Raw genomic sequence first — 54,019 nt, 5'->3', positions numbered from 1 at the left:
TACAGTGTGCTGGTCGAGGTCAGCGAAATGCCGTTCATCGCCGCGGTGATGCCGTCCGAGCTCGACGTCGAGAACGAGAACATCGCCTCGACCGACGCCGGATAATTGTTGAGCGCGTTGGTCACCGCCGCGTCGTCGACCGACAAGGTGCCGTCGCGGTTGGTCTTGATGCCGATCTCGCCCAGGGTTGTCGGCGTTCCGGCGGCCGCACCGGTAAGCAGCGAACGCGTCGTCAGCGAGCGCAGCGAATTGATCAGCCCGCGTGCCGCGGTATCGCTCTTGAGCGGCCCGTTCTGCGGGTCGATCTGGGTGTTGATCGTGTTCAGCACCTCATTGTAGCTGTCGACGAAGTCGGTGATCGCCTGTTTGAGGCCACTGGTCGGCGAGCTCGCGGTCAGCGACACCGCGACCGGGCTGGTGCCGGTCAGCTGCAGCTTCACCCCGTTGATCAGGTCGGTGACGGTGTTCGACGCGCGCTCGACCGACACGCCGTCGACGGTCAACTTGGCGTTTTGCGCGACCGACGACATCTTGGTGCCCGTCGCGCCGACGCCGACATTGAACTGGGCGAGGTTGCCGGTCGGATCGGTGGTCGCGGCGAGCGTGAAGGCCTGCGCCGTGCCGGTCGCGCCCTTGAGCGAGAGATAGGCCTTGCCGTCGACATCGGTGACGACCGAGGCGGTCACACCGGCCTTCTTGGCATTGATCGCGGCAGCGATTCCGTCGAGGCTCGAATCGGTCAGGTCGATCGTGACCGGCGTGCCGGCGCCGGCGGTGAAGCCGGTCATCTGGCTGCCGTCAGCCGAATAGGTCGCGCTGCCCAAGGTCAGCGTCAGCTGGCCCGATCCGATCACCGCGGTGCGGTCGGCGACCGCGACCTGGGTCGTCGCGACTTGCGCGCTGGCGAGCTGGCTGACGGTGATCGAGGAAGTCAGGCCGTTCAGCGCCGCGCCGGTCTGGGCGCTGGCGGTCAGCACATTGTTGTTCGAGCTTTGCGGCTGCGACTGCAAGGTACCGTTGGTGGTCAGCGTCTTGAGCGCGGTGGCGAATTGCTGGATCGTGCTCTTGAGCGTCGACACACCCGAAATCTGCGCGGTCAGCGCGTCGGCCTGGGCAGTCAGCGCATCGGTCTTGGTGGCGAATTGCGCCTGGACCAAAGAGGTGACGAGCGAGGCGGTATCGACGCCCGAACCGGTCGACAGCGAGTTGAACAGCGCCTGCGCGGCCGAACCCATCACGCTCGACGCCGATGGGCTCGGCGTAGGGCTTGGGGTCGGGGTGCTCGTCGTCGAGCTGGTCGTCACCATGATCGTTACTCCGCGCGCGTCAGATCATATAACGACCGGGGCGGAACGAAATTTAGGACTTTCCTCATTGTTTGACGCCGTTTTCGTCGAACCGCGCACTGGTCGGCACGTCGATCGCCGGCGGCACCGTGCCGGCGCGCTGATTGAGGCCGAACACGAAGGCGAGCACGGTAGCGACGGCGGGGTAGAGATCGTCGCGGATTTCCTGCCCTTCGCGGCTGGTATAATAGACCGCGCGCGCGAGCATCGGATATTCGAGGATCGGGATTTTCTCGTCGCCAGCGACATCGCGGATCGCCAGCGCGGTGGTGCCGCGCCCCTTGGCCACCACCACCGGCGCATTGTCGTTGACGCGATCGTAGCGCAGCGCGACCGAGAAGTGCGTCGGGTTGGTCAGGATGACGTCGGCGGTGGCGACCGCTTTGCGCACCGACCGCCGGCTCATCTCGCGCTGACGCTGGCGGAGATGCTGCTTGGCCTCGGGCGAGCCTTCGGTTTCCTTGTTCTCGTCGCGCACTTCCTGCTTGCTCATCCGGAGCTTGCCGAGCAGCCGGATGATCTGGATCGGCAGGTCGACGCCGGCGATCAGCACCAGCCCACCCGCCATCGTGAACAGGATCCACACGAACGTCCCGCCGAGATTGCCGACTACCCCGGCGACGTCGGACGAGGTCGACAGGCCCAAGGTCGGCTGCGCGGTCTTCCACATCAGCCAGGCGCCGATCGATCCGAGCAAGGCGACCTTGAGCAGCGACTTGCCGAGTTCGATCCAGCCGGTCGGACCGAAGATGCGTTTCAATCCCGACGCCGGGTTGACCCGCGAGAATTTGGGTTGGAGCAGGGTGCCATTGAAGCGGAACGACCCCAACGCCGCCTGGCTGAGCACCGCCGCGATCATCGCGATCAGGAACAGCCCGCCGACCGTCGGCGCGAAGCCGAGGCCGGCCTGGATCAGCGGCCGCATCGGCGACCAATCCTCGATATCGGCACGGCCGAAGCGGAAGCTCGCGGTCATCAGCCCTTCGCAGGCTTTGACCATTTGCGGCCCGAGCATCGCGATCCAGCCGCAACCGGCGAGCACGATCAACGCGGTGGCGAATTCGCGCGACTTGAGGACATCGCCACGCTCGATCGCGTCCTTGCGACGCTTGGCTGTTGGCGCTTCTGTCTTGTCGCCTTCGTACTCGGCCATCAGCCGAACACCAGGCTTTGCGTGGCATCGAGTCCTTCCTGGACGATGACCAGCATGTAATCACCCATCGCGGGCATCGCGAGCGCCAGCGCGACGACGCCGACCGCCAGGCTGGCGGGCAGGCCGATCGCGAACAGATTGAGGCTGGGCGCGGCGCGGCTGACCATGCCGACGATCATGTTGAGGCAGAGCAGCAGGAACCCGACGGGAAGCGCGAGCAGCAAGCCGGCGGCGAACGTGTAGCCGCCGAAGAACGCGATGTCCTTGAGCCGGTCGGGCGACAGCCAGGCGCCACCCGGGGGCAGCACGGTATAACTGCGCACCAGCATGTCGACGAGGACGAGGTGCCCGTTCACCGACAGGAACAACAAGGTCATCAGCACCGACAGGAAATTGCCCAAAGCCGGGGTCGAGCGGCCGTTCTGCGGATCGATCGCCGAGGCGAACCCGATCCCCATCGACGTGCCGATCACTTCGCTGGCAACCGCGGGGGCGGCGAACGCGATCTGCAGGATGAAGCCGATCGCGAGGCCGATCAGCGCTTCGGCCACCGCGCTCAGAATGGTGGCGATCGAAAAGATATCGGCGGGCGGGACGATCGGATGGACCGCCAGCACCAGCACGCCAATCGCGCCCGACAGCGCGACGCGCACCGGCAACGGCACCGCCACCGCGCCGAACACCGGCGCCGCGACGAACGCCGCGCCGATCCGGATCATCACGAAGAGCAGCGCCCATAGCTGCGCCTCGATATTCAGGCCGAGGCCGAGCATCCTTTTACCGCACCAGGTCGGGAATGCGCTGGAAGATATCGATCGTGAAGTCGGTCAACAGGCCCATGATCAGGCTGCCGAAGATCAGCAGCGACAGACCGACCACCGCCAGCTTGGGGACGAAGGTCAGCGTCTGTTCGTTGATCGACGTCGCCGCCTGGACCATGCCCAGGATCAGGCCCGCGAGCAACGCCGGGATCAGCACCGGGGCGGCGGCGAGCGCCAGCACCCACATCGTCTGATCGGCCACCCCGATGAAATAGTCGGCGTCCATCGTCAGTTGATCCAGTTCGAAACATCGTCACCCCAGCGAACGCTGGGGTCTTGTGCAGTCTTCTCCCCAACGAGATGCCAGCTTTCGCTGGCATGACGACGAGGGGAGAGCCACAACATCGGCCGGCGGCTCGGCATGGCGGGCAGCGGCGCGCGGAACGGGTTGGGCGCGGGCGGTGGACAGGCGGGCATCATGTCGCGAAACTCGATGCGAGGCTGCCCATCATCATCGCCCAGCCGTCAACCAGCACGAACAGCAATAATTTGAATGGCATCGAGATGATCGTCGGCGACATCATCATCATGCCCAAGGACATGAGCACGGTCGCGACCACCAGGTCGATAACGATGAACGGCAGGAAGATCAGGAAGCCGATCTGGAACGCGGTCTTCAATTCGCTGGTGACGAAGGCCGGCAGCAACACGGTGTAGGGCACGTCGACCGAGCTCTTGTACGGGCCCGAATGCGCCATGTCGGCGAACATCTTGAGGTCCTTCATCCGCGTCTGCTTGATCATGAAGGCATGGAGCGGCTGGCCGGCGCGCTGGATCATCTCGGTCCCGCCGATCTGGCCGGCGGAATAAGGCTGGATCGCCTGGGTGTTCATCTGGTTGATCGTCGGCGCCATCACGAACAGCGACAGGAACAGCGACAGGCCGATCAGCACCTGGTTGGGCGGCGTCTGTTGCAATCCCAGCGCCTGGCGCAGGATCGACAGCACGATGATGATCCGCGTGAAGCTGGTCATCATCAGCAGGATCCCGGGCAGGATCGTGAGCAGGCCCATGATGATGAGGACTTGCAGGCTGAGCGACAGCGGCGCCTTGCCAGCGCCATTGGTCGCGGCAGCCGCCCCCGGTCCGCCGAGCTGGCCGAGCGCGCGGTCGACGGCGTCGCCGATGCCGGGCTTGGCCGCGGCGGCCGGTGCCGAGGAAGCGGTGGTCGTCGCCGGCGCGGCGGGCGCGCTCTGAGCGAAGGACGGCATCGCAACGCTCAGCAAGGCGAGGAACGCGAGCAGGATCAGCGCCAGCTTCATCAGCTGGACATTCTTCGGGCGCGGCGCGGCGGGGACCGGCGCACGGAACAGCGAAGGGCCGTCTTGCTTCAGGCGGCGGATCGTCGTCACTTGGGCAGCCCCCCGGCCTTGTCGATCAGCTGGACGCCGCCGCGACCGACCGACACGAGCAATTTCTGCCCTTCGAACTCGATCACCGCGAGGCGCAGGCCCGGCGACAGCATCATCGTTTCCTGAACCTTGATCGTGCGGTTGGCCGGCTGGCCTGGCATCCGGCTCTCGAGCCGTCGCCACAGCCACAGACAGCCGACCATCAGACCGCAGACCAGCGGCAGCAGCACGAACAGCTTGAGGATATACGTCCAGAGCATCAGCCGCGCTTCTCTGGGCTGACCAGCTCGGTCAGACGGACGCCGAAGCGCTCGCCGACGGTGACGACTTCGCCACGGCCGATCAGCGTGCCGTTGACGAACACGTCGAGCAGCTCGTTGGCCTGGCGGTCGAGCTCGATCACCGAGCTTTCGCCCAGAGCGAGCAGTTCGCGGAGCGTCAGCCGGGTCTGGCCGATCTCCACCGTGAGCTTGACGTCGACATCCTGCAGCAGCCGGTAATTGGCGGCCATATTGGCGTCGACCGGGAAGGTCCCGGACAAATCGGTCATGCGAGTTCCTCGACATTGAGAGAGAGCGAATTGAGCTTGATCGCGGCGCGTCCATTGGACGTGCCGACGGTACCGGTGCCAAGGCGGCCATTGGCCACCATCACCGGCACGTCGGCGGCGACGCTGATCGGGATCACGTCGCCTTCCTTGAGTTCCATCAGCTTGGCGAGGCTGATCACCGGTTCGGCAAGCACCGAGCGGACCGGGAAAGTCACCGTCATCACGGCCTTGGCGAGACCATTCTGCCACGCCGGATCGGGCGCGGCGCCGAGCACCTTGCCATTCAGCGAGGGCGTGTACGGCTTGAGCGACTGCACCGGATAGACGATGTCGATGAAGATCGGCTTGCCGTGATGCTTGCCGATGCCGAACCGGGTGACGACCATCGGATCGTCGCCGTCGAGCCCGGCGACCATCGACGGATTGGCCTCGACCCGACCGGGCGAGAAGCTCACCTTGGCGAGCGGCTCCCACGATGTCGTCATCGGCTCGGCGACGATCGCGGCAAGGTGCCCGATCATCGCTTCCGCAGCGGGCGAGAATTCGCTCGGCATGTCGTGCGGCGCGGCGCCGGTGCCGCCGAAGAACATGTCGAGCAGTTCGAGCACGAACTTGCCGTCGACCACCAACAGCGCCTGGCCAGTGCCCGGCGTCATCGACAGCGGCACCCAGGCGGTCAGGCCGTCGGGGCGCTCGGCGCGGTAATCGGTGAAGCGCTGCACCACCAGCGGCTCCGCCCACAAGCGGACTTCCTGGCGCAACAACGGCTCGAACACGCCACGCAGGCTCCGCGCGAGACGAGCGGAGAGATGCTGCAGCGTGTGCAGATCGCCGAACGGATTCAGATTGGCGCCGCCCAGCGCGGGGGCGTGTGTCGCCGCCGCGCGAGGGCGTTCGCGCCGGTCCGTGTCGGATATGGATGACGAGCCGTTAACCATGCCCGGTCACTGAACAACAAAATTGGTAAAGTAGACGTTACTAATCCCGCCAAATCCCTCTTTTTGTTTGAGCGTGGCGTTGATTGCCTGGACCAATCGCTGCGCCAGGCGCTTCTTGCCGTCGCCGGTCGTGACCTCGTCCTCGGTCGAATCGCCGAGCGCCATCAGCACCGCCGAGCGCACCGCGATCTCGTTGGTCTTGAGGTTCTCGATCACCGAATCGTCGTACGGCGTCGACACCGCGATCCCGATCTGGACGTAATGCGGGCTGTCGCGCAGGTTCGACGTGAAGTCCTTGTCGATCGCGTAATAATTGGACGCATATTTGTCGCCGCCGCTGCCCGACGGCGGCTTGGTGCCGACCGATGTGGCGCCCTCGCCTTCCTTGCCGTCGCCGCTGGTGCGCTTCTGCTCGCTCTTGGGCACCAATTTGGGGCCTTCGGGCCCAGCCGCCTTGGCGCCGCCCAACATGCCGGCCGCCCACAGGCCGCCCGCCGTGCCGCCACCCACCAGGAGCACGGCCAGGAGCATCAGGATGATCAATTTGCCTTTGCCCTTTTTCTTGGGCGTGTCGGCCTTGGTTTCGTCACTCATCGTTCATTTCCCCGTTCAAGCCACACGGCCGTCATCGACGGCCCGAATGTCGTCATCCCCGCCAGTCGCGAGGCGATTCTTGCTGTCCTGCCTGACCTCGACCTGCGGCCGCGGGCGATCGCCTCCGGTCATGCCCGAGCCGCTCAGGTCGACGCTGGTCCCGGTCAGCCGGATGCCGCGTGCCTCGGCCGCGGCATTGAGCTGCGGCGCGGCATCGGCGAGCAGCGCGCGCGTGGTCGGCTGCTCGGCGGCGAAGCGGACGGTGACCGCGCCATCGGCATGCGTGCGCAGCGACACGTCGATTCGCCCCAACGCGTCGGGCTTGAGCCGGATCGAGGTATCATTGGCATTGGCGTCGTCGCGCAGCGCCTCGATCCGGTCGATCATCTTTTGCGGCCAATCCTGGCGACCCATGTCGAGCGCCTGGCGCTCAGCCTGACCCGGCTTGGCGACCAGCTGGACGGCATCGGCCGGCGTCAACAGCGTCGCGGCGGCGGTCAGGTCCCCGGGTTGGCTGCCCTCGCCAGCGGGCTTGCGCTCGGGCGCCATCGCCAGCGCGAACAGTGCCGGCATCGGCGCGTTGGCCGAGGCCAGCGAGGCCAGGGTCACGGGTGCCGCTTGCGGCATGGTGATGCGGATCGGCTGTGCGCCGACCGGCGATCCAGGGGAGCGGTCGGCGGCAAGGGCCTGCTGTTTGGCAGCTAATGTCTTGCTCTGCGCGTCGGCGGCGGCGGCAAGGGCCGGGTCGACCGTGATCGGCGCGGCGGTATTCGATTGGAGCGCCACCGGAATCGGCGTGGTCGCCGGCTGCGATTGCGTCTCGGACAGGATCTGCTGGGGCACAGACTCCGCGCCAGGCTTGGCCTGCCCTGCGTCGCTCGCGACCGCCAGCAAGGGCAAGGCAGGCTGCGGGATCGGGGTAAGCGGCGCGGTGACCGCGCCAGTCGCAATGGGTTTCGCAGGCGCGGCGGGCAAAGCGATCGGCGCTACCGAGAGCAACCAGGCAAGCGCGGGATCGCTCTTGTCGTCGTCCTTTTGCGGCAAGGAATTGCCGGTCGCGGCATCATCCTGCCGCTCGCCGCCGGGCTGTCCGTCCTTGGGCGCGATGGTCGTCTTGCCGATCATCAGGTCGACGAAAGCGGCCAGGCTCGGCACGCCCGTGGCGCCATCGGCGACCGTGCCGGGGGCGAGCAGGGAGGACGCGGCACCCTTTGCGGGCAGCGCGACGGTCGTGGAAACGGATAGAGTCAAACCGGTCATGAGCCCCTCGTGCGGGAGGCGTGCACTGCCCCCGCGGGGGTATTTAGCAAGGATCGTGCCGAATCTTTCGGACGGCCGGTGCCGCCTCGAGCGCGCGGATTGCCTTGAGCGCCGCTTCGCGGTCGGCGCGGACCATCAATTTCTCGACGGCCGACTGGTCACGCTTCGCCTCGCGCGTCGCCTCGGCGGCACGTTCGGCGGCCGCTTCGGCGGCGCGCAGGCGATGCTCGGCCATCTCGGCCGATTGGTGGAGGCGCGAGCGGAAATGTGCGGCCGCGACCAGCGAGAAGCCGCTTCCCGCTTCGGTCGGCGTCGGCGCGACGCTGTCGGCGAGCGACGCGATGCGCTTGGCGAGATCGGCCTCGCTGGCGATCTTGGCGTGCGCGCGGACTTCCTCGGCGCGCGTCATGCCCAGTTGAAGGGTGCGGACCCGCAAGATGCGATCGAGTTGGCGTTTTTTATGCATGGAAGTGCATCGGTGCCGGCCCGCACCCCCTCATATCAAACATTTCCAAAGACGCCGATCAATTCGGCGACCGCGTCGGGCAACGAGACCTTGGTGTCGGCGTCCTGGCGGATATATTCCATCACGGCAGGATGATAGGCGATCGCCGCGTCGATCTCCGGATCGACCCCGCCGCGATAGGCGCCCATCAGCACCAGGTCGCGATTTTCCTCATAGGTGGCGAGGTGGCGACGCAGGATGCGCGCGGCGGCGATATGCTCGGCCGGCACGATGTCGGTCATCACCCGGCTGACCGACGGGCCGAGATCGATCGCCGGATACACGCCGCGTTCGGCAAGCGCGCGGCTCAGCACGATATGGCCGTCGAGGATCGAGCGCGCGCTGTCGACCACGGGATCGTTGCCGTCGTCGCCATCGGCGAGCACGGTATAGATAGCGGTGATCGATCCGCCGGTATTGACGTCAGTGCCGGCGCGCTCGATCAGATTGGGCAGCATCGCGATCGCCGATGGCGGATAGCCGCGCGCGGAGGCGGGCTCGCCCAAGGCGAGGCCGATCTCACGCCCGGCATGCGCCACGCGAGTCAGCGAATCCATGATCAGCAGGACTTTCTTGCCCTCGGCGCGAAAGCCTTCGGCAATCGCGGTAGCGCGCAGCGCGCCGCGGATGCGCAACACCGGCGAATGGTTGGCGGGCACCGCGACGACGACCGAGCGCGCGCGCGCCTCTCCGGCGACCTTGGTCTCGAGGAAATCGGCAACTTCGCGGCTGCGTTCGCCGATCAGGCCGATCACCACGACATCGGCTTGCGCGGCGCGGACCATCATCCCGAGCAGCACCGATTTACCGACGCCCGATCCGGCCATGATGCCAACGCGCTGGCCCTGGCCGATCGTCAGCAGTCCGTTGATCGCACGCACGCCGACGTCCATCGGCTGGAGCACGCGGCCGCGATCGAGCGGACCTTGCAGTTTGCCGGCTAGCGGCCAATGCTGGGCGCCGCGGATTGGCCCCAGCCCATCGATCGGCTTGCCCGCGCCATCGACCACGCGGCCGAGCAATGCGGCACCGACTTCGGCGGCGCCTGGCGCGCCGACCGGGCGGACCGGCGATTGCGGGAGCAAAGCGGCGGGACCGCCGAGATTCATCAGCAAGGTGCGGCCATTGCGGAAGCCGATCACTTCGGCCTCGACCTTGGCGCCGCCGGAGGCACCGACCTGGCATACCGTGCCGACCGGCAGATTGAGCCCGACCGCTTCCATCAACAGCCCGTCGAACGACGCCAGGCGGCCCGATATCTTGGGCTGCGGCACGAAGTCGGCGGTGCCAAGGCTTTCGAGATAGTCTTCGGCGAAGCGGTTCAGCATCTTAAAATCCTCCCCGTTTACGGGGAGGGCGCTGGGACTTTGGTTCGCCCCCGGCGAACCAAGATCGTGTCCGGGGGACACGATCTCGCCCCAACGCAAGCCGCGCAGCGGCTTGGTGGAGGGGGCGAGCCCCAAGCGATGTAGGCGAGGAGAACCCCCTCGACCACGCGCTAGCGCGCGCGGTCCCCCTCCCCGTGCCGGGGAGGATTTGCGAAACGATCATCATTCCGGCAACGCCGCGCGGTCGATCGCCTGGGCGAGTTGCTCGATCCACAGATCCGGCCCGTCCTCGACGATCGTCGCGGCGGATTCGAGTACGAAATGGCCGCGCTCGACCTTGATATCGCCGGCGGCGAAGATGTTGGCCGGCAGATGGCCATCGACCAGCGGCATGTCCTCGGGGTTGAGCCGCAGCACCGCCGATTCGGCATCGTCGGCAAGCATGCCGGCAGCGACCGCGACGCGGCGATTGAGCAGAGCGGCGTCGACGCCCGCCTCGCCGACCATGTGGCGGACCAATTGCATCACGGTCTGGCGGAGATGTCCGGCCAGCCGGTCGCGGTCGATGCGGCGATCGTCGTTGATCGCGGCGATCAGGCCGTCGATCAACGCGCGGTCGCGCGCCGCATTGGCGGCGACCTGGGCCATCGCCGCGGCGACGCCTTCGTCATAGCCGGCAGCCCTGGCGGTCGCGATCGGATCGACGAAGCCTGACGGCTGTTGCGTGGTGTCGAACGGATCCCAACCCTCGGTCGGATCCTCCTGGCGATCCGCCGGCTCGAAATGCCGCGGCCGCGCATCGGGCGCGGGCGGCGGTTCGGGAGTCATGTCGCGCGGCGAGAAAGCCACCCCCTTGGCCGCGAAGGCACGGCGCAGCGCGGCGCCCGCCTGATCGTGGCGGCTGGCGAACCCGGCGACGAAGTCGTTGAGCGGGCGGTCAGACATAGTCGTCGTCGCCGCCCATCATGATGGTGCCGTCCTTGGCGAGCGCGCGGGCAAGCTGGATGATCGCCTTTTGCGCGTCGAGCACTTCGCTGAGCTTCATCGGGCCGCGCGCTTCCATCTCGTCGCGGATGCCGTCGGCGGCGCGCGACGACATGCAACCGAGGAAGCGGTTGCGCGTCGCCTCGTCCACGCCCTTGAGCGCGCGCGTGAGCAAGTCGCTGTCGATATTGCGGATGAGCGTACCGAGATTCTTGTCGTCCATGTCGAGCAGATTCTCGAACACGAACAAAGCCTCCTCGATCGCCTTGGCGACTTCGCGGTCGATCTTGAACAATTTGGGCATGACGCGCTGTTCGGTGGTCTTGCGCGCGCCCGACAGGATGCGGGCGGCTTCCTTGGTGCCGCCGAGCATCACCCCGGCCGACTGGCCGCCAGCGCCGCTACGATTGGCGAGCATGGTGCGGAGCGTATCGACCGCCTCGGGCGTGATCGGCCCCAGCCGAGCGACGCGGTGGAGGATTTCGGGCTGCGACGCATCGGGCAGCAATTCGAGTACCTGGCCGGCGACGTCCTGGTCGAGATTAGCGATGACCACCGCGGCGATCTGGGGATGTTCCTTCTCGATCATCGCCGCGATCTCGGCCGCATCCATCCAGTCGAGCAGGTCGATCTGGCATTGCGCGTCGGGCGGGGTGATCCGCGCCAGCACGCTGTCGGCCTTTTCGGGGCCGAGCGCGCGAGTCATCATCGTCTCGATGAGCGGCTTCGGGTCGAACCCGATCGCGGTGCGATCGCGTGCTTTGCCGACAAAATCGTCGAGCACCATCTGCACCTCGGGCTCGCCGACATCGGCGACGGCGAACATCGCCTTGCCGAGCTGGCGGACTTCCTCGGGGTCGAGCTTCTGGAGGATGGCCGCGGCCTCCTCCTCGCCGACCAGCATCATCAGCACGGCGGCGCGTTCGACGCCCGAATAGGCGCGGAAAGAGGCGGGAGCGTTCATCAGCGGGCGTCCGATTTGATCATGTCACGCACCGCCAGCGCGGCGCGCGTCGGGTTGTCGCGGGTGAAGCCGCGGACCATCCCGATCCGGTCGTCGAAATTCTGCGCGCTTTCGAGCGCGTCGATGCTGACCGGCTGGCCGTTGGGGCCACTGCCGGTGCCGGCCGCCATCGGCGAACCGATCCCGAAGGTCGCATTGAGGTCACGTCCACCACGCCCGGCATCGTCGCGCTTCTTCATCAGCGCTTTGGATAGCGGGCGAACGCCGAGCATCAGCACCAGCAAGGCGATGACGATCGCGGTAACGTTGCGCAGGACCATCGCCAGCCAGCCGCTTTCGTACCAGGGCTGGCCACCGCCGAGATCGGGCGCCGCGGCGAAGCGGCGGCTGATCACGGTGACCTGGTCGCCGCGCGCGGTGTTGGCGCCGACCGCCGAATTCACCAATTGCGTGATCTGCTGCATCTCGACCGGCGAGCGCGGCTTCGATCCTTCGACGTCGCGCAGCACGACCGCCACCGACAAGCGCTTGAGCGCGCCCGGTGCGTTGCGGGTGACCGAGACTTCGCGGCCGAGATCATAGGCACGGGCATAGCTGTCGCTCGCCTTGGCCGTGTCGGGCATCACCGGCGAGTTGGCGGCACCGGCCGCGGCGGCAGGCGCGCCCGCCGTTCCGGCCGCCGGCGTCGCGCCGGGAGCGGGGGTCGGCGTGGGCGTCGGCGTCGCGACCGTGGTCGGCGGCGGCGGGGTGTTCGACAATGCCCCCGGAATTCCGCCCGGCGGCTGCGCGCTGGGGGCGTCCTTGTTGGTCCAATTGCCCTGTTCCGCGCGCAGCGCACCGGCCTTGTCATAGCTTTCGCGCGTCGAGCTGGTGTCGTCGAGATTGACGTCGGCGGTCACTTCGGCGGTGAAATTGCCGGCGCCGACCAGCGGCGTCAGCAATTGGGTCAGTTGCTCGCGATATTTCTGTTCGACCTGGCGCTGGTAGCGCACCGCGGCGTCGTTGCTGTCGCTGCCGGCGCCGGGCTTGGACAGGAGCGCGCCCATCTGGTCGACGATGGTGACGTCGTCGGGCTTCATCCCCGGCACCGACGATGCGACGAGGTTGATGATCGACGAGACCTGCGCGTCGCTGAGCGCGCGGCCGGCCTGGAGCTTGACCATGACGCTGGCCGACGGCGCGGCATTGTCGCGCACGAACACGGTGTTTTCAGGGACCGCCAGATGCACCCGCGCCTCGGCGACCGCGTCGATATCCTGGATCGAGCGGGCGAGCTCGGTCTCGCGCGCCTGGCGCAACCGTTCGCCTTCCACCGCGCGGCTGACACCCATCGGCAGATTGTCGAGGATCGCGTAGCCGCCCGGCGCCGCCTTGGGCAGGCCTTGCCCTGCGAGCAGCATCCGCGCCTTGGAATATTCGTCCTCATTGACGGTCAGCGCGTCGGTCGATTCGTCGATCCGGCCGGTGATGCCGCCGGTCTTGAGCGCGGCCATGACTTGCGACTTGTCGCTGTCGGGCAAGCCCGTGAACAGAGTCTTCTGCGTCGGCGTCGACAGCATGAACCAGGCGAGCGCGGCGGACGCGATCAGCCCGACCATCAGGATCATCGGCAAACTGCGGCGGATCGCGGGTTGACCGAGCAGGCCCTGGACCTGCTTCAGCGGATTGGCGAAACGCTCGGCGGCGAGCGGGGCGGATTGGGTGAGTTCGTTGCTCATGGCCTATCTCAAACCGGCATGCTCATAATGTCCTTATAGGCGGACAAGAGCTTGTTCCTGACTTGCAAGGTCGCTTCGAAGCTGACCGACGCCTCCTGGCGGGCCAGCATCACCTTGGCGATGTCGATCGTCTCGCCGCGTTCGTACGAAGCGGAGATGTCCGACGCGCGGTTCTGGCTGTCGTTGACGCTGTTGAGCGCGCTGGTCAGCGAGTCTGCGAAACTGGCGGGTCCGGCCGGCTGGACCGTGGCGGGCGCGGCCGTCGGCCCCGCCGCCCCGGCACGCGCCAGCGCCGTATTGCGCTCCAGGATCTGCGCGCGCAGCGCCATCACCCGGTCGACGCTCATCGCGCCGCCAATGCCATTGATGCCGCTCATGCCCACATCCTCGTAATATCTTCACCCTGCTCGCGCGCTCTGGCGAGACGGTAGCGAAGCGTGCGTTCGGAAATGCCCAGCCGGCGCGCGGTCTCGATCCGGCTGCCGCCGCATGCGGCAAGCGTTTCGCGGATCGCCTGGAACTCGCTGAACTGGACGACATTGGCGAGCGTGTCGGCGCTGCGCCCCGGGACCGGATCGGCCTTGGGCTCGGGACGGCGGTCGAACACGATATGGTTGGCGCCGATCGTGTCGCCGGCGGCAAACAGCAAAGCGCGCTGGATCACATTTTCGAGTTCGCGGACATTGCCCGGCCAGTCGTGCGCCATCAGCGTGCCGATCGCGCCCTGGTCAGGCCAGGGGATCGACTGGCGCGTACCCGAATGGCGCAGAATCATCGCGGCGGCGAGCGCGGGAATGTCCTGCGGGCGATCGGCCAGCGAGCGCGTGGTCAGCGGGAATACCGACAGACGGTAATAAAGGTCGGAGCGGAAGCGGCCGGCGGCGACTTCCTCGTGCAGGTCGCGGTTGGCGCAGGCGATGATGCGGACGTCGATCGGGATCGGCGTCGATGCGCCGATCGGGATGACTTCGCGCTCCTGCAGCACGCGGAGCAATTTGGACTGGAGCTGAAGCGGCATCTCGGCGATCTCGTCGAGCAGCAGGGTGCCGCCCTCGGCCGCGCGGAAAAAGCCTTCGCCCGCCGCACTGGCGCCGGTGAAGGCGCCCTTCTGATGGCCGAACAGCAAGGCTTCGAGCATGGTTTCCGGGAGCGCCGCGCAATTGATCGCGACGAACGGCTTGTCGCGACGGCGCGATTTCAGATGGATGGTGCGCGCCAGCACTTCCTTGCCGGTGCCGGTCGGGCCGTTGATCAATACCGTGATGTCGGCATCGGCGACGCGCTCGGCCAGCGCGAACAGCGCCAGGCTCTCGGGGTCGGCGGCGGTCGGCGCCTCGGGGCCGGCGGCATAAGCATAAGCGAAAGCCGATCCGATCGCATTGTCGGCCGGACCGAAAGAGAGGCGCGTGGGCGTACCGCCCGTTCCGCGCCGGAACCCGCGCCCTTCGCTGCCGATGACCAGAGTGCGGTCGGCGATCGGCGGCGTCTCGCCTTCCATCACCAGGAAGACGTCGCTCGCCTGCGGCCGGGCATCGCCCTCGGCAACCGCCAGGCCCTGCGCACGCAGCGAAGAGACCAAGGCATATTTTTGCCGCATCACCAGGTCGGATGGAAAGATCGAACGCATGTATTCCCCCTTCGTCGAAGAGGGACATGCCCGGAACTTGGTAAACGAGACGTAAACCATCCGGCAAAGGCGGCAAAAAATTACCGCGCGGCGACCCGAAATGGGGGTGACCGGCAAAGGACCGGCAATTTTTTGCCTAAAGCCCGGCAAATACCTGCCGTTCTCCGGTTCAGACGGCTCGGCCCCTCGCACTATTCGGGGGAGAGGCGGGGATCGTCGTAGCAAGTGGAGACACGGACATGACTGTTATCGGAAGCAACGTTTCGGCGCTTCGTGCGACGAATGCCTCTAACCAGGCGAACCTGGCCCTCTCGACGGCGATGAACCGCCTGTCGACCGGTCAGCGCATCAACTCGGCCAAGGACGACGCCGCCGGCCTCGCCATCTCGGCCTCGATGACTGCCCAGATCAAGGGCATGAACCAGGGCGTGCGCAACGCCAATGACGGCATCTCGATGGCGCAGACCGGTGAAGGCGCGCTGGACGAGGTCAACAACATGCTGCAGCGTATGCGTGAGCTCGCGGTGCAGTCGGCCAACGGCACCTATTCGACCACCGACGCCGCCAACATCACGGCGGAGCAGGACGCTCTGTCCGCTCAGATCGGCTCGATCATCACCAACACCGCGTTCAACGGCAAGAACCTGTTCGCCACTGCGTCGAACACCGTTTCGGTCCAGGCCGGCGCCAACACGGCCGACGCGATCTCGGTCGACTTCACCCAGCTCAACGCCGGCACGACCAAGCTGTCGGCCGTGGTCGACTTCGCGGCCAGCAAGATGAAGACCGGCCTGGCGCTGAGCGCGTTCGACGACGCGATCAACGAAGTGTCGACGACCCGCGCGGGTCTCGGTGCCAGCCAGAACCGTCTGCAGTCGGCGGTCAACAACCTGACCAGCAACGCGACCAACCTGACCGACGCGCGCAGCCGCATCCAGGACGCCGACTTCTCGTCGGAATCGACCAACCTGGCGAAGGCGCAGATCCTCGCCCAGGCGTCGACCTCGATGCTGGCCCAGGCCAACCAGTCGCAGCAGGGCGTGCTCAAGCTGCTCGGCTAATGAAGGATCCTGCCCAGTCCCATCCCCCCGAGGGCTGGGCAGGACAGGCTTCGAGTGAAGCGTACCAGAAGATCCCGGCGGCCCAACCGCCGCCGGGATTTTCATGGTGACGAAAAAATTTACTTAAACGGTCGCGAAAGCGGTCGTTCGTTGCTGTCGACGGCTCGACCTTCTGCCTTGGGGGTGGCGGGGAGCGTCAGCAACGGAGACCATTATGACCGTTATCGGTAGCAATATTTCCGCGCTTCGAGCGCAGAATGCTTCGACCAAAGCCAACGACGCATTGTCGACGGCCATGAACCGCCTGTCCACGGGCATGCGCATCAACTCGGCCAAGGACGACGCCGCCGGCCTCGCCATCTCGGCCTCGATGACCTCGCAGATCCGCGGCATGAACCAGGGCGTGCGCAACGCCAATGACGGCATCTCGATGGCGCAGACCGCTGAAGGCGCGCTCGACGAAGTCACCAACATGCTCCAGCGTATGCGCGAGCTTGCGGTGCAGGGCGCCAACGGCACCTATTCGACCACCGACGCCGCCAACATCACGGCGGAGCAGGACGCGCTGGGCGCGCAGATCAGCTCGATCGTCGCCAACACCAGCTATAACGGCAAGAATCTGTTCGCGACCGCGACGAACAACGTGACGATCCAGGCGGGCGCCAATTCGAGCGACACCGTCCAGATGTCGTTCAGCCAGCTCAACGCCGCGTCGACCAAGCTGTCGGCCGTCGTCGACTTCACCGCCAACAAGATGAAGACTGGCCTGACGCTGAGCGCGTTCGACGATGCGATCGCCGAAGTGTCGACGACCCGCGCCGGCCTCGGCGCCGCGCAGAACCGTCTGCAGTCGGCGGTCAACAATCTGACCAACAATTCGACCAACCTGACCGATGCGCGCAGCCGCATCCAGGATGCCGACTTCTCGGCCGAATCGACCAACCTCGCCAAGGCCCAGATCCTGAGCCAGGCGTCGACGGCGATGCTGGCCCAGGCGAACCAGAGCTCGCAAGGCGTGCTCAAACTGCTGGGCGGCTGAGGCGCGTAAGCGCCACAGGCGTACGGCCTCGGCACCAACCCCCCTTCACAGGGTGTCGGGGCCGACCACGAACCCCGGCGGTCTTCGCGACCGCCGGGGTTTCTTGTTTTTTGCGTGTTTATCGGAGGCGTTCACGATCAGCTTCGTCCGTCATGCCGGCCTTGTGCCGGCATCCACTGTGCAGCACCTCTATCGGCTCGTTGGTTTGCGGCCCGGTGGACGCCGGCACAGGGCCGGCGTGACGATTCAGCTTGGCCGGATTCAGCTCTTGGGTGCGGATACGCTACGGCTCGATCACGATCTTGCCGACCATCCGGCTGTCGCGCATCGCCTCGAATGCCGCGCGCCAGTCGGCCAGCGCGTATCGGCTATCGACCCGCGGGCGGATGCGGCCTTCCGCCGCCAGCGCCCAGATCGCGTCCTGATTCTCGCGGCCCTTCGCGGGGAAGCGGCGGCCATATTCGCCGGCGCGCACGCCGATCACCGAAAAGCCCTTGATCAGCGGGATGTTGGTGGCGACGCTCGCGATCCGCCCCGAGGTGAAGCCGATCACCAGCAACCGGCCGCCGAACGCGATGCAGCGCGTACTTTCGTCGAACACGTCGCCGCCGACGGGATCGAAGATCACATCGGCGCCACCGCCGGTGATCTGCTTGACCGCCTCGCGAAAACCCGGCGCCGGCAAGATCGCGTCGACCATATAATCCGCCGCCAATGTCGCGAGCTTGTCCGGCGAGCGCGACGTCGCGATGACCCGCGCGCCGAGCGCCCTGGCCAGATCGACCGCGGCCAAGCCGACCCCACCGGTCGCGCCGTGAACCAGTACCCACTCGCCGGGCTGGACATTGGCGCAGCGCACCAGCGAGACATAAGCGGTGTTATAGGCAGCACCGACGCTCGCCCCGGCGGCGAAATCGAGATTGGCGGGAAGCCGCCGCACGCTGCGTGCATCGACAGCAACCAATTCGGCGAACCCGCCGAGCCGCGTCCCCGCGACCACCGCGTCGCCCGGCGCGAAGCCGCTATCGCTATCGGCTTCGATGACATCGCCCGCGACTTCCATGCCGGGAACGAACGGCAGATCGGGCTTCAGCTGATATCTGCCCTCGGTCATCAGCAGATCGGGAAAGTTGAGCGACGCCGCGCGGACCCGGATCAGCACGTGCCCCGGCGCCCGCACCGGATCTGGCATCTCGGCCAGCGCGCAGCCGGCGAAATCGGGGCCGAGTTCGGAGACGAGCAGCGCTTTCATCGCCCTGCTCTCCCCCTTGGGCAGGCGCCGGTCAATCGCTGACACGTTGCGGATCGAAACCAATCTGCTAGCCAGACGTGCAACAGGAGAGACATATGGCAGGCGTGGTTCTGGTCACCGGGGGCAGCGGCTATATCGCCGGCTTCACCATTCGCCAGCTGATCGAGCAAGGCTGGACGGTCCGCGCCACCATCCGCAGCCTTGGCCGCGAAGCCGAGGTCCGCGACTGGCTGAAGGTCGACAATGACCGCCTGTCTTTCTTCGCCGCCGATCTGACCGGCGACGCCGGCTGGGCCGAGGCGATGGCCGGGTGCAGCCATGTCGTCCACATGGCCTCCCCCATCCCATTGCACAACGTGAAGGACGAGAACGAGTTGATCGTCCCGGCGCGCGACGGCGCGTTGCGCGCGCTCCGTTTCGCTCGCGATGCCGGGGTCACGCGGCTGGTGATGACCTCTTCGGTGGCGGCGATCTTCTATGGCCGCGCGGAGGGCAAAGACAGTTTCACCGAGGCCGACTGGACCGACGTGTCCGCCAAGGACGTCTCCGCTTATGCCAAGTCGAAAACGATCGCCGAGCGCGCCGCGCGCGACTGGATCGCGGCCGAGGGCGGCAGCCTGGAATTCGTCACGGTCAATCCCGGGCTGGTCGTCGGGCCGCTGCTCGGCACCGATTTCTCGCCGTCACTCGAAGTGGTGAAGCGCGTGCTCGAGGGCGCCTATCCAGCCCTGCCCGATATCGGCCTGAACCTGGTCGACGTGCGCGATGTCGCCGACTTGCATGTCCGCGCGCTGTCCGCGCCCGACATCAGCGGCGAGCGTTTCATGGCGGTGGCCCCGCACGGTTTCCTCCGCCTGATGGAGATCGCCGCGATCCTGCGCGAGCGGCTGCCCGATCATGCCGGCAAGGTGCCGAAGCGGCGCATGCCCAATTGGGTGATGCGGATCGTGTCGCTGTTCGACCCCGCAGTGCGCCAATTGATCGGCGAACTCGGCAAGGTCCGCCACGCCGAACCGACTCACGCGATGGAAAAGCTCGGCTGGCGCCCGCGCCCCGCCGCCGACAGCGTGTTCGACACCGCCAACAGCCTGATCGCAATGGGCGTTTCGAAGGTTTAGAGCGTGATGACATGAGTTTGACCCGTCGTGACGGAGCGGATTTTGGCGCAGGGCGAGGAACGAGGAGCGGAGCGATGCAAAATGCATCGTGACCGACGAGAGACGCTGCCATGCGTCAAAAGGCGCCCGCCGCTTTGCGGTTGTCCGGGCGCGCCCGCTGGTCTGCGTCGCGGTCCTTGCGCGTAGCGCCGCTACGCGCTGCACACCGCTCCTTGCCAGCGAACACGCCCGGGCAATCACGCCGGGGCAAACTCACGTCATCACGCTCTAAGTTGCCGAAGGCCGACGTCAGGTCTGGATTCGCCGTCACGCGCCCCCATCTCCGTAATACAAAAGGGGTATGGTGATGGTCAGCACATCGAACGACGGGATCATGACGGAATATTTCGTCAAATACGGGGTCATCAAAGCCGACAAACGCCATCGGCCCACCGAATTGCTCGAACTGCTCTACATCACCGATCGCTATCGCGCCGGCCAGGACCTCAAGAAAGCCAGGGCCGGCTACGATATTTCGGTGTGGCGCGGCGTGGACGCCGGTGAGATCGAGACGCGGCTGATCGATCTCGACCAATTCATGAAATCGCTCGCGCGTGACCGCGCCACCCTGTGGGGCGTGCCGAACTAAACTCGCCCTGCACCGCCTGCTAGGCGTGGGCGGCCGCCGGCTCCGCCACTTGCGTACTTAGCCCTCTCCCGCGTGCGGGAGAGGGAGGGGTCCGCGGCCGTTAGGCGGTGGGAAGGTGAGGGTATTCTTTCTTCTTTTTAGGCGTCAACCGCTTGGAAGAAGGAAGAAGACCCTCACCCAACCTGCACCGGGTGAACAGCGCCCCGCGCTGTTCAGGTCATGCCGGGGGCATGACCGACCCGGCGCGCCCGCTTGCGGGAGAGGGCGAACGAGGCAGCCGCTGAAACTAAGCTGCTTCCGGCATTGGGAACCGATCGAGCAGCACGGCCCAATCGGTCGCGGCCATGCTCGGCCGCGCTTTCACCCGTTCGATCCAGGCGGCGAGATTGGCATACGGCGCGATCATCGCCGCGCCTTCGGTGAAATCGGGCATGAAGGCGAGATGCGGGATCAGCATCAGATCGGCCAGGCTCAGCGCCGGCCCCGCGATATAGGCCTGGTCGCCGAGCAGGCGCGCTAGCTCATCCACGACTTCCTGCGCGACCGGGATCGCGGCCACCACCGCGGCGTCGTCGACCGCCATGCCGAACCGCGCCGCGACGAGGCGGGGGAAGGTCACCGCCCCGCTGAGCCGCGGCGCGACATAGGAATCGACGATCCCGATCACCTGGTTCATCCGCGCGCGCAGCCTGCAATCGACCGGCGTCAGCGCCGGCTCCGGCGCGACCTGATCGATATAATCGAGGATCGCGCGCGTTTCGTAGAGACGGAAATCGCCATGATCGAGCACCGGGATCTTGGCGAAGGGATGCAGCCGCGCCTTGTAGTCGGGCGTCCGATTGCCGCCCATCGGCAAGGGATCGAGCCGCCAGGGCAAGCCCTTTTCCTCCAGCGCGAGCAAGGGCGCGCGGACATAGGGGCTGCCGGGAATGCCGTGGATCACGAAGTCGGTCATCATGCGTCCTTTTCGGTAAAGTCAGCGAACAATTGCAGCAGGCCCGGCCAGCCGCCGCCGAGCTGCGCGGCGATGCGCTCGGCCGAATCGCCGAAGCGTTCGAGCCGGCTGTGGGTCAGCGTCACGCGGGTGCCGGTTCCTTCGGGTACGAACGTCACGTCGACTTCGGTGGTGAGATCGGGATCGTGTTTGAACGCGGCATCGATCTGCCAGCCGAGCAGCACGCGGTCGGGCGGTTCCCAGGCCAGTACCTTGCCCCATTCGGTCTCGAGGCCATCCTCGTCGCGCTCGAACCAGCGCCCGCCGGCGCGCGGCTCGATCACCACGTCCTCGTGCGGCTTGGCGCCGATCGTCATGCCGCGCTTCCACCAGCGGCCGATCGACCCGGTGAACAGGGCAAAGGCGCGATCGGGCGGCACCGCGACAGCTACCGATTGGACGATCGGGGCAATGCTCATTTCGGGCGCTCCTGCTGGTCCGCAAAATCCTTGAACGCGTTGAGCTGGTCGCCCCAGAAAAGGTCGAGCCAGTCGCGCAGCGCGCCCAACCCGCGCGGATCGAGGCGATAGACGCGACGCGTGCCGTCTGGCGTGTCGGTCACCAACCCAGCCTCCTTCAGCACCTTGAGATGCTGCGACACCGCCGGCCGCGACACCGGCAGCCCGGCGGCGATCTCTCCCACCGCGCCGGGGCCGGCGCCGACGCGCTCGAAGATCGTCCGGCGGGTCGGGTCGGCGAGCGCGTTGAGGGCGACGGCGATTCGGTTAGCCATGGCTTACGGTAAGTCATAGCTTACATTTGAGTCAAGTGCCTCCGAAGACAGTGGTTGCTCAGCCCTCGAGCGAACGGATGACCTTGGCGGGCACGCCGGCGACCAGACTGTTCGGCGGAACATCCTTGGTCACAACCGCTCCCGCCGCGACCACCGAATTCTCGCCGACGGTGACGCCGCCGATGATCGTCGCGCCGGCGGCGATCCACACATTGCGTTCGATCACGATCGGCGCCGCGGTCACGCCGTCGCGGCGCCGCGAGGGCTCGAGCGGATGGCCCGAGGTGATGATGCTGACGTTCGGGCCGATCAGCACGTCGTCGCCAATATCGACCCCGCCCAGATCGTAGATCGTGCAATTCTGGTTGATGAACACGTTGCGCCCGACCCGGATCTCGCTGCCATGCGCGGTGTAGAAAGGCGGGATCAGCATGAAGCTGTCATCGACCGGTCGGCCGATCAGGTCGCTGAACAAGGCTCGGATCTCATCGCGATCGGCATAGGTCAGACGGTTGAGGAGGGGCGTGATCGCCATCGCGCGCTGGGTGTTCGCCACCATCGCCGCCGATTCGGGCGTGCGGCGGTGGATCATGATCGTGCGATCCTTGTTCGACATTCGGGATACCTCGTCGCGACTGGCGGCCTGTCCAATAAAGAAGGGGCGCCCGCGATCGGATCGCGGACGCCCCCTTTAAGCTCGATATCTCGAATGCTTACCAGATATGGACGCGCTTTTCAGGCGGCAGATACAGCGCGTCGCCGGGCTTGATGTCGAACGCTTTGTACCAGGCGTCGACGTTGCGGACGATCCCGTTGACGCGGTACTTGGCCGGCGAATGCGGGTCGGTCAGCAGCAATTGGCGCTGCAGACCTTCGCGCAGCTTCGCCTGCCAGGCCTGGGCATAAGCGAGGAAGAAGCGCTGGTCGCCGGTCAGGCCGCCGATCACCGGCGCCTTGCCGTGCTTCGCCTGATAGAGCTGATAAGCGGCGTAAGCGGTTTCGACGCCGCTCAGATCGCCGATATTCTCACCGAGCGTGAGCTTGCCGTTGATCTTGGTTCCCGGGATCGCTTCATAACCGTCATATTGCGCGGCGAGCGCGGCGGTGTGTTCGGTGTAGGATTTCTTCGCGCCGTCGGTCCACCAATTCTCGAACTTGCCGGTCGGGCCGAACTGGCTGCCCTGATCGTCGAAACCATGGCCCATTTCGTGGCCGATGATCGCGCCGATCGCCCCGTAATTGACCGCCGGATCGGCGTTGGGATCGAAATATGGCGGCTGCAGGATCGCTGCCGGGAAGGTGATCTGGTTGGCGAGCGGGTTGTAATAGGCGTTCACCGTCTGCGGCGTCATGCCCCACAAACTGCGGTCGACCGGCTTGGGGAAACGCTGCAGGTCGAGCTGATGATCGAATTCGGCCGAGCGCATCGCATTACCGAGCAGGTCACCGCGATCGACGCGGAGCGACGAATAATCGATATATTTGTCCGGATTGCCGATGCGCGGTTCGAACGCGGTCAGCTTGACCAGCGCCGCCTTGCGGGTGGCGTCATCCATCCAGGCCGACTTGGCGATCTTTTCGCCATAAGCCGCGCGCAGATTCTCGATCAGCTCGGCCATCTTGGCCTTGCTCGACGCCGGGAAATATTGCTCGACATAGAGCTTGCCCACCGCCTCGCCGAGCGCGCCATTGGTCATCTGCACGCCGCGCTTCCAGCGGTCGCGCTTGACCTGCACGCCCGACAGCGTCTTCGAATAGAAATCGAACCGCGCGTCGTCGAACGCCTTGGGCAGGAAGGTCGCGTGGTCGCTGACGAAGTGGAAGGCGAGATAATCCTTCCACGTCTGCAGCGACGTCGCGGTCATGATCTTGCCCATCGCGGTCAGCGCGGTGTTGTTGGTCATCAGCACCTTGGGCGACGATTCGAGGCCGGCGGTCTTGAGCATCAGCGCCCAGTCGAACTCGGGTGCCTTGGCCTTGAGCCCGGCGAGATCCTCGGGGTCGTTGAGCTTGGCGATGTCGCGGCTCTGCTCGGGCGACCATTGCTCCTTGGCCATCGCGGTTTCGAGCGCGAAGATCGCATCGGCCTTGGCCCCCGCGTTGGGAATGCCGGCCAGTTCCTGCATCTGCTGGATATAGGCGCGATACGCCTTGCGGAACGCGTCGTACTTCTCGCCCGGCAGCAGGTAGAAATCGCGCGGCATGCCCAGGCCACCCTGGCCCGCGACCGCGGTATAATGCTCGGGATCCGACAGGCTCGGGATCGTGCCGAGTTCGACCGGCGAGGCATAACCGGTCGACGCGAACAGGGTCTGCAGGCCGGTCAGGTCGCTGACCGCCGCGATCTTGCCGAGATAGGGCTTGAGCGGCTCGGTGCCCTTGGCCTCGATGCCGGCTTCGTCCATCCAGCTCGCGTAGAAATCGCCGACCTGCTTGCCGGTCGCGCCGTATTTGGCGGGATTGGCGGCCATGTCGTCGAGAATCTTGCGGACGTTGACCTCGGCCTCGTCGCTCAGGATGTTGCCGTAACCGACCGAGCCCTTGTCGGCCGGGATTTCGGTCCGCTTGGCCCAGGCGCCATTGGCGTAGGTCCAGAAATCGTCGCCGGCCTTGACCGCTTTATCCTGCGTGGTGAGGTCGATGCCGAACGCGCCGTAGCGCGGCGTCGCCGTCATCTTGGCCACTGCCGGAATCGCAATCGCCAGCGCCGCGGCGCTGATCGCCAGCCGGCCCAAAACCTTCTTGTTCATTTTATGAAAACTCCCGCCCTACGTGTATTATCCAAATATAGCGGCGGGCCAAAGCGCGCGCAATCGACTTCGCCAACAAACCCTGTCAGTCATCGGCATCATGGCGCGCGATATTCTGCACAAAATGAAGACGCTGGCGGGGGTGGGGTGGCGGCGCCAATTGTTGGTCGCGGAGGCCTGCGCCAGCATGTTCGCGGCGCGGATGCTCTTGCTCGTCCTGCCGTTTTCGCGAGTCGCGCGGCGGCTGGGCGACTTCGTCACCCCCGCCGACCCGCGCGTCGCCCAGCGCGCGGCGGCGACCACCCCGGACCAGGCGGCGACCGCGCGCACGATCGGCTGGGCAGTCCGCTCGGCCGCTCCGTTCATGCCGTTCCGCTCGGTCTGCCTGCAACAGGCGATGGCCGCGCACACGATGCTGCGGCGGCGCGGAATCGCCAGCGTGATGCATTTCGGCGCACGCCCGAACGACAAACGCGCGATCGATGCCCATGCCTGGCTCGACGCGGCGGGAGTCAAGGTGACCGGCTATCCGATCCCGCGCGACATGGGCGAGATTGCCTGTTTCGTGTGAAGCGATCGGCTTCCCCAATAATCGCGCTCGCCTTCGTCATTCGAGGCCGTACATTCACCCAAAATAACGTTTCCGCACCGTTTTGTACCGGGGAGCCTCCATGCTGTTCGATCGACGCCATCTGCTCCAGGCCGCGCTCGCTGCCGGCATTGCCGTCCCGCTGCGCGCTCAGAATTACGGCGCCGCAGCCAAGCCGGCCGATTTCCCCCCGGTCGACGCGCGCAGCGTTTGGCTGGTGGGCGACGATGCGTCGCGCAGCCCGTCGGACACCGTCGCCCAGTTGGCAACACTGGCAGGCAAACCAGGCAAGATTCGCGATTCCTACCTGACAGGCGGCGCCGTCGAGGATCTCGAGCAGGCATTTGCCGCCTTGCTCGGGAAGGAGGCCTGCGCCTTCCTGCCCACCGGGACGCTCGCCAACAACGTCGCATTGCGCGTGCTGTGCGGCGAGCATCCACATGCCTTCTGCCAGGCCGACAGCCATCTCTATCGCGACGAAAGCGATACCGCGCAGCGGCTGTCCGGGATCAATCTGGTGCCGCTCGGGCCCGGCCACGCCGCGCCGACGATCGCCGAGCTGGCCGCCGCGTTCGACGCGGCCGAGAAAGGGCCCTTTCCGCTCAAGGTCGGCGCGATCTCGCTCGAAAGCCCGGTGCGCCGGCTCGACGGCCAGATGATCGCACCGGCTAACCTGGCGGCGATCGCGGCGCTGGCAAAGGCGCACAATACGCGCCTGCATCTGGATGGCGCGCGATTGCTGCTGGCGCCACCGTCGATCGACGTGAAAGCTTATGCCGCGCCGTTCGATACCGTCTACGTCTCGCTCTACAAATATCTCGGCGCACCGTTCGGCGCGGTGCTCGCCGGGACCGCCGCCGATATCGCCCGCGCCCGCGAGTGGCGGCATCTTTATGGCGGGATGATTTATCAGGGCTGGGCGTCGGCGTTGCTGGCGCTCGACGGTCTCAAGACGTTCCCGGCGGCGATCGCGCGCGCGCACGCCCGGGTCGACGAATTGATGACGGCGCTCGAGCACGAGAAGCTGGCGAAGCGCCGGGCCTCGCCGGCACCGTCCAACATCCATTTCCTGGAGATGCCGGAAGCGCGTGCCACCGTCGCGTTCGAGCGCGGGCGCGTCGCCGGTATTCGGTTGGGTCGTTGGAAGGAAGGCGCAATCCCGCTCTACGCCAACGCCACGATCCTGCGGCGCGAGACAGCCGAGTATGTCGCTTTGTTCAAGACCTGACCGCGCCGTGAGTTTGAGGTGGCGGTGGAAACCCACCCACCAAGCGTCATGCCGGGCTTGTCCCGGCATCCACCGCGCAGCATCGCCTCAGCTCGATGGTGGAGGAGTGGACCCCGGGACAAGCCCGGGGTGACGACTTTCAGGATGGCACCGTCAGTCCGCCCAACTACTCGTCCAGGCCCGCTCGGTAGAGATCGAACGTCTCTTCATCGAACGCCACCAGCAGGATGCGGTCAAAGCGGTCCACCGCAGCCATCGTCTCGCGCACCGCGATCGCCGCTGCTTCTTCGCGCGGATAGCCGTAGATGCCTGTGCTGATGGCCGGAAAGGCGATCGTGCGAAGGCCGAGCTCCTCCGCGACCCTGAGGCTTTCTCGATAGCAGCTCGCGAGCGTCTCCGCCTTGGCCGCACCGCCGCCGTTCCACACCGGCCCAACCGTGTGGATCACATGGCGCGCGGGCAGGCGATAGCCTTTGGTCGCCTTGGCCTGGCCAGGCTTGCAGCCGTGGAGCATGCGGCATTCGGCGACCAGTTCCGGCCCGGCCGCGCGATGGATCGCGCCGTCGACTCCGCCGCCACCGAGCAGCGAGGAATTGGCGGCGTTGACGATCGCGTCGACCTCGAGCCGCGTGATGTCGCCGCGAACCGCCTCGACTGGCATCAGCCGACCCGGTTCGTCACCAGATCGTCGACCACCGCCGGATCGGCCAGGGTCGAGATGTCACCCAGGTTCGACACATCGCCCTCGGCGATCTTGCGCAGGATGCGGCGCATGATCTTGCCCGAGCGCGTCTTGGGCAGGCCAGGCGCGAACTGCACCGCGTCAGGCGAGGCGATCGGGCCGATCTCAATCCGCACCCATTGCACCAACTCCTTGCGCAATTCCTCCGACGGCGCCTCGTCGGCGTTCAAGGTGACATAAGCGTAGATGCCCTGCCCCTTGATGTCGTGGGGGAAGCCGACGACTGCCGCCTCGGCCACCTTGGCGTGGAGCACCAGCGCGCTTTCGACCTCGGCGGTGCCCATGCGGTGGCCGCTGACGTTGATCACATCGTCGACGCGGCCAGTGATCCAATAATAGCCGTCCTCGTCGCGGCGGCAGCCGTCGCCGGTGAAATATTTGCCCGGATAGGTAGTGAAATAGGTCTGGAAGAAGCGGTCGTGATCGCCCCAGACGCTGCGCATCTGCCCCGGCCAGCTCTTGGCGATGACCAGATTCCCCTCGGCCGCGCCGTTGAGCACGACACCGTCGGTATCGACGATCTGCGGATCGACCCCGGGGAACGGCAAGGTCGCGCTGCCGGGCTTGAGGTCGACGGCGCCGGGTAGGGGCGTGATCATGTGCCCGCCGGTCTCGGTCTGCCACCAGGTGTCGACGATCGGGCAGCGCCCCTCGCCGACCACTTCGTGATACCAGCGCCACGCCTCGGGATTGATCGGCTCGCCGACCGTGCCGAGCAGCTTCAAGGATGTGCGGCTGGTCCGCGTGACATAATCGTCGCCTTCGCGCATCAGCGCGCGGAGCGCGGTCGGCGCGGTGTAGATGATCTCGACCTGGTGGCGGTCGACGACCTGCCAGATGCGGCTGGCGTCGGGCCAATTGGGCACGCCTTCGAACATCAGGCTGGTCGCGCCGTTGGCGAGCGGGCCATAGAGGATATAGCTGTGCCCGGTGACCCAGCCGATATCGGCCGCGCACCAATAGATCTGACCGGGCCGGTAATCGAAGGTCAGTTCGTGGCTGAGGCTGACCCAGACGAGATAGCCGGCGGTGGTGTGGAGCACGCCCTTGGGCTTGCCGGTCGATCCCGAGGTATAGAGGATGAACAGCGGATCCTCCGCGTTCATCGGTTCGGGCCGGCAGTCGGCGGACGCCTGCTCGACCAGGTCGTGATACCACAGATCGCCGTCGCCCATCGCGACGTCGCCGCCGGTCGCCTTGACGACGATGACCTTGTTCAGCCCCGGCGCATGGCGGCGCGCGGCATCGACATTGGCCTTGAGCGGGACTTTCTTGCCACCGCGCCGGCCTTCGTCGGCGGTGATCACCAAAGTCGATCCGCAATCCTCGATTCGCCCGGCCAGCGCCTCGGGCGAGAAGCCACCGAACACCACCGAATGGATCGCGCCGATCCTGGCACAGGCCAGGATCGCGACCGCCGCTTCGGGAATCATCGGCATGTAGATGGTGACGCGATCGCCCTTGGCGACGCCCCGGTCCTTCAGCGCATTGGCGAAGCGGCAGACGTCGCGGTGGAGCTCGCGATAGGTGATGCGACGCGGCTGTTCGGTGGGATCGTCGGGCTCCCAGATCAGCGCCACCGTCTCGCCGCGCGTGGCGAGATGACGGTCGAGGCAATTGGCCGCTGCGTTGAGCACGCCGTCCGCGAACCAGCTGATGCGGAAATCGTCCTGGCCGAACGACCAGTCGCCGGCCATTTCCGGCCGCTTTATCCAGTCGAGCCGGCGCGCCTGTTCGAGCCAGAAGGTGCCAGGATCGGCCAGGCTGCGCCCGTGCAGCCTTTCATACGCCGCGCGATTGACCTTCGCACGCTTGGCCCAATCGGCCGGTACTGGATAGACGCTCTGCTCGGACATGCTCTCTCCTTAGGGCGGCATGCCGCTCTAATCGTTTGTGGTCGCATCGCGTCGCGGAAATCCGTTGCCCACTTTTTTCCGCACGATGCTCGAACGCCCTCCCTATTGGCGGCAGCGATGCGTGCTTGGCAAGCGCCGCGGCGCCATGCCAGATAGCATTTCCAGGGGGATACAAATGAGCGACGGGCCGAACGACCAGCCGATGCATCACGGTGCGCCGGCGCATGCGCTAGAACGGCTGGTATTCTTTTCCGACGCGGTGTTCGCGATTTCGATCACCTTGCTGGTCATCGAGCTCAAGGTGCCGGCGCTGCCCTACGCCGCATCAGACATCGCCTTCCTGGCGGCGCTCGCCCATCTGACGCCGCATTTCATCGGCTTTTTCGTCTCCTTCTTCGTGATCGGTGCGTTCTGGAGCGGGCATCACCGCGCATTCGATTGCGCGCGGCATTGGTCGCCCAAATTGCTGATGCCCAATCTGTTCCTGTTATGCTCGGTGGCGGGGATGCCGTTCTTCACCGCCTTGGTCAGCGATTATTATGGCAGGCTGGTGCCGGCCGTCGCCTATTCCGGCTGGCTGCTGCTCGTTGCCATCTGCAATCTTTGGAACAACAGCATGGCGGTGGCGCCCCCGGTCGCGGCCGACGATCTCGACCCCGAATATGCCGCGCTGATCCGGCGGCGCGGCTGGGCGGTGATCCTCGGGACGGCGACCGCCTTGCTGTTCTGCTTCGTCAATCCCTGGTTCGGCCAGCCGGCGCTGATGTCGATGCCCTTGTGGCGCAAGTTGCTGGATTATCTGCACCGGCGCGGTGTGATCCGGACGGTGTGACCGGTCAGCGGGTCCGCGCCGCCAGCCGGTCGAGCCACGGCGTCGCGACCAGGTTGACCTGACGCGCCAGCACGATTGCGATCACCCCGACCACGATCCCCGGCCAACCGAGCGTCACGGTGAACAGCACGGCGCCGACCGCCAGCGCCAGCGCGACCAGCATCGCCAGTCCCAGCTCGCGCTCGCCGTCCGGATCGAGCGCAATCGCCCGCGGCGCGCGGCTGTCGTAGAAGCGCGCGGTCTTGAGCACCAATCGGCCGTCGCTATCGCGGGTATCGCCGCAGACCGTGGCGGCGACGTTCCGCAGCAGCTCGGGTGGCCCTGCCACCAGATTGGGGGCGCGTTGCGGAAGAGCGGAGGGGACCGGCGGGTCCAGCGTCATTCCCGGTTGGGCCGACCTGTCGGCAAAATCACCAGGCGATGGCGCGGTGTCGGACCAATCGTCCGCCGCCGTGTCCCCGAAAGGCGGATCGGACGGGTCGACGTCCTCGACCGGCACCGGATCGGTATAGGCCGCCATCGCCGGCGGCCGCCGCCCCGCCCAGGTGTCGATCACCTGCAGCCGGCCGCCGCGCTCGATCACGCGATAGCGCGACGGCGGCGGCCCGGACGGCATGTCAGTCGAATTTCTGCCGAAGGTCGAGCATCGCCAGCGCCGCCTTGGCCGCGCCGCCGCCCTTGTCGGCCTGATCGGGATCGGCGCGATAGATCGCCTGGGCCTCGTTCTCGGTGGTCAGGATGCCGTTGCCGATCGCGATGCCGTCCATCGTCAGCGCCATGATGCCGCGCGCGCTTTCATTCGAGACGATCTCGAAATGATAGGTCTCGCCGCGGATCACCACACCGATCGCGACATAAGCGTCATAGCGCCCGGTCTCCGCCGCCAGCGCGAGCGCGCCGGGGATTTCGAGCGCGCCGGGGACGGTCACCGTCTCGTGCGCATGCCCCGCTTCCTCGATCGCGCGGCGCGCGCCGGCGAGCAGCATGTCGTTGAGATGGTCGTAGAAGCGCGCTTCGACGATCAATATCCGCGCCATCAATCCAGTCCCCCAATGTCGATCGCGCGTTCTCCTACGATAGACAGGCCATAGCCGTCCAATGCGACGAGTATGTGATGCGTGTTGGTCAACAGGATCATGTCCTCGACTCCCAATTCGGTCAGGATCTGCGCGCCGACACCATAGTCGCGCAATTCGTCGGGCATCGGCGCGCCGGCCTTGTGCTCCAGCGCCTGGCTGAACCCGGTCGCGCCCGATGGCGACAATAATACGACGACGCCCGCGCCCGCCTTGCCGATGATCTCCATCGAGCGTTCGAGCAGGCCGGCACGCTTGCCTTCCTCCCCGAACAAATCGGCGAACACGCTCATCGCGTGCATCCGGACCAATGTCGGCTTGTCGGGGTCGATATGCCCCTTGATCAGCGCGATCTGCTCGGTGCCAGTGGCCTTGTTGTAATAGGTCCGCGCGGTCCACTCGCCGCCCCAGCGGCTGGTGAAGCGCGCCTCGGCGCGGCGCTCGACGAGATGGTCGTGCTGACGACGATAGGCGATCAGGTCGCGGATCGTGCCGATCTTGAGCTTGTGCTCCTGCGCGAAGGCGATCAGGTCGTCCATCCGCGCCATCGTGCCGTCGTCTTTCATGACTTCGCAGATCACGCCTGACGGGTTGAGCCCGGCGAGCCGCGCAACGTCGACCGCGGCCTCGGTATGGCCGGCGCGGACGAGGACACCGCCGTCGCGCGCGATCAGCGGAAAGACATGGCCGGGCGAGACGATATCCTCCGCACCCTTCGACGCGTCGATCGCGACCGACACGGTGCGCGCGCGATCGTGCGCGGAGATACCGGTGGTGATCCCATCGCGCGCCTCGATCGACGCAGTGAAGGCAGTGCCGTGACGAGTGCGGTTGTTGCGCACCATCGGCTCGAGTTCGAGCTGCTTGATCCGCGCTTCGGTCAAGGTCAGGCAGATCAGGCCGCGGCCATAGCGCGCCATGAAGTTGATCGCGTCGGGGGTCGCCATTTGCGCCGGGATGATCAGATCGCCTTCATTCTCGCGATCCTCGTCATCGACCAGGATGGTCATGCGGCCGTTGCGCGCTTCCTCGATGATCTCCTCGATCGGGACCAACGCCGGGCGTTTGTCGCGCCGGTCGAGATAGACTTCCAGCTTGCGCAGCGTATCGGCGGTCGGATTCCATTCCGGCTCGTCGAGCATGCGTAGCGAATTGGCGTGCAGCCCGGCAGCGCGGGCAAGCCCCGAGCGCGAAATACCGCCCGAGGAGACGAGATCGCGAACGCGATCGATCAGCATGGTGCTCATGATTGGCGAAATATCACACTGAAATGTGATGAGTCCAGCCACTAATCACATCGAAACGCTACTTTTCGAGAAGCGACCGCATACGGCTCAAATAGCGTGCGAGTACATCGATCTCGATATTGACCGCCTGCCCAACCTCGATCGCGCCTAATGTCGTCACCGCCTGGGTATGCGGGATCAGATTGACCGTGAACTCGGTGCCCTCCGTGCCGTCGCTGACCGTATTGACCGTCAGCGAAACGCCATCGACCGTCACCGATCCCTTGGCGGCGATATAGGGCGCGAGGTCACGCGCGACGCGGAAGGCGATCGTCTTCGAATCGCCCGAGGGCTCGACCCGCACCACTTCGGCGACGCCGTCGACATGCCCCGTGACGATATGCCCGCCGAGCTCGTCGCCCAGCTTCATCGCGCGTTCGAGGTTGAGCTTGCGTCCTTCGCTCCACTGCCCCTGCGCGGTGCGCGAGACGGTCTCGCCCGATATGTCGACGGTGAACCAGCCCGGCCCCTTGTCGATCACCGTCAGGCACACGCCCGAGCATGAGATCGACGCGCCGAGATCGACCCCAGTCGTGTCATAGGCGGTTGCGACCACCGCGCGCAGGTCGCCACGATGCTCGATCGAGCGGATCGTGCCGATATCGGAGATGATGCCGGTGAACATCGCTAATTTCCCAAGCTGCGCCGACGATCGTCAGCGGGTGCGTTCGTAGATTTCCAGCCGGTCGATGCCCAACATCCGCGCGTCGTGCAACCGCCAGCGGCCATGCGCCTCGGCGAGATGGCCAAGCCCGATGTCGCCGAGCGCCGGGCGGCCGCCGCCGATCAGGATCGGCGCGCGATAGAGCAGCAAGCGGTCGACCAGATCGTCGGCGAGGAAGGCCGAGGCGGCGCCGGCGCCGCCTTCGACCAGGACATGATCGATCTGCTCGAGCCCGGCGATCGCCGCGGGCGAGTCGACCCATTCCCAATGCTCCTGGTCGCCGCGATGGCGAGTCATCAGCAAGCGCCGCGGGCTATGCTGTTCGAGCCCGCCGAGCCGGACGTCGAGCCGCGGCGCATCGGCTTCGGCGGTGCCGCGGCCGACCAGGATCGCCTCGTGCCGCGCACGCTCAAGATGCGCATGCGCGCGCGCCGCGTCCCCAGTGATCCATTTCGATTCGCCATCGGCGCGCGCGATGCAGCCGTCGAGCGAAGTGGCGAGCTTGAGCGTGACGTGCGGCCGTCCGGATTCGCGACGCGTGAGGAACCCGGCCATCGAGCGGCGTGCTTCGTCCGCCATCACTCCTTCGGTCACCGCGATGCCGGCGGCGCGCAATCGCGCGATGCCCTGGCCATCAGTGCGCGGATCGGGGTCGCCCAGCGCGATCACGGCCTGGGCTACGCCAGCTTCGATCAATAGATCGCTGCATGCCGGCCCGCGCGGCGATTGGTGCGCGCAAGGTTCGAGCGTCACATAGACGGTCGCGCCTGCCGCAGCGTCGCCCGCCATCGCCAGCGCCATCGCCTCGGCATGCGGCCGCCCGCCGGGCTGGGTCCAGCCGCGCCCGACGACACGCCCATGCTTCACGATCACGCAGCCGACATTGGGATTGGGCGCCGTCCGCCCACGCCCGCGCTCGGCCAGCGCCAAGGCGGCACCCATGAAACGCGGGTCGGGACTCACAGCCAAGGCGACAATTTATCGTTCAGGCGCTTGAACGCGGCCTTTCTCTCGTCGTCTTCCTTCTTCTGCTTGGCGTCCTCGATCCTCTTCTTTTCGCCGTCGATCTTCTGCTGCGCGACGATCTCGGCATTGCTGCGGTCGGCGCGCCACGATTGGACGTAGATGATGGTCGGCCGCCGCCACTCGCGCTGGACGGTCGAACCGGCGGCGAAGCCCCCGACGATCAGGATGCAGAGCATCAGCGAGCCGAACAGGATCAGGATTTCGTATTTCTTGCGCGTGCCGAGATAGCGGCGCAGGTCGAGCAACGCACGAAATGGATTGTAGCGGCCGAGGAAACTTCCCATCGGCTCAAGATAGGCGCGGGACGGCGAACAGGCCAGCCCCGCGCCCGTAATGGTCATTGCTCGTTGAGCACGAACCGCAGACTCATCGTCTTCCATTGCTCGATCGGCACGCCGTCCTGGGTCGCCGGCTTGAACCGCCATTTGCCCAGCGCCTGGCGTTCGGTGGCCGCGTAAAAGGCGTCCGATGCGGCCGACACCTTTTCGATCTGCTTTACCCGGCCATCGGTGCCGATCAGGACGCGGACGACGACGCGGCCGCTATTGCCCGCGCGCTGCTCTTCGGGCGGATACGGTGGCTGGAGCAGACCCTGATAGCGTGGATCAACGAACGCACCGATCATCACCGGCTTGGCGATGGGCGTCGGGATCACGGCGGGAGTGGGATCAGGATTGGTGCCGATCACGGGCCCCGGAGTGAGCGGCGGCGGATCGCTGGTAGTTGGGGTCAGATTGACCGACGGTATCGGCACTGGCGCGATCGGGGGCGTATAGACGATTTCGTTCGGCGGCGCCGGGCTCTTTGGCGGTATCCGATCCGGCGGAGGCGGTGGCTGATCCGGCGGAACGGTATAAGTATTCAGAATCGTCGGGCTCTCGGTGACGCCGCTGATCTGCAGCCCCATCGCCAGCGCCAGAACGGGCAGCGCGGTTGTCGCCAGCGCAAGCGTCATGCTGCCCGGCCTGAACGCCGGGCCCGCGCCATAACGGTCGCCATAAGTCGCCATATCGTCTCTCCTTTCACGGTCTCGGATGCCGCGACTCAGAGATGATACAACATTACATTCAACAGTCAAGATACTCGGCGGTCACCCGGACGCGAGGCGCTCCAGCGCGCGGTCGCGGCCGATCAGCGGCAGCAGGGCGGCCATGTCGGGACCATGTTCCATCCCAGTCAGCGCGCGACGCAGCGGCAGGAAAAGCTGCTTGCCCTTGCGTCCGGTTGCGTCCTTGAGCGCGTTGGTCAGCGCGTGCCAGGGATCCCCGGTCCAGTCGATCTCACCGGCGATGCGATGCGCGGTGGCCAGGAGCTCGCGATCCTCGGGATCGACGGCGGCCGAGACCGGCCCCTCGACCACGTGCCACCAATCGGCCGCACCGGCGATGGTGGTCAGATTGGGCCGGATCGCTTCCCACGCCACGCCGTCCATCCCGGCGGGCAGGCGATCGGCGACCGCGGCGAAATCGAGCTGATGGACGATCCGCGCGTTGAGCTGGGCGAGTTCGCCCTCGTCGAACCGCGCCGGCGCGCGGCCGAAGCGCGAGAAATCGAACGCGGCGATCAGCGGCGCGGGATCGACGAACGGCTCGACCGGATCGCTGGTGCCAATCCGCGCCAGCAACGCGACGATCGCCTGCGGTTCGATCCCCTCGCCGCGGAAATGTTCGACGCCAAGCGAGCCAAGCCGCTTCGACAATTTGCCTTCCGCCCCGGTCAGCAGCGCGGCATGCGCGAAGGTCGGCAGCGGCGCGTTCATCGCGACGAACATCTGCAGCTGGAGCGCGGTGTTGGAGACGTGATCCTCGCCGCGCACGACATGGCTGATGCCCATGTCGACATCGTCGATCACCGAAGGCAGCATGTAGAGCCACGACCCATCGGCGCGGCGGATCACCGGATCGCTCATCGTCGCGGCGTCGAAATGCTGGGGGCCGCGGATCAGATCGTGCCATTCGATCGCGCCCGGATCGAGCTTGAAGCGCCAATGCGGGCGGATGCCGTCGGCCTCCAGCTTGGCGCGATCGGCGTCGCTGAGCGCCAGCGCGGCGCGATCATAGACCGGCGGCAAACCGCGCCCGAGCAGGATCTTGCGCTTGAGCTCGAGTTCCTGCTGCGTTTCATAGGCCGGATAGATCCGTCCCGCCGCGCGCAGATCGTCGAAGCGGCGTTCGTACAGCGCGAACCGCTCGGACTGCCGCGCCTCCTCATCGGGTGTCAGCCCCAGCCAGGCGAGATCGGCGCGGATCGACTCGACATAGCGCTCCTCGCTGCGCTCGACATCGGTATCGTCGATCCGGAGCACGAAGCGCCCGCCGGTGGACCGCGCGAACAGCCAGTTGAGGATCGCGGTGCGGATATTGCCGATATGGAGATTGCCGGTCGGACTCGGCGCGAAACGTGTGACGGTCATGCCCGCGACTTAGGGCGAGTGGGCGTGGGCGGCAATGCGCGCGGTGGCGGACGTCCCCCGCGCCAATCCGCCGCAGCAGACGCGACGCTATCGCTTCGAATTGTCGTTAGACGTAGGCGGCGCTGACATCCTGCTTGATGCCATGGAGCCGAACGACCTGACGCCCGACACAGACCGGCGCGGCGATCAGGCGCATCCATTTCGGCGGCCCGGTCACCGGCACGATTTCGGCATCGAGCGTGAAGCCGCGCCGGTGCTTGATGGCATGAGCGCGCAGCCTCTCCATCGCGGCGCGCGATGGCTCCGCATATAAAGCGGCGACCTCGTCCCGCGCGAGGACCGCGCCGCGCGGCAAGCCGAACAGGTCGAACACCCCGTCCGTCCAGCTCAGCGCATTGTCGGACAGATTGCATTCCCACAGTCCGATGCCGCGCGCCGCCAGGAGCTCGGGCTGATGCCCGGACGCGACCGGAGCATCGCTCCACTCCTCAAGCAGGCAACCGAGGTCGAAACGCTGATGTTGCTCGAACAGGGGCCAGCTATGGGTCAGGGGCAAGGCATGGCTCACGCTCGTGGCGCTCCGTTCCGGCAGGCCATGATCGGCCCGGTCGAGCGAATCTTATGGCGCCGAAAGTGTGTCCAATAGGTTTCGGCGGGCTACCCGAAACGGCACCTGCAGGGCATTCGTCGGGAGCTTCTGCGTGGGCCGCGGGTAAGTCCGCTATCACCCGGAAGCGGACGTGTTGCGATATGGCTACCGCCCTCCAATTGCCCACGCATATGCCGTGCGACGGTCGTCGAACATCGCATGGTTCGGTCGAAGCGCACAAATGCGCTGCATTTGAACTTTGAGCAACGGTGAGGCTCCGAAGAACGCAACCCGGTTGGCCCGCAACAAGATGCGGGATGGATCGATGGTTTTGTCGCGTAGGGCATCGATTGATAACGGTGACGCCACTTTAGCATTAGTCAGATCGAATAGGCGTCCGTGCAGCGCAATTTGATCACCGAACGCTTGGACGGCTTCGTCCACCTGAGCGGTGAGGTTCAAGATTTGCTCAGCGTCGAGGAAGCCGGATACGCTAGCAAACGCGATGAGGTTGGCGCGATCCAATATAACTTTCGGCAAGACAGCCCCTTCCCGGTTCTGTGCTTCTGACCGTATCACCCGGTTACTAACTTCCGCTGAAGGCTGCGGAGCAATTCGCGACGGCGGAACCGCGAGCGCTTCGCTCAACGGCACGAGCCGAATTTGAAGGCGGTGGCGGCTTTCCACCCAACTAACGACATCCGGAGTAAGGCATCCCCGTCGCGGCAAAGCAGCTTCAGGTCGACCATGCCCCCGGCATGGTCTGCGGGATGCGGGACATCCCGCACCTGAAGCTCGTCGGTCGTCGCACGCGACGCCGGCCGGGGCTCGGCGCTTCACGATTTAGCGTTTCGCTAAATCGTGCCTCGCCCCTTGAACCCCTGCGCCACCACGAACCATTCCACCGAGCCCTTGCGGCTCGACGGTGGTTTGGCGTGCTTCACCGTCGCGAAATTGCGCTTCATTTCGGCGACCAGCGTCGAATCGGCGCCACCGGCGAACACTTTCGACACGAACGTGCCACCGGGTTTGAGCACATCGATCGCGAAGGCCAACGCGGTTTCGACCAAAGCCAACGTCCGCAGTGCATCGGTCTGCGGGTGGCCGACCGTGTTCGCCGCCATGTCCGACATCACCAGATCGGGCGCGCCGCCCAGTTCCGCGATCAACCGATCGGGCGCGGCGTCGTCCATGAAGTCCATCTGCAGGATGGTGACGCCATCGATCGGATCGACCGGCAACAGGTCGATGCCGACGATCGCCGCTTTGGGCACCTGACGCCGCACCACTTGCGACCAGCCGCCCGGCGCCAGCCCCAAGTCGACCACGCGGGTCGCGCTTTTGAGGAACCCGAACTTCTCGTCGAGTTCGATCAATTTGTACGCCGCCCGGCTGCGATAACCCTCCGCCTTGGCGCGCTTGACGTACGGGTCGTTCAATTGCCGCTCAAGCCAGCGCGTCGACTGGGGAGTCCGATTGCGCGACGTCCGCACGCGGGTATGTCCGCCGCCCCCGCCCCTCATGGCCGTTGCGCTCCCATCAGGCGGCGCAGTATGCCCTCGCGGATGCCGCGGTCGGCGACCCCCAGCCGCTCGGCCGGCCACAGATCGAGGATCGATTCGAGGATCGCGCAGCCCGCCACGACCAGGTCGGCGCGCTCGCCGCCAATGCATGGGAGGCGCGAGCGCTCTGCCACCGACATGCCCGACAATTCGGCCGAGATGCGGCGCATCGATTCGGTCGGGACGATCAGCCCGTCGACCTTGGCGCGGTCATAATGATCGAGTTCGAGGAAGACGCTGGCCAAAGTCGTCACCGTCCCGCTGGTCCCGAGCAGCCGCGGCGCCTTCAACTTCGCCGGCACGCGCTTGGCGAAGGCCGCGAAGCTTTCGGTCGCCAGCGCGCGCATCCGCGCATAGGATTCGCCCAGCGCCTCGGCGCTATCGCCGCCGCCGGCATGTTCGGTCAGCGACACCACGCCCCAGCGCGCCGAATGCCAGTCGAGCACGCGCGGATGATCGCCCGACAGGTCGATCAGCACCAATTCGGTCGATCCGCCGCCGATATCGAAGATCAGCGCCGGCCCGTCTCCGGGCTCCATCAGCGCGTGGCAGCCGAGTACCGCCAATCGCGCTTCTTCCTCCGGCGAGATCACGTCGAGCCGGATCCCGGTTTCGCGATAAGCGCGCTCGATGAATTCGGCGCCGTTCGCCGCCTGGCGGCACGCCTCGGTCGCGACCGATCGCGCGACGAGTACATTGCGGCGACGCAGCTTGTCGGCGCAGATCCTGAGCGCAGCGATGGTGCGATCGATCGCCGCATCGGACAGCCGCCCGCTCGAGGCGAGGCCCTCGCCCAGCCGCACGATCCGCGAAAAGGCGTCGACCACCGCAAAACCGTTGCCTTGCGGCCGCGCGATCAGCAGGCGGCAATTGTTGGTGCCGAGATCGAGCGCGGCATAATGCGGCGCTTCGCCCCAGCGTTTGGTGGGAATGCGGGCCGGACGGGCGGCGGGCTTGCCCGTCGGGGCGGCGCGCTGCCGGTGCGGCATATTGGCGGGAACGTCCCCCATGCCGTCGTAACTCTTATATTCTTGCGGTCCGGCCCATAGCCCTCCGCTGCTTGGCGCCGAGCCTAACCGAACTGGCGCGATGCGACAAGCGAAGGCCCGATCGACGATCTTGCCGGTTGCGCCCAAGGCCTTGACCGGTCGCGCCAGCCCGCCTAGAGCCCGCCGCCTGTTGCCCCGTCGTCTAAAGGTAAGACTACGGACTCTGACTCCGTCAATTGAGGTTCGAATCCTCACGGGGCATCCAGCAATCTTCAATTAAACCACTGATTTTCAGGCTATATTGCCGCGTTCGTGTTTTGTCGCTCCCTCAGTTGCTCCCTCACGAAGCAGCGGATGGCGACGGCCCCACCAATGTCTCAATGGGGCCGTTTCAGGGATGTCTCGAATCTACCTCCCGGACTTCCGCCTTGTTCAAGCGAACCTTGGGCCGGATCCCGGAATTGCAGATTGTGGGCGCCGACGACGCGTCGGATCTGGTCCTCAGCGCGTCCGACGCGGGCGAGCACGGGTTCGAGCTGACGCCGCGCGAGCGCGACGTGATCGCGTTGCTGGCCGAAGGCCTGTCCAACAAGGCGATCGGCCAGCGGCTCGGCATTTCACCCGACACCGCCAAATTCCATGTCAGCCGGTTGATCGACAAGCTCGACGCGACCGGGCGCACGGATGCCGTGGCGCACGCCGCGCGGCGCGGGATCATCCATCTCTAGCGGGGATTTGTTTCGGTGGCCCGACCGGTCTCCCCTTTCGGCCAAGTTCCGCGGTCCCCGACGGAGCGGCCCGAGCGGCCCCGCCAACGCACAAGCTCACATGCCGAGCACGATCTTCTCCGCACGAAAAGCTTCGGCGAAACCGTGAGGCGCATTGCATTCGATCCCGCGGATGCGAGCGAGCGAGAGGAAGGTGTCGGGATTGAACCAGGCGCGGTGGCGCTGGCTCGGGAACGCCTCGTAGATTGCCGCCGCCTTGCGCCGGGCGACCTCCTCGGAGAGATGGACATAGGCGTTCGAGCGACCGAGATCGCCGTCATATTTTGGAATCTCGTAGCCGAGGATCAGGTGGTTACGGAAGGTGTTGTTGGTGAGCGCCGCGATCACCGCATGATCCTGATGCATGTCGCTCGCAATGTGGGTGAGGATGAGGTCGGGCGTGGGTCCTGCCTTGATCCTCTCGAAGACATTCTTGATGCGCGGCGTTTCGTGCGGAAAGATCCCATCCTGGAAATCCAGCACCTCCACGATCTGCTCGCACCCGTTGCCGAGCAGCGCCGCCGCACTCTGCCGCGCCTCCTCGGCGCGGCGCTCGTCCCCACTGAACACGACCCACTGCACCGTCAGCCGCGATACGTTCGCGACGAGATTGAGCAGCGTGCCGCCACACCCGATCTCGATATCGTCGGCATGCGCACCGAGGCACAGCACCCGCTGCGTCTTTGCGCCGGTATCCGCGAACGCCAGATTGATCATATCCCCCGGTCTCTCCCTTTGTCCGTACCGGCGATCTTTCGCTTCACGCCGCGGGCGAAGCGTTGGCGGCGCCGAGCGTCGGAGCCCCGGCCGTGAAGTGAACGGAGAGGGAATCCGGGGAAGCCTCGCGGCAGGCCTCCCAGGGAGCCTTGCCCTTGCGCTGCACCTCTTCCAGCAGATGCACGTCCTTCAACGTGTCGCAGGCTCGCCAAAAGCCGTCATAGGGATGCGCCAGGAGCCGCTGCTCGCCGATCAGCCGATGGAAGGGTTGGTCGACAAGGTCATCGCCCTCACCAATATAGTCGAAAATCTCCCGCCGGAAGACGAAGTAGCCGCCATTGATGCGGACATCCATGTCGGTGGACGACTCGACGCCGGTTACCGTGCCGTCAGAATCGTGACGAATATAATGGAAACTGAGCGTGGGCTTGACCGCCACCAGCGCGCCCACGAAGGCAGGCTTGCGGACCAGGCAGTCGATGATGTCCTGGAGCGGAAGGTCCGTCAGGCCATCAGCATAGTTGGCCAGAAACATCTCGTCGGCTTCGACATAGGATTCGATCGCTTTCAAGCGCTGCCCGATACTCGTATCGATGCCGGTATCGACCAGCGTGACGTTCCAATGGCCTTTGTCGTCATCCGGCAGCAGGAAGGATTTCGCGCGACGTCTAGTCGAGATCGTGGGCAGGACTTCCGCGCCCTGCTCCAGAAAATATTCCGTAATGGCATCCGCGCCATAACCCAGGCAGAGGATGAAATCCCTATGTCCGTGATGGGCGTAATAGCTCATGACATGCCACATCAGGGCATGACCGCCGACATCGACCAATGGTTTGGGCTTATTGGGAATCTGGCCGCGCATCCGCGTGCCATACCCACCACAAAACAGGACAACCTTCATATCGGCCTCCCCCTCTTGAACCCAGCTGTTCATGACGATCAAGCTGGCGCATTAGAGACATGATCCGCCGCCCAGCGCCACTATGCAGAGGGATGACGCTTTATTGCAGGGCCATGATCATTTCGGAGTAGAAGTGGCGATCTCGCGAAATACTCGACACGAATAAGTTGCATTCAGTCCGAGACACATCAGGTCGTAGACCCATGAGCGCGCCGCCACGGACGCATTGATGCTCTTCAGCACGGCGCAGCTGGCCGCCAGTTCGGTCCGTTGCTCGGCGGAATAAGGATCGCCGACCCGACGGGGCGAACCGCATCGCCTATCGGTCGATGGCCGGACATGCAGGCGCACCGGTCGCATCCACACTTTCGTCATGACCCGCTGCAAACGCCGTCGCGGCTCGCGCCCGCCTTTACCGCCGAGTGGCGGTTGCCCGCTGCGCGCCAACTCGCCTATTTTCGTTGGCCGACGCAGCGCGCAGGTATTCCTGCCCAGACCTCACGTTCTCCTGTCGACCGCGTGACGACGGCATTGGCGCCGATGATCGTGCCGTTGCCGATCCGCAACACGCCGCTCCGACACAGCACCTTGGCGCCCGGATAGATGACGACATCGTCGCCGATCTCGATCAGCATGGGCCTGATCCGCTCGTGCGGCAGATGCGCGTCGGAGCGGCCGATCGTTACTTGATGATAAATCTGGACGCGGTCGCCGATGCTCGTGTCGGGATGAAAGACGCTGCCGATGCCGCGATGGATGAGCTGCAGGTCTTTGCCGACGACGACCTCGGGCGGCATGTCAATGCCATACAGCATCAGCAATTCGCGGATGAGGCGATGGCGCCGCCAGGGCAGCAAGCGTTCAACCATTCCCACAGCACGATCGTCCCGAGGCGTAATCTTTCGCCGGCATTAGCCGCGCGCCCGCCGTTCGCGAACGGAAGAGAAGAGCTACTCCAATTGCCGACCACCGCCGCGCCCAAGCGTCGAAAGCGGAGCGAAAGGGCAGTTCGCCCCAGGATCGACATCGTGCGTCCCGATCCGCGTGGTGCATTGGGGGTAGTCTGAATTGCCGCTCGCCCCGGCCGACCGGTGCCGACTAGGGTCGGTTCGAAGCATGGCGCATCGTCTGGAGGGGCATCGATGTTGCAACGCACGTCAGATCCATCGGCCTGCCGCCCGGTCGTCCCTTGCCTCTGGGACGTCGAATTCTCGTGCGCTTTGGAGAACAAGACCGGCAAATATTTCATCGGCCGCGACTTGGTTCACGATCAGGGCAACCTGATCAATCAGGTCTATTATTGGCGGCATGGCACATATCGTCTCCCCAGCCCGTTCTTGGAGAGGGTGCTCGGGCTGGGCATGCGGATCGAGGTGCGCGCGGCGGGCGCGGCAGGGATTTCCCCCTTTCCCTTGCGGCATCCGAACCAACCCACGCTGCACCTCGATCCGCACAGCGTCATCCACACGGCGATCAGCGAACGCGACGTCGTCCTGTGCCACGATCTCGGCCCGATCACGCATCCGGCCCTGTTCCGGCCCTGGGTCGCGCGGCTCTACCAGCGCGCCTATCGCCGCATCGCGCGCGCGGCACCACGCATGGTGTTCATCAGCGAGCATTCGCGGCGTGAATTCGTCCGCCTCTATGGAGAGGCACCCGACATGCGCGTCATCTATCCGCCGCTGCGGGCGGAAATCGACAGCCTGGCGACGGCACCCATTCCGGGGCTCGACCGGCAATTTCTGCTCACCGTCGGCAGCCTCGGCGCCCGCAAGAACCAGGCGACGATGATCCGCGCCTTTGCGCGGTCCGGGCTCGCGGAACGCGGCATCGGCTACGTCCTGTGCGGCGCCAGGGAACCGGGCGCGGAAGCGATCGACCGGCTCGCCCGCGATACGCCCGGCGTCCGCCTCCTCGACTATGTGTCGGACGCCCAGCTCGGTTGGCTCTATGCCAATGCGAGCGGCTTTGCACTGGTCAGCCAGTTGGAGGGGTTCGGCGTTCCCGTCGCCGAGGCGATCAGCCGCGGCCTCGTGCCGCTGATCACGCGCGGCAGCGTGCTCGAGGAAGTCGCCGGCGCGGGCGCGGTCGTGGTGCCGAGCGACGATCTCGACGCCATCGCCCACGGAATGATCGATCTCGTCGCCATGCCCGAGCCCGAGCGCCGTACGCGGCTCGCCAGTATGCAGGCATCGCTGGTCAGGTTCTCGCGCCCGGCCTTCGCCGCGGCGTGGCGCGAGCTGCTGGCGCGCTAGAGCGATTTCGAGCCGGGCGCTCCCGCCGGCACCGAAATCACGACAATCCAAGGAAAAATGGAGCAAAGCCGAGCTCAAAAGAGCCCGGCTTTGCTCTAGAGCGAGGTCGATGCCGCAATCGGCAATGCGTTCGAACCGGCGGCACACCCCTTTTCGAATCGTCGGATCTCCTCCTGCTGCGGGACTTCGTCCCGCTCGGGCTCGTCCGCGGCGACATGCGGGGCGGCGCGCAGACAGGATGGGTCGAGTGCAGCGTCGGCGCGCTCCGGGCGCGGACGATAAAAGACGCCGATGGCCGTCCCCGCCGCCAAGATCCACGCTCGGCGCAACTGGCCGCGTGCCAGCAGCTTGAGCAGCATCGCCGTCTGCCGCCAGAGATGCAGCCCGATACGCGGCCAATCGTCATAGCGGAGCACCGTCGATGTCGTATTGCGATGCAGGTAATAATGGTATCCGAGCCGTACCGCGCTGGTTTCGTTGAGCGTGCTGAGCACGCCTTCCAGCTTGCGCGCGTGCAGGACGCGCGACGCCCCGACCAGATAGCCGGGCGTCCGCCGCGTGACGCGGACGGTGAATTCGCGATCCTCGCCAAAGATGAACATCGACGCGATCGGCAAGCCGTGCACGCGCAATGTCTCGCGCGGCAACAATATCGACGCGAACGTCGCCCCGAGCGTCGGCGCCAGGCCATGATCGAGAAGCTCAGGCCAGTTCGGAAAGCCCAGCACGTTCCTGCGCTGGTCGATATGGGGAACTTCGGTCAGCTGACCGGTGGTCGAGCGCGGCACCGACACCAGATAGGGCGGTGCGATCTGGCGCCGATCGAGCAGGTCGTGCGCCAGGAGAAGCTGTTCGAGCGCATCGGGCTCGCAGATGACGTCGTCGTCCATCGACCAGATGAAGTCGGCGCCCAGGCCGTACGCCAGGCGCATGCCGATGTTGAACCCGCCCGCCGCGCCCACATTGCTGCGCAGGCTGTAGATATCGACCAGATGTTGCCAGCGGTCGCCGAGCATCGCCGCGGTGCCGTCGATACTGGCATTGTCGACTACTATGATGCGGTCGCAACGCCGGGTCTGCGCCGCCAGGGCGGCGAGGCAACGTTCGAGCATATCCTTGCGGTTGTACGTCAGGACAACCGCGCACACCTCCAGCGGGGCGAAACCCGCGACCGCCTCAGGCGACATGACGACGGCCGCCCGGCGCGGCGCGGTCGATGATCATCGGTTCGGGAATCGCGGTGATGAAGTCGGGTTTCCAGTCCGCTGTGGCGGCGAGCTGCTCGATGATTTCGTCCTTCAAGTTCCAAGGCAGGATGACGACATAGTCGGGCCGTGCCTCGGTCAGCGCCTCGGGCGGCAGGATCGGAATGCGCACGCCCGGAATCAAGCGTCCCTGTTTGGACGGCGCCTTGTCCACCGTGAACGCGATCAGGTCGGGCCCGACCCCGCAGAAATTCAACAGCGTGACGCCCTTCGCGGGCGCGCCATAAGCGGCAACCGACCGCCCTTCGGCGTTCAGTCGCAACAGCAAGTCGCGAAAGCCCTGACGCACCCTGATGATACGTTCCGCGAACCGGTCGTACACTGCATCGGTGTCGAGCCCGTAAGCGAGTTCCTCCTGGAGAACGCGCTGCACCGCGAGCGTGTCGACATGCTTCGCCTCGGCGCGGCACACGAAATAGCGTAGCGAACCGCCATGCGTGTCAAGTTCCTCGACATCAAACAGACGCAGGCCCGCACCTTCGAACACGCGCTTCGCCGCCAGCAGCGAGTAATAAGAGAAATGCTCGTGATAGATCGTGTCGAACTGGTTGCGCTGCATCAGGCGTAGCAGGTGCTGAACCTCGATCGTCGCGACTCCCTGCGGCGCCAGCAGGTCGCGCATGCCGCGCGCGAAATCGTTGACGTCGGGGACGTGGGCGAAGACGTTGTTTGCCGTGACCAGATCGGCCTGCCAGCCTTGATCGACCAGCCGCTTGGCACAGTCCTGGCTGAAGAACTCGATTCTGGTCTCGATGTCGAGCACGCCCGCGGCCTGTGCCACAGAGCTGCAAGGCTCGACACCGAGTACTGTTAGCTCCATGGCTCTGGAGAATTGGAGAAGGTAGCCGTCGTTGCTCGCGAGTTCGACATGCCGCGCGCCGGGGAGCAGCTCGAAACGCGCGATCATCGCATTGACATAACGTCGCGCATGATCGAGCCATGCCGTCGAGGCCGAGGAGAAATAGGCGTAATCGGCCCGGAAAAGGTCGGCCGAATCCTTGAAGTCGAGCGTTTGTGCCAGCCGGCAGTCGCCGCAGACCATTACCGTCAGTTCGACTCGCGGATCGGATAGCGGCGGCGCAGCCGGATCGACATAATCATTGGCGACGGGCATCCGTCCCAGTCGCGCCAGCGTCGCGGTGAACTTGCCACTGCAATGCCGGCACCGGCGCTCTGCGACTGTGTCCATGCCCCCCCCTTTTCCCGCGTCCGGCGGGGCTAAGAGGAACCCCGCATCCGCAAGGTCAATAGATCAAGACATGTTGCTTGGCTCTTGCTCGTCAGCCGCACTACTTTGTAGCCACGGTCGCATCGCATGGAGACCATGCGAGTAGTTTAGCTGAAAGGTCGTGATCTCTTCCGGTCATCCAGTACCGCGAGGCCACTCTTTCGCGGTAGCACCAATGCCGATTCGCCTTCGTCTTACCTCCGTTACAGCGTTCGCGCAGGAAACAGCGCGACCTCTTCTGGTCGCGGCCACCCTGGGGGTATGATGATGCAGTCCCACCTTTCCTTTCTGACCGGTGTCGCGCGCTGGTCGGCCGAGTACCAGGGCATGGAATTCATCGGCAGCGCGAACGGTTGTTCGCTACGCTTCGTCATCACCGAGGAAGCTTTGGCGAAGCTGAGCGGCGCGCCGGCGCGCGGCCCCGAATATGATTTCGACATCTTTTTCGAAAACGAAGCCGCGGTGCACCGCGCCGCGACAGAGGTCTTCCAGGTCATGCCGCCGGCCGGACGGCGATTGCTCATCACGGCGAACGACCTGCCGCTCGATTGCGCGTCCCCGCCCTCACCCACTCGAATAGGCAGGCCTATCGCCCGTTCGGGAGCAATCGTCGGCAAAGGATGATGCTCGGAGTTGTTGCCGGCGCGGTGACCGAATCGTTTACCAGTGATGGGCGGAGAGGGAACGACCGATCCGTACGGTCTCGGACGAGACCGGGTGGCTGAGTTCATTCATCAGCCGATCAACTCGAGATGGCTCGCGCTTGCGCGGGCCGGGCACGACGGCGCTGGACGCGCATCCATCTCCCCCTTGGAGCCACTGGCGTCGTCGTGTCACTTTACCAAGGCTCGCTAGACGCGCGGTGCCCGCCCGACGCCGAGATCGGTCGCGACCCGATCCGCAATCGCCAGCGACGCGGTGAGACCGGGCGATTCGATCCCCATCAACAGCACCATCCGATCGACACCGTGGTCGCGTGGGCCCGCGATCATGAAATCGGCATTGGGTTCGCCCGGCCCGGAAATCTTGGGACGGACGCCGCAATAGCCCGGCACTAGGCGCTTCGCATCAAGCGTCGGCCAGATCCGGCGCGCCGCGCTGGCGAACGCGTCCCGCCGATCCTGCGCCACCGCATAATCGAGCGTATCGATCCATTCGACATCGGGGCCGAAGCGCGCCGAACCCGACATGTCGAGCGTGAGGTGCGTGCCCAGCCCGCCGGGGACCGGCACCGGATAGATCAGTCGCGTGAACGGCGCCGCGCCCTGGTAGACGTAATAGACGCCCCGCGCATAATGGGGTTGCGGCACGCATTCGGACGGCAGGCCCTCCGTGCGCATCGCGATCGCATGCGCTCCGTGACCTGCTGCATTCACCACCATCCTCGCCGTCGCGGCAGCGCCGCTTTCACCGGCAAGATGGATCGCCCAGTCCCTCGCCATTGTACGGGTCAGGCGATCGACCCTGGTGCGTCGGGCAAAGACAGCTCCAGCCGCCTCGGCGTCGGCGAGCAGCGCGATCATGAAAGCATGGCTGTCGATGATCCCGGTCGAAGGCGACAGCAACGCCGCTTCACAAGCGATGGCAGGCTCGAGCCGCGCCGCCTCTTCGCCGGACAGCAGTTCGAGATCGTCCACGTCCGCGCGCTCCCCCGCGGCGGCGATCCGCATGAGCGTCGGCACTTCCGCCGGCGAAAAGGCTGTGATCAGCTTGCCGCAACGGCGGTGCGGCACGTCATGCTCGGCACAAAAACGATAAAGCTGGCGGCGTCCCGCCACGCACAACGCCGCCTTGAGAGGAAGGCCGTCATAATGCAGGCCGGCATGGATCACTTCGCTGTTACGCGAACTCGTGCCGGTGCCGATCATGTCCTCGCAATCGGCGATCACTGTGGTGAGGCCGGCGAGCGCCAGCCGCCGGGCGATGGCCAACCCGACCACGCCGGCGCCGACAACCAGTACGTCGATATCCGCCATACGTCCCCCAGATCGATGCCCGCGACTACAGGCGGGGCAGGTGATCGGAGTCGATCAACGGAAACGCCGCGTCGCGTTGTGAAATCTGCGCCACCGGAAGCGGCCAGTCGATCGCCAATACCGGATCGTCGTTGCGCAGCCCGCCCTCGAATTCCGGAGCGTGCGCCGCGGACATCAGATACGTCATCTCGACGTCATCTCCGAGCGTCTGGAAGCCGTGCGCGCAGCCGGGCGGCACATAGATCTGGCGGCAGTTGGTATCGCTTAGCTCGACCTGCACGACGGTCAAGCGGGTCGCCGACATGCTGCGCAGATCGACCACGACGTCGAGCACGGCGCCGCGCACGCAACGGATGAGCTTGGCTTCGGCATGCGGCGGCCGTTGGAAATGAAGTCCGCGGATAGTCCCGGCCTGCGCGGTCACCGACATATTCTGCTGGACGAAGTCGGCTGACAGCCCGTGATTAGCGAACTCGGTGCGGCACATGGTCCGCGCAAACCGTCCTCGCTCGTCGCCGCGCGGCTCGGGCGTGATGACGAAGCAACCGCTGATCGCGGTCTCTTCGAAAATCATTCCGCGGCACTCAGAAACGACGGAGCGTATCGTCGCGATTGCTCGGCGTAGAGCGCGTCGACCAGCCGTCCCTGCGGAATATCGACATCGGCGAAGGTCAGCACCGTATCGCGCTCGACCGGCCGCCGGATCGTACAGTCGAGCGCCAGCCCGAGCGGCAGCAAATGTTCGTGCTCGATCACGTCGTAATTCTCGGCGAGGGCATAGGTCTCGTAGCCGCCGAATTCGGTGATGCGGTCACCCGGAACCAGGTCGCGCTTGGCCACCGCCGCCACGCCGACCCGCGGTCCGTCGATCGACGCCAACACCGTGTCGCCGAACAGGCAGGCGCGCGCGATCGAGGTCGGCACCTCGAAATGGCAGAGGTGATATGGGGTCTGAAAGCAGTAATAAGGGCCCGTGCCGAGCTTGTAGAGGTTGAGGAAGTGACACTGACGCGGGTCCTCGATCGTGCCGATCACGAACACGCCCGGCCCGGGCCTTACCCCGACGACATAGTCGACCAGGCCGTGCCCGTATTCGTCGAGCACGCGGCCCAATGGCTCGACCGCGTCCTCCAGCGGCACCAGCGGCGCCTCGGGGTCTCCGCCAGAAAAGTCGAGGCCCGTCATGCCGCGCCGCGCCACGCGGAACCCGGTGGCGTTCGCGACGATCGCCTGTTCGTAAGAGATCTTGGTGCCATCCGCGAACGAGGCGACCATGACCGGCTTCTGTCCCCATTTGGCGGCGAACGCCTGTTGCGTGGTCGGGTCGCGATACGGATCGTGCAGGCCCTTGATGTTGCCGCAGAGCACCGGGGTCACTCCGATACCGCGCACGAAGCGCACCAGGTTCATCTGCACGCCCGGCTGGTCGCCATCGGAAAAGGTGTAGATCACCCCCGCTTCTTCGGCCTTGCGCCGCAGGATCGGGCCCACCGTGCCGTCGAGTTCGGCATTCATCTGGATCACGTTCTTGCCGGCGTGGATCGCGGCCATGACCACGCGCGCGCCATGCTCGATCGAACCGGTCACCTCGACCACGGCATCGATGCCGTCAGCGGTCGCCAGCGCTTCGGCATCCTGGGTGACGGCGACCCCGCCGGCGGCGATGCGCCGCTCGATGTCCCGGCGCGTATCGCAGATGACCGGGGTCAACCCGACATCCGCGACCGCGGCGATCGCGCTCTCGATATGACGGTTGGCCACCGCGACAATGCGCATGCCGGGTGTAGCGGTGACGATCTGGCGAACGATCCCCGCCCCCATGAAGCCGGTCCCGACCAGCCCCACCCGGATCGGCCAGCCGGTCGCCTCGAGCCGCGCCAGCGCCGTGTCGACCAGGATCATGCCGTGCGCTTCAACAAAGCGACGCCCGGCGCCGGCGCATCGGGCCAGATCTTCCAGGGGGCATTACCGCCGTGCCAATGCGTCTCCAGCACGTGCTTGTCGCGCAACGTGTCCATATTCTGCCAGAAGCCCGAATGAATATGGCAGCCGAGCTTGTTGCGTGCGATCAGCCGGTTCATCGGATCAGCCTCGAACACCGTCTCGTCGCCGTCGATCACGTCGAAAATTTCGGGTTCGCAAACGAAGAAGCCGCCGTTGATGACACCGCCGTCGGTGGCGCCTTTCTCGCTGAAGCCATGCACTTCGCTACCGTCATCGCTGAGCCGTAATGCGCCGAACCTGCCGGGCTGGACGACACCGGTCAGCGTGCACCAGGCGCCCGATGCCGCATGCGCCGCGACCAATTCCGCGATGTTCACGTCGCTGACACCGTCGCCATAAGTCAGGCAGAACGGACCGTCCTGGAGCAAATGCCGCGCGCGCTTCAGCCGTCCCCCGGTCATTGTGTCGATACCGGTATCGAGGATCGTCACCCGCCAGTCGTCGTCCGACCGGCTCAGCCAGTCGATCCTGCCGCTGCCCAGGTCGATCGAAACGTCACAGCTGCGGGCCTGATAGTTGAGGAAATAGGCACGGATATAGTCGACCTTGTATCCGCCCAGGATCACGAAGTCGCGAATACCGTAATGCGCATAGATCTTCATGATGTGCCAGAGGATCGGCCGGTTGCCGACTTCGACCATCGGCTTGGGCGTGACGGCGGTCTCTTCGCTGAGACGAGTGCCGAAGCCGCCCGCCAGGATCACGGCCTTCATACCAAGACCTCCTCGCTCGGGTTTCGCACGACCGGCGCGAGGCGGTCGGCCCATTCCAGATCGTTTGTCAGCCGCCCCTCGGCGATCAGCGCCTTCAGCGTGTGGAGGCGGATCAGCGATGAATTCCTGAAATCGGCATCGGCGAAATGCAGGTCGCGCAATCCGGCGACGAGGCCGGCGACCGAATCCTGGAGGCTCATCCGCGGCTGATGGTGTGGCGCCAGTGCCGCGAAACGCGAGAAATCGACGCGATAGGACCGCGAGTCCGCCGGCGAATCGCGATTGACCGACACCCTGCAGCCGGGCACCTGTCGCGCGACGGCCTCGGCGAGATCGCGAACCTGGTAATTGGCGCTATCGGCCCCGGCATTGACAGTCAGCAGACGGCCGCCATTGTCGGGCGACCGGGTCGCGGCCCATTCGATCGCCCGCGCCATGTCCCGCACGTCGATCAACGGCCGCCAGGGCGACCCGTCGGACAGTACCGAGATTTGTCCGGTCGTGAGCGCGCAGGCGACGAAATCGTTGAGCACGAGGTCGAGCCGCAGCCGATCCGACATGCCGCAAGCGGTCGCGAAGCGCAGGCAAGTAACGGTCATGTCGCCAGCCAGCGTCGCCAGCGCCCGCTCCGCCCCGATTTTGGAGGAAGCGTAGGCAGTCATCGGATTGAGCGGGTCATCCTCGTTGCGGGGGCCGCCCTCAGCGACGCCGTAAACGCTGCAACTCGACGCGAAGACCAGGTTTCGAACACCCGCGGCGCTGGCCTGCCGGGCGATAGCAACGGCGGCGTCCTGATTGATTTCCTCGGTCACTCGACCGAACCGGGCGCCCATCGGGTCGTTGGAAACCGCCGCCAGAAGGATCACCGCGTCGCAGCCATCGAGCAGCCGGGCGTCGAACGATCGCACATCGCCGAAATGCTGGGCGTCGAGCCGGCGCTCGGGAACGTCGTGTGGTGTCGTGAGGCAATGGGCGAAAAAGCCCGAGTCGAATCCCTCGATCCGCGATTTGGGATAGATTCGCCGCAACTGTCGCACGACCGAAGGGCCAACATACCCCATGTTTCCGGTGATCAGGATACGCATCGACGCCCCCCAAATCCCGACGCCGCGATTTCAACATCGGGCGTCATCTAAGGAACGATTGATCACGCTCCATTCGGGAAGTCGCGTAGAATTCAGATCATTAGCCATCGGGGCTAGACGGAAGCCACCAAAAGTCGGCAAACTCAGGGTCGCACAGAGCTGCACACCGAAGGATATATACATTCTGAGGGAGGCGCAATAACAGATTAGTCCATAATGGATAGTACTTTTGGCTGAATTGACGTCTAATTGTACTGGTTGATTATCTAATCATTAACTAGCCGCCTTGCGGCCGATGATAAGTGATCCAAAACGCCAATCTTTTGCGGGGATCGATGGCGCGGAACTCATATTGGAGGGGTGACCCAAATGATACCTCGCATCAAGATTGCCCTGCTCGGGCCCAATCGGATAGCTCTGGACGGGTTACAGAGAATACTGACCGAAAACGGATTTGACGTACTGGAAGCCGCGGTCGACGCGAGCCAACTCAGCGACGTCGAAGCGGTCGATGACGACGGCAGCGACGTCGTTCACATTCTGCTGATGGACGGCCTGGCGGACGCCAAGACGGGGTACGAGCCCGCCGAACTTGCCGAGCGGTTCCCCGGCTATCGGCTGGCAGTAATGGCCGATGTGTTCGATTTCGACGAAATGGTCAGCTGCTTCCGCGAAGGCGTTTACGGCTACATCATCGCGGCATCGTCCGAATCTCTGGTGATTTCGCTGCGATTGATCGCCATCGGCGAGAAGGTGATGCCGTCGAACCTGGCCGAATTCCTGCCCACGCATCCCAATCTCGGGCTGTCGCCGGGCACCAGCCAGTCGATGAAGCAGGCCGGCCTGTCACTGCGGGAAATCGAAATTCTCGCCTGTCTGGTGAGCGGGCACCCCAACAAGATCATCTCGCGCCAGCTCGAGATCAGCGAGGCGACGGTGAAGGTCCATGTGAAGGCCATTCTTCGCAAGGTCGGCGTCCAGAACAGGACCCAGGCCGCCATCTGGGCGGTCGGCGAGCGATTGAACGAGACGCTTTCATCGCACCCTCCCTGTGGCAAGATACGCAACGGCGCCGGTCAGGCTTCGCCCCAACTCGGCTGACCTCCCGCTCGCCATTTCGTTCTTCACTTTCCAGCAAATCGCCTATCTGGTCGACGCCTATGGTGGCCGGGTCAGCGAGCGCGATCCGCTCAACTACGCGCTGTTCATCACCTTTTTCCCGCACCTGATCGCCGGGCCGATCACGCATCATCGCGAGATGCTCGCGCAATTCAGCGCGCCCGACCGCTTCCGGCCGCGCTGGGACCTGGTCGCGATCGGACTCACCTTGTTCCTCATCGGATTGTTCAAGAAGGTGATGGTCGCCGATCCGCTCGGCGTCGCGGTGCGGCCGATCTTCGTGCAGGCAGAGATCGGCGGCGTACAATTCATCCAGGCATGGACCGGCGMATTATCCTACGCGCTGCAAATCTATTTCGACTTTTCCGGCTATACCGACATGGCGATCGGCCTCGGGCTGCTCTTCGGCATTTCGCTGCCGC

Annotated in this window: 59 protein-coding genes and 1 tRNA gene (1 of these 60 cut by a window edge); 13 read left to right on the top strand and 47 right to left on the bottom strand. The window is 65.5% G+C overall.

From position 1 onward, the window contains the following. From fliD to AC1DQQ_RS21325, 17 genes are all read right to left on the bottom strand, one after another. Positions 1-1,307, bottom strand: the 5' portion of a protein-coding gene (fliD, locus tag AC1DQQ_RS21405; protein ID WP_478046702.1) for a flagellar filament capping protein FliD. The gene continues 205 nt to the left of window position 1, outside the view; only the first 1,307 of its 1,512 coding nucleotides appear in the window; it begins with the start codon at positions 1,305-1,307; its stop codon lies beyond the left edge, outside the window. Between the two features lie 64 nt (positions 1,308-1,371). After that, positions 1,372-2,499, bottom strand: a complete 1,128-nt coding sequence (locus AC1DQQ_RS21400; RefSeq protein ID WP_478032934.1) for an EscU/YscU/HrcU family type III secretion system export apparatus switch protein — start codon at positions 2,497-2,499, stop codon at positions 1,372-1,374. Then, complete coding sequence (gene fliR / locus AC1DQQ_RS21395; RefSeq protein WP_478032936.1) at positions 2,499-3,272, bottom strand: flagellar biosynthetic protein FliR; 774 nt, start codon at positions 3,270-3,272, stop codon at positions 2,499-2,501. The genes AC1DQQ_RS21400 and fliR overlap by 1 nt, the downstream gene beginning before the upstream one ends. Before the next feature lie 4 nt (positions 3,273-3,276). Beyond that, positions 3,277-3,546: a flagellar biosynthesis protein FliQ gene (gene fliQ / locus AC1DQQ_RS21390; protein WP_066812386.1), complete on the bottom strand. Its 270-nt coding sequence runs from the start codon at positions 3,544-3,546 to the stop codon at positions 3,277-3,279. A 190-nt stretch (positions 3,547-3,736) separates the two neighbouring features. Next, entirely contained in the window at positions 3,737-4,582 is an 846-nt protein-coding gene (gene fliP, locus AC1DQQ_RS21385; RefSeq protein WP_478032943.1) for a flagellar type III secretion system pore protein FliP, read from the bottom strand. A gap of 86 nt (positions 4,583-4,668) precedes the next feature. After that, a complete protein-coding gene (locus AC1DQQ_RS21380) occupies positions 4,669-4,932 on the bottom strand; it encodes a flagellar biosynthetic protein FliO (protein WP_066588835.1) in 264 nt (87 codons plus the stop codon). Continuing rightward, positions 4,932-5,222 carry a flagellar motor switch protein FliN gene (gene fliN / locus AC1DQQ_RS21375; RefSeq protein WP_066588837.1) on the bottom strand — a complete coding sequence of 97 codons (291 nt, stop codon included), beginning with the start codon at positions 5,220-5,222 and terminating at the stop codon, positions 4,932-4,934. Before fliN ends, AC1DQQ_RS21380 begins: the two co-directional genes overlap by 1 nt. After that, complete coding sequence (locus AC1DQQ_RS21370) at positions 5,219-6,160, bottom strand: flagellar motor switch protein FliM (protein ID WP_478032938.1); 942 nt, start codon at positions 6,158-6,160, stop codon at positions 5,219-5,221. Before AC1DQQ_RS21370 ends, fliN begins: the two co-directional genes overlap by 4 nt. Positions 6,161-6,166: 6 nt before the next feature. Continuing rightward, on the bottom strand, positions 6,167-6,754 hold the full coding sequence (locus AC1DQQ_RS21365) for a flagellar basal body-associated FliL family protein (RefSeq protein WP_478032939.1): 588 nt from the start codon (positions 6,752-6,754) through the stop codon (positions 6,167-6,169). A gap of 15 nt (positions 6,755-6,769) precedes the next feature. Further along, positions 6,770-8,014 (bottom strand): flagellar hook-length control protein FliK, encoded by a 1,245-nt coding sequence (locus tag AC1DQQ_RS21360; protein WP_478046701.1) that lies wholly within the window; start codon positions 8,012-8,014, stop codon positions 6,770-6,772. 43 nt (positions 8,015-8,057) lie between these two features. Continuing rightward, positions 8,058-8,480, bottom strand: a complete 423-nt coding sequence (locus AC1DQQ_RS21355) for a hypothetical protein (RefSeq protein ID WP_478032941.1) — start codon at positions 8,478-8,480, stop codon at positions 8,058-8,060. Between the two features lie 35 nt (positions 8,481-8,515). After that, on the bottom strand, positions 8,516-9,847 hold the full coding sequence (locus AC1DQQ_RS21350) for a FliI/YscN family ATPase (RefSeq protein WP_478046700.1): 1,332 nt from the start codon (positions 9,845-9,847) through the stop codon (positions 8,516-8,518). Positions 9,848-10,069: 222 nt separating this feature from the next. Further along, complete coding sequence (locus AC1DQQ_RS21345; RefSeq protein WP_478046699.1) at positions 10,070-10,792, bottom strand: FliH/SctL family protein; 723 nt, start codon at positions 10,790-10,792, stop codon at positions 10,070-10,072. Further along, positions 10,785-11,795, bottom strand: a complete 1,011-nt coding sequence (gene fliG, locus AC1DQQ_RS21340) for a flagellar motor switch protein FliG (RefSeq protein WP_478033012.1) — start codon at positions 11,793-11,795, stop codon at positions 10,785-10,787. Before fliG ends, AC1DQQ_RS21345 begins: the two co-directional genes overlap by 8 nt. Next, entirely contained in the window at positions 11,795-13,513 is a 1,719-nt protein-coding gene (fliF, locus tag AC1DQQ_RS21335) for a flagellar basal-body MS-ring/collar protein FliF (protein ID WP_478046698.1), read from the bottom strand. Before fliF ends, fliG begins: the two co-directional genes overlap by 1 nt. A gap of 8 nt (positions 13,514-13,521) precedes the next feature. Next, positions 13,522-13,890, bottom strand: a complete 369-nt coding sequence (gene fliE / locus AC1DQQ_RS21330; RefSeq protein WP_478033010.1) for a flagellar hook-basal body complex protein FliE — start codon at positions 13,888-13,890, stop codon at positions 13,522-13,524. After that, complete coding sequence (locus AC1DQQ_RS21325; RefSeq protein ID WP_478046697.1) at positions 13,887-15,140, bottom strand: sigma-54 interaction domain-containing protein; 1,254 nt, start codon at positions 15,138-15,140, stop codon at positions 13,887-13,889. Before AC1DQQ_RS21325 ends, fliE begins: the two co-directional genes overlap by 4 nt. Before the next feature lie 239 nt (positions 15,141-15,379). Here AC1DQQ_RS21325 and AC1DQQ_RS21320 point away from each other — a divergent pair, with 239 nt between their 5' ends. Beyond that, a complete protein-coding gene (locus AC1DQQ_RS21320; protein WP_478033008.1) occupies positions 15,380-16,201 on the top strand; it encodes a flagellin N-terminal helical domain-containing protein in 822 nt (273 codons plus the stop codon). Positions 16,202-16,415: 214 nt separating this feature from the next. After that, the gene (locus AC1DQQ_RS21315; RefSeq protein WP_478046696.1) at positions 16,416-17,240 is read left to right on the top strand and encodes a flagellin N-terminal helical domain-containing protein; all 825 of its coding nucleotides are present in this window, start codon (positions 16,416-16,418) and stop codon (positions 17,238-17,240) included. Positions 17,241-17,523: 283 nt separating this feature from the next. On the opposite strand, the gene AC1DQQ_RS21310 is transcribed toward AC1DQQ_RS21315, so the two are convergent. Continuing rightward, positions 17,524-18,492, bottom strand: a complete 969-nt coding sequence (locus AC1DQQ_RS21310; RefSeq protein ID WP_478046695.1) for an NADPH:quinone oxidoreductase family protein — start codon at positions 18,490-18,492, stop codon at positions 17,524-17,526. A gap of 95 nt (positions 18,493-18,587) precedes the next feature. On the opposite strand from AC1DQQ_RS21310, the gene AC1DQQ_RS21305 reads away from it, so the two are divergent. Continuing rightward, positions 18,588-19,610, top strand: a complete 1,023-nt coding sequence (locus tag AC1DQQ_RS21305; RefSeq protein WP_478046694.1) for an NAD-dependent epimerase/dehydratase family protein — start codon at positions 18,588-18,590, stop codon at positions 19,608-19,610. A 346-nt stretch (positions 19,611-19,956) separates the two neighbouring features. Further along, positions 19,957-20,238 carry a hypothetical protein gene (locus AC1DQQ_RS21300; protein ID WP_478033003.1) on the top strand — a complete coding sequence of 94 codons (282 nt, stop codon included), beginning with the start codon at positions 19,957-19,959 and terminating at the stop codon, positions 20,236-20,238. Between the two features lie 286 nt (positions 20,239-20,524). Here AC1DQQ_RS21300 and AC1DQQ_RS21295 read toward each other — a convergent pair whose 3' ends face one another. The 5 genes from AC1DQQ_RS21295 to AC1DQQ_RS21275 all read right to left on the bottom strand — a co-directional run bounded on the left by AC1DQQ_RS21295 (position 20,525) and on the right by AC1DQQ_RS21275 (position 24,715). Next, positions 20,525-21,193, bottom strand: coding sequence for a glutathione S-transferase family protein (locus AC1DQQ_RS21295; RefSeq protein WP_478046693.1), 669 nt, complete (start codon positions 21,191-21,193; stop codon positions 20,525-20,527). Beyond that, positions 21,193-21,651, bottom strand: a complete 459-nt coding sequence (locus AC1DQQ_RS21290; RefSeq protein ID WP_478046692.1) for an SRPBCC family protein — start codon at positions 21,649-21,651, stop codon at positions 21,193-21,195. Before AC1DQQ_RS21290 ends, AC1DQQ_RS21295 begins: the two co-directional genes overlap by 1 nt. Continuing rightward, positions 21,648-21,965, bottom strand: a complete 318-nt coding sequence (locus AC1DQQ_RS21285; RefSeq protein WP_478046691.1) for an ArsR/SmtB family transcription factor — start codon at positions 21,963-21,965, stop codon at positions 21,648-21,650. Before AC1DQQ_RS21285 ends, AC1DQQ_RS21290 begins: the two co-directional genes overlap by 4 nt. Positions 21,966-22,023: 58 nt before the next feature. Further along, positions 22,024-22,581, bottom strand: a complete 558-nt coding sequence (locus AC1DQQ_RS21280; RefSeq protein ID WP_478046690.1) for a sugar O-acetyltransferase — start codon at positions 22,579-22,581, stop codon at positions 22,024-22,026. Positions 22,582-22,678: 97 nt separating this feature from the next. Next, positions 22,679-24,715, bottom strand: coding sequence for a M13 family metallopeptidase (locus AC1DQQ_RS21275; RefSeq protein WP_478046689.1), 2,037 nt, complete (start codon positions 24,713-24,715; stop codon positions 22,679-22,681). Between the two features lie 100 nt (positions 24,716-24,815). Here AC1DQQ_RS21275 and AC1DQQ_RS21270 point away from each other — a divergent pair, with 100 nt between their 5' ends. Both AC1DQQ_RS21270 and AC1DQQ_RS21265 read left to right on the top strand, forming a co-directional pair. Further along, a complete protein-coding gene (locus tag AC1DQQ_RS21270; RefSeq protein WP_478032995.1) occupies positions 24,816-25,286 on the top strand; it encodes a lasso peptide biosynthesis B2 protein in 471 nt (156 codons plus the stop codon). A gap of 100 nt (positions 25,287-25,386) precedes the next feature. Then, positions 25,387-26,532, top strand: a complete 1,146-nt coding sequence (locus tag AC1DQQ_RS21265) for a threonine aldolase family protein (RefSeq protein WP_478046688.1) — start codon at positions 25,387-25,389, stop codon at positions 26,530-26,532. A gap of 166 nt (positions 26,533-26,698) precedes the next feature. Here AC1DQQ_RS21265 and AC1DQQ_RS21260 read toward each other — a convergent pair whose 3' ends face one another. Both AC1DQQ_RS21260 and acs read right to left on the bottom strand, forming a co-directional pair. Continuing rightward, positions 26,699-27,193, bottom strand: coding sequence for an O-acetyl-ADP-ribose deacetylase (locus AC1DQQ_RS21260; protein WP_478046687.1), 495 nt, complete (start codon positions 27,191-27,193; stop codon positions 26,699-26,701). Further along, complete coding sequence (gene acs / locus AC1DQQ_RS21255; protein WP_478046686.1) at positions 27,193-29,130, bottom strand: acetate--CoA ligase; 1,938 nt, start codon at positions 29,128-29,130, stop codon at positions 27,193-27,195. The genes AC1DQQ_RS21260 and acs overlap by 1 nt, the downstream gene beginning before the upstream one ends. Before the next feature lie 175 nt (positions 29,131-29,305). Here acs and AC1DQQ_RS21250 point away from each other — a divergent pair, with 175 nt between their 5' ends. Beyond that, positions 29,306-29,962, top strand: a complete 657-nt coding sequence (locus AC1DQQ_RS21250) for a TMEM175 family protein (RefSeq protein WP_478032991.1) — start codon at positions 29,306-29,308, stop codon at positions 29,960-29,962. 4 nt (positions 29,963-29,966) lie between these two features. On the opposite strand, the gene AC1DQQ_RS21245 is transcribed toward AC1DQQ_RS21250, so the two are convergent. The 12 genes from AC1DQQ_RS21245 to AC1DQQ_RS21190 all read right to left on the bottom strand — a co-directional run bounded on the left by AC1DQQ_RS21245 (position 29,967) and on the right by AC1DQQ_RS21190 (position 39,588). Continuing rightward, complete coding sequence (locus tag AC1DQQ_RS21245) at positions 29,967-30,578, bottom strand: hypothetical protein (RefSeq protein ID WP_478046685.1); 612 nt, start codon at positions 30,576-30,578, stop codon at positions 29,967-29,969. Between the two features lies 1 nt (position 30,579). After that, on the bottom strand, positions 30,580-30,999 hold the full coding sequence (gene ribH / locus AC1DQQ_RS21240; protein ID WP_478042447.1) for a 6,7-dimethyl-8-ribityllumazine synthase: 420 nt from the start codon (positions 30,997-30,999) through the stop codon (positions 30,580-30,582). Further along, complete coding sequence (gene ribB, locus AC1DQQ_RS21235) at positions 30,999-32,285, bottom strand: 3,4-dihydroxy-2-butanone-4-phosphate synthase (protein ID WP_478042448.1); 1,287 nt, start codon at positions 32,283-32,285, stop codon at positions 30,999-31,001. The genes ribH and ribB overlap by 1 nt, the downstream gene beginning before the upstream one ends. A gap of 58 nt (positions 32,286-32,343) precedes the next feature. Continuing rightward, positions 32,344-32,949, bottom strand: coding sequence for a riboflavin synthase (locus AC1DQQ_RS21230; protein ID WP_478046684.1), 606 nt, complete (start codon positions 32,947-32,949; stop codon positions 32,344-32,346). Between the two features lie 30 nt (positions 32,950-32,979). Beyond that, positions 32,980-33,930, bottom strand: a complete 951-nt coding sequence (gene ribD, locus AC1DQQ_RS21225; protein ID WP_478046683.1) for a bifunctional diaminohydroxyphosphoribosylaminopyrimidine deaminase/5-amino-6-(5-phosphoribosylamino)uracil reductase RibD — start codon at positions 33,928-33,930, stop codon at positions 32,980-32,982. 17 nt (positions 33,931-33,947) lie between these two features. After that, positions 33,948-34,355 (bottom strand): hypothetical protein, encoded by a 408-nt coding sequence (locus AC1DQQ_RS21220; RefSeq protein ID WP_478046682.1) that lies wholly within the window; start codon positions 34,353-34,355, stop codon positions 33,948-33,950. Then, positions 34,352-35,023 (bottom strand): energy transducer TonB, encoded by a 672-nt coding sequence (locus tag AC1DQQ_RS21215; RefSeq protein WP_478046681.1) that lies wholly within the window; start codon positions 35,021-35,023, stop codon positions 34,352-34,354. Before AC1DQQ_RS21215 ends, AC1DQQ_RS21220 begins: the two co-directional genes overlap by 4 nt. An 81-nt stretch (positions 35,024-35,104) precedes the next feature. After that, positions 35,105-36,427, bottom strand: a complete 1,323-nt coding sequence (gene gltX, locus AC1DQQ_RS21210) for a glutamate--tRNA ligase (protein WP_478046680.1) — start codon at positions 36,425-36,427, stop codon at positions 35,105-35,107. Positions 36,428-36,533: 106 nt separating this feature from the next. Next, positions 36,534-36,995: a hypothetical protein gene (locus tag AC1DQQ_RS21205; protein WP_478046679.1), complete on the bottom strand. Its 462-nt coding sequence runs from the start codon at positions 36,993-36,995 to the stop codon at positions 36,534-36,536. Between the two features lie 186 nt (positions 36,996-37,181). Beyond that, a complete protein-coding gene (locus AC1DQQ_RS21200) occupies positions 37,182-37,556 on the bottom strand; it encodes a hypothetical protein (protein ID WP_478046678.1) in 375 nt (124 codons plus the stop codon). A gap of 314 nt (positions 37,557-37,870) precedes the next feature. Beyond that, entirely contained in the window at positions 37,871-38,539 is a 669-nt protein-coding gene (locus AC1DQQ_RS21195; protein WP_478046677.1) for an RlmE family RNA methyltransferase, read from the bottom strand. Continuing rightward, positions 38,536-39,588, bottom strand: coding sequence for a Ppx/GppA phosphatase family protein (locus tag AC1DQQ_RS21190; protein WP_478033137.1), 1,053 nt, complete (start codon positions 39,586-39,588; stop codon positions 38,536-38,538). Before AC1DQQ_RS21190 ends, AC1DQQ_RS21195 begins: the two co-directional genes overlap by 4 nt. Before the next feature lie 170 nt (positions 39,589-39,758). On the opposite strand from AC1DQQ_RS21190, the gene AC1DQQ_RS21185 reads away from it, so the two are divergent. Next, positions 39,759-39,832, top strand: a tRNA-Gln gene (locus AC1DQQ_RS21185). 205 nt (positions 39,833-40,037) lie between these two features. Continuing rightward, a complete protein-coding gene (locus AC1DQQ_RS21180) occupies positions 40,038-40,295 on the top strand; it encodes a response regulator transcription factor (protein ID WP_478046716.1) in 258 nt (85 codons plus the stop codon). 96 nt (positions 40,296-40,391) lie between these two features. Here AC1DQQ_RS21180 and AC1DQQ_RS21175 read toward each other — a convergent pair whose 3' ends face one another. From AC1DQQ_RS21175 to AC1DQQ_RS21165, 3 genes are all read right to left on the bottom strand, one after another. Continuing rightward, positions 40,392-41,051 (bottom strand): PIG-L deacetylase family protein, encoded by a 660-nt coding sequence (locus AC1DQQ_RS21175; RefSeq protein WP_478033138.1) that lies wholly within the window; start codon positions 41,049-41,051, stop codon positions 40,392-40,394. Between the two features lie 43 nt (positions 41,052-41,094). Next, complete coding sequence (locus tag AC1DQQ_RS21170; RefSeq protein WP_478046676.1) at positions 41,095-41,952, bottom strand: sugar phosphate nucleotidyltransferase; 858 nt, start codon at positions 41,950-41,952, stop codon at positions 41,095-41,097. 452 nt (positions 41,953-42,404) lie between these two features. Beyond that, positions 42,405-42,821 carry an LbetaH domain-containing protein gene (locus tag AC1DQQ_RS21165; RefSeq protein ID WP_478042462.1) on the bottom strand — a complete coding sequence of 139 codons (417 nt, stop codon included), beginning with the start codon at positions 42,819-42,821 and terminating at the stop codon, positions 42,405-42,407. A 273-nt stretch (positions 42,822-43,094) separates the two neighbouring features. Between AC1DQQ_RS21165 and AC1DQQ_RS21160 the strand changes: the two genes are divergently transcribed. After that, the gene (locus AC1DQQ_RS21160) at positions 43,095-44,207 is read left to right on the top strand and encodes a glycosyltransferase (RefSeq protein ID WP_478046675.1); all 1,113 of its coding nucleotides are present in this window, start codon (positions 43,095-43,097) and stop codon (positions 44,205-44,207) included. Between the two features lie 95 nt (positions 44,208-44,302). Here AC1DQQ_RS21160 and AC1DQQ_RS21155 read toward each other — a convergent pair whose 3' ends face one another. Both AC1DQQ_RS21155 and AC1DQQ_RS21150 read right to left on the bottom strand, forming a co-directional pair. Beyond that, positions 44,303-45,394, bottom strand: coding sequence for a glycosyltransferase family 2 protein (locus AC1DQQ_RS21155; protein ID WP_478046674.1), 1,092 nt, complete (start codon positions 45,392-45,394; stop codon positions 44,303-44,305). Continuing rightward, positions 45,384-46,661 carry a class I SAM-dependent methyltransferase gene (locus AC1DQQ_RS21150; RefSeq protein WP_478046673.1) on the bottom strand — a complete coding sequence of 426 codons (1,278 nt, stop codon included), beginning with the start codon at positions 46,659-46,661 and terminating at the stop codon, positions 45,384-45,386. The genes AC1DQQ_RS21155 and AC1DQQ_RS21150 overlap by 11 nt, the downstream gene beginning before the upstream one ends. Before the next feature lie 306 nt (positions 46,662-46,967). Between AC1DQQ_RS21150 and AC1DQQ_RS21145 the strand changes: the two genes are divergently transcribed. Next, positions 46,968-47,324: a hypothetical protein gene (locus AC1DQQ_RS21145; protein ID WP_478042468.1), complete on the top strand. Its 357-nt coding sequence runs from the start codon at positions 46,968-46,970 to the stop codon at positions 47,322-47,324. A gap of 227 nt (positions 47,325-47,551) precedes the next feature. Here AC1DQQ_RS21145 and AC1DQQ_RS21140 read toward each other — a convergent pair whose 3' ends face one another. The 5 genes from AC1DQQ_RS21140 to AC1DQQ_RS21120 are packed head-to-tail and all read right to left on the bottom strand — an operon-like array spanning position 47,552 to position 52,478. Beyond that, positions 47,552-48,676, bottom strand: a complete 1,125-nt coding sequence (locus AC1DQQ_RS21140) for an NAD(P)/FAD-dependent oxidoreductase (protein ID WP_478046672.1) — start codon at positions 48,674-48,676, stop codon at positions 47,552-47,554. A 25-nt stretch (positions 48,677-48,701) separates the two neighbouring features. Beyond that, positions 48,702-49,250 (bottom strand): dTDP-4-dehydrorhamnose 3,5-epimerase family protein, encoded by a 549-nt coding sequence (locus AC1DQQ_RS21135; protein ID WP_478042470.1) that lies wholly within the window; start codon positions 49,248-49,250, stop codon positions 48,702-48,704. Then, positions 49,247-50,578 (bottom strand): NAD(P)H-dependent oxidoreductase, encoded by a 1,332-nt coding sequence (locus tag AC1DQQ_RS21130; RefSeq protein ID WP_478046671.1) that lies wholly within the window; start codon positions 50,576-50,578, stop codon positions 49,247-49,249. Before AC1DQQ_RS21130 ends, AC1DQQ_RS21135 begins: the two co-directional genes overlap by 4 nt. Then, complete coding sequence (rfbF, locus tag AC1DQQ_RS21125) at positions 50,575-51,393, bottom strand: glucose-1-phosphate cytidylyltransferase (RefSeq protein ID WP_478033149.1); 819 nt, start codon at positions 51,391-51,393, stop codon at positions 50,575-50,577. Before rfbF ends, AC1DQQ_RS21130 begins: the two co-directional genes overlap by 4 nt. Then, positions 51,390-52,478, bottom strand: coding sequence for an NAD-dependent epimerase/dehydratase family protein (locus AC1DQQ_RS21120; protein ID WP_478042473.1), 1,089 nt, complete (start codon positions 52,476-52,478; stop codon positions 51,390-51,392). Before AC1DQQ_RS21120 ends, rfbF begins: the two co-directional genes overlap by 4 nt. Positions 52,479-52,847: 369 nt before the next feature. Here AC1DQQ_RS21120 and AC1DQQ_RS21115 point away from each other — a divergent pair, with 369 nt between their 5' ends. Continuing rightward, the gene (locus AC1DQQ_RS21115) at positions 52,848-53,579 is read left to right on the top strand and encodes a LuxR C-terminal-related transcriptional regulator (protein WP_478046670.1); all 732 of its coding nucleotides are present in this window, start codon (positions 52,848-52,850) and stop codon (positions 53,577-53,579) included. Next, the coding region (locus AC1DQQ_RS21110) for an MBOAT family O-acyltransferase (RefSeq protein ID WP_478046669.1) at positions 53,530-54,019 on the top strand (490 nt) is incomplete at its 3' end. The genes AC1DQQ_RS21115 and AC1DQQ_RS21110, both read left to right, overlap by 50 nt.

Source organism: Sphingomonas sp. P4_G3, from assembly GCF_056401105.1.
Note: the sequence above shows the minus strand (reverse complement) of the source record. Positions and strands in the feature narration are given on the sequence as shown.

Bases quoted from the DNA above. Each gene is read 5' to 3' on its own strand.
- AC1DQQ_RS21150 (WP_478046673.1), bottom strand. From the start codon at position 46,661: ATGGACACAGTCGCAGAGCGCCGGTGCCGGCATTGCAGTGGCAAGTTC.
- AC1DQQ_RS21370 (WP_478032938.1), bottom strand. From the start codon at position 6,160: ATGGTTAACGGCTCGTCATCCATATCCGACACGGACCGGCGCGAACGC.
- AC1DQQ_RS21285 (WP_478046691.1), bottom strand. From the start codon at position 21,965: ATGGCTAACCGAATCGCCGTCGCCCTCAACGCGCTCGCCGACCCGACC.
- AC1DQQ_RS21135 (WP_478042470.1), bottom strand. From the start codon at position 49,250: ATGATTTTCGAAGAGACCGCGATCAGCGGTTGCTTCGTCATCACGCCC.
- AC1DQQ_RS21325 (WP_478046697.1), bottom strand. From the start codon at position 15,140: ATGCGTTCGATCTTTCCATCCGACCTGGTGATGCGGCAAAAATATGCC.
- AC1DQQ_RS21170 (WP_478046676.1), bottom strand. From the start codon at position 41,952: ATGAAGGTTGTCCTGTTTTGTGGTGGGTATGGCACGCGGATGCGCGGC.
- AC1DQQ_RS21295 (WP_478046693.1), bottom strand. From the start codon at position 21,193: ATGACCGACTTCGTGATCCACGGCATTCCCGGCAGCCCCTATGTCCGC.
- ribD (WP_478046683.1), bottom strand. From the start codon at position 33,930: ATGGGTGCCGCCTTGGCGCTGGCCGAGCGCGGGCGTGGGCGGACGGCG.
- AC1DQQ_RS21130 (WP_478046671.1), bottom strand. From the start codon at position 50,578: ATGATCCTGGTCGACACGGCGCTGGCGCGGCTCGAGGCGACCGGCTGG.
- AC1DQQ_RS21250 (WP_478032991.1), top strand. From the start codon at position 29,306: ATGAGCGACGGGCCGAACGACCAGCCGATGCATCACGGTGCGCCGGCG.
- AC1DQQ_RS21220 (WP_478046682.1), bottom strand. From the start codon at position 34,355: ATGACCATTACGGGCGCGGGGCTGGCCTGTTCGCCGTCCCGCGCCTAT.
- AC1DQQ_RS21265 (WP_478046688.1), top strand. From the start codon at position 25,387: ATGCTGTTCGATCGACGCCATCTGCTCCAGGCCGCGCTCGCTGCCGGC.
- acs (WP_478046686.1), bottom strand. From the start codon at position 29,130: ATGTCCGAGCAGAGCGTCTATCCAGTACCGGCCGATTGGGCCAAGCGT.
- AC1DQQ_RS21300 (WP_478033003.1), top strand. From the start codon at position 19,957: ATGGTCAGCACATCGAACGACGGGATCATGACGGAATATTTCGTCAAA.
- AC1DQQ_RS21275 (WP_478046689.1), bottom strand. From the start codon at position 24,715: ATGAACAAGAAGGTTTTGGGCCGGCTGGCGATCAGCGCCGCGGCGCTG.
- AC1DQQ_RS21345 (WP_478046699.1), bottom strand. From the start codon at position 10,792: ATGTCTGACCGCCCGCTCAACGACTTCGTCGCCGGGTTCGCCAGCCGC.
- fliG (WP_478033012.1), bottom strand. From the start codon at position 11,795: ATGAACGCTCCCGCCTCTTTCCGCGCCTATTCGGGCGTCGAACGCGCC.
- AC1DQQ_RS21270 (WP_478032995.1), top strand. From the start codon at position 24,816: ATGGCGCGCGATATTCTGCACAAAATGAAGACGCTGGCGGGGGTGGGG.
- AC1DQQ_RS21355 (WP_478032941.1), bottom strand. From the start codon at position 8,480: ATGCATAAAAAACGCCAACTCGATCGCATCTTGCGGGTCCGCACCCTT.
- fliR (WP_478032936.1), bottom strand. From the start codon at position 3,272: ATGCTCGGCCTCGGCCTGAATATCGAGGCGCAGCTATGGGCGCTGCTC.
- AC1DQQ_RS21310 (WP_478046695.1), bottom strand. From the start codon at position 18,492: ATGAAAGCGCTGCTCGTCTCCGAACTCGGCCCCGATTTCGCCGGCTGC.
- AC1DQQ_RS21260 (WP_478046687.1), bottom strand. From the start codon at position 27,193: ATGCCAGTCGAGGCGGTTCGCGGCGACATCACGCGGCTCGAGGTCGAC.
- AC1DQQ_RS21290 (WP_478046692.1), bottom strand. From the start codon at position 21,651: ATGAGCATTGCCCCGATCGTCCAATCGGTAGCTGTCGCGGTGCCGCCC.
- fliP (WP_478032943.1), bottom strand. From the start codon at position 4,582: ATGAAGCTGGCGCTGATCCTGCTCGCGTTCCTCGCCTTGCTGAGCGTT.
- AC1DQQ_RS21320 (WP_478033008.1), top strand. From the start codon at position 15,380: ATGACTGTTATCGGAAGCAACGTTTCGGCGCTTCGTGCGACGAATGCC.
- AC1DQQ_RS21305 (WP_478046694.1), top strand. From the start codon at position 18,588: ATGGCAGGCGTGGTTCTGGTCACCGGGGGCAGCGGCTATATCGCCGGC.
- rfbF (WP_478033149.1), bottom strand. From the start codon at position 51,393: ATGAAGGCCGTGATCCTGGCGGGCGGCTTCGGCACTCGTCTCAGCGAA.
- AC1DQQ_RS21350 (WP_478046700.1), bottom strand. From the start codon at position 9,847: ATGCTGAACCGCTTCGCCGAAGACTATCTCGAAAGCCTTGGCACCGCC.
- fliF (WP_478046698.1), bottom strand. From the start codon at position 13,513: ATGAGCAACGAACTCACCCAATCCGCCCCGCTCGCCGCCGAGCGTTTC.
- AC1DQQ_RS21140 (WP_478046672.1), bottom strand. From the start codon at position 48,676: ATGGCGGATATCGACGTACTGGTTGTCGGCGCCGGCGTGGTCGGGTTG.
- AC1DQQ_RS21160 (WP_478046675.1), top strand. From the start codon at position 43,095: ATGTTGCAACGCACGTCAGATCCATCGGCCTGCCGCCCGGTCGTCCCT.
- AC1DQQ_RS21195 (WP_478046677.1), bottom strand. From the start codon at position 38,539: ATGAGGGGCGGGGGCGGCGGACATACCCGCGTGCGGACGTCGCGCAAT.
- AC1DQQ_RS21245 (WP_478046685.1), bottom strand. From the start codon at position 30,578: ATGCCGTCCGGGCCGCCGCCGTCGCGCTATCGCGTGATCGAGCGCGGC.
- AC1DQQ_RS21175 (WP_478033138.1), bottom strand. From the start codon at position 41,051: ATGATCAATCTGGCGTTCGCGGATACCGGCGCAAAGACGCAGCGGGTG.
- AC1DQQ_RS21400 (WP_478032934.1), bottom strand. From the start codon at position 2,499: ATGGCCGAGTACGAAGGCGACAAGACAGAAGCGCCAACAGCCAAGCGT.
- ribB (WP_478042448.1), bottom strand. From the start codon at position 32,285: ATGAGCACCATGCTGATCGATCGCGTTCGCGATCTCGTCTCCTCGGGC.
- AC1DQQ_RS21190 (WP_478033137.1), bottom strand. From the start codon at position 39,588: ATGGGGGACGTTCCCGCCAATATGCCGCACCGGCAGCGCGCCGCCCCG.
- AC1DQQ_RS21315 (WP_478046696.1), top strand. From the start codon at position 16,416: ATGACCGTTATCGGTAGCAATATTTCCGCGCTTCGAGCGCAGAATGCT.
- AC1DQQ_RS21165 (WP_478042462.1), bottom strand. From the start codon at position 42,821: ATGGTTGAACGCTTGCTGCCCTGGCGGCGCCATCGCCTCATCCGCGAA.
- ribH (WP_478042447.1), bottom strand. From the start codon at position 30,999: ATGGCGCGGATATTGATCGTCGAAGCGCGCTTCTACGACCATCTCAAC.
- AC1DQQ_RS21215 (WP_478046681.1), bottom strand. From the start codon at position 35,023: ATGGCGACTTATGGCGACCGTTATGGCGCGGGCCCGGCGTTCAGGCCG.
- AC1DQQ_RS21155 (WP_478046674.1), bottom strand. From the start codon at position 45,394: ATGTCGCCTGAGGCGGTCGCGGGTTTCGCCCCGCTGGAGGTGTGCGCG.
- AC1DQQ_RS21380 (WP_066588835.1), bottom strand. From the start codon at position 4,932: ATGCTCTGGACGTATATCCTCAAGCTGTTCGTGCTGCTGCCGCTGGTC.
- AC1DQQ_RS21115 (WP_478046670.1), top strand. From the start codon at position 52,848: ATGATACCTCGCATCAAGATTGCCCTGCTCGGGCCCAATCGGATAGCT.
- gltX (WP_478046680.1), bottom strand. From the start codon at position 36,427: ATGACCGTCACACGTTTCGCGCCGAGTCCGACCGGCAATCTCCATATC.
- fliN (WP_066588837.1), bottom strand. From the start codon at position 5,222: ATGACCGATTTGTCCGGGACCTTCCCGGTCGACGCCAATATGGCCGCC.
- AC1DQQ_RS21120 (WP_478042473.1), bottom strand. From the start codon at position 52,478: ATGCGTATCCTGATCACCGGAAACATGGGGTATGTTGGCCCTTCGGTC.
- fliQ (WP_066812386.1), bottom strand. From the start codon at position 3,546: ATGGACGCCGACTATTTCATCGGGGTGGCCGATCAGACGATGTGGGTG.
- AC1DQQ_RS21360 (WP_478046701.1), bottom strand. From the start codon at position 8,014: ATGACCGGTTTGACTCTATCCGTTTCCACGACCGTCGCGCTGCCCGCA.
- AC1DQQ_RS21280 (WP_478046690.1), bottom strand. From the start codon at position 22,581: ATGTCGAACAAGGATCGCACGATCATGATCCACCGCCGCACGCCCGAA.
- AC1DQQ_RS21365 (WP_478032939.1), bottom strand. From the start codon at position 6,754: ATGAGTGACGAAACCAAGGCCGACACGCCCAAGAAAAAGGGCAAAGGC.
- AC1DQQ_RS21230 (WP_478046684.1), bottom strand. From the start codon at position 32,949: ATGTTCACCGGCATCATCTCCGATATCGGCACGATCCGCTCGATCGAG.
- fliE (WP_478033010.1), bottom strand. From the start codon at position 13,890: ATGAGCGGCATCAATGGCATTGGCGGCGCGATGAGCGTCGACCGGGTG.
- AC1DQQ_RS21145 (WP_478042468.1), top strand. From the start codon at position 46,968: ATGCAGTCCCACCTTTCCTTTCTGACCGGTGTCGCGCGCTGGTCGGCC.